Genomic DNA, 57671 nt, shown 5'->3' with positions numbered 1-57671 from the left:
CGGATCCTTACCCGCGAGTAGGGAAACATGAACGAATAACCGCCTTCTCGGTTACCCGCGAGTAGCTAAACCGGACCGAACGAGCGATCCGTGGGTTGGAGTCGAGACTGATCCGAGAGGTGCTTAGACTCCACTGGAGTGCTGTCGTCCATCCACCGATGGACCAGTGCGCCACACCACAAGACGTCGATATCCAACATCGATATCCAACACAGTGTCACCAACGCGCAGACACCAGCGCCCGACAGGAGATCCAGTGCCAAGTCACGCCAGCACAGCACTCACGAAAGTCCTCATCGCCAACCGCGGCGAAATCGCGGTTCGCGTCATCCGCGCCGCGAAAGACGCCGGACTGACCAGCGTCGCGGTGTACGCAGAACCCGATGCGGATGCTCTCTTCGTGAAGCTTGCCGACGAGGCGTTCGCCCTCGGTGGACAGACATCGGCCGAGTCGTACCTCGTGTTCGACAAGATCCTCGACGCCGCTGCCAAGTCCGGTGCCGACGCGATCCATCCCGGCTACGGATTCCTGTCCGAAAACGCCGAGTTCGCCCAGGCCGTCATCGACGCCGGGCTCACCTGGATCGGCCCCTCACCGCAGTCCATCCGCGACCTCGGAGACAAGGTCACCGCGCGCCACATCGCGCTGAAGGCCGACGCACCGATGGCACCCGGCACCAAGGACCCCGTCAAGAACGCCGACGAGATCGTCGCCTTCGCACAGGAATACGGCGTGCCCGTGGCCATCAAGGCCGCATTCGGTGGCGGTGGCCGTGGCATGAAGGTCGCGTACACGATCGAAGAGATCCCCGAACTGTTCGACTCGGCCACCCGTGAGGCCATCTCAGCCTTCGGTCGCGGCGAGTGCTTCGTCGAGCGCTACCTCGACAAGGCCCGCCATGTCGAGGCCCAGGTCATCGCCGACCAGCACGGCAACGTCATCGTCGCCGGAACCCGCGACTGCTCGCTGCAGCGCCGCTTCCAGAAGCTTGTCGAAGAGGCACCGGCCCCGTTCCTGACGGCAGAACAGCGGGAACGAATCCACTCCTCGGCGAAGGCCATCTGCAAGGAGGCCGGCTACTACGGTGCCGGCACCGTGGAGTTCCTCGTCGGCGCCGACGGACTGGTCTCGTTCCTCGAGGTCAACACCCGCCTGCAGGTCGAGCATCCGGTCACCGAGGAGACTGCGGGCATCGACCTCGTTCGTCAGCAGTTCCGCATCGCCGCCGGTGAGAAGCTCGAGTTCACCGAAGATCCCGCGCCGCGCGGCCATTCGTTCGAGTTCCGCATCAACGGTGAAGATGCCGGTCGCGGCTTCCTGCCCGCCCCCGGACCCATCAGCGTCTACAAGGAGCCGACCGGCCCCGGCGTGCGCGTTGATTCCGGTGTGGTCGAAGGCGACGTCATCGGCGGACAGTTCGACTCGATGCTGGCCAAGCTGATCGTCACCGGCGAGAACCGCGAGCAGGCCCTGGAGCGTTCACGCCGCGCACTGGCCGAGTTCCAGGTCGAGGGTCTTGCCACCGTGCTGCCGTTCCATCGCCACATCGTGTCGAACCCGGCCTTCATCGGCGACGGCCAGAGCTTCGACATCTACACCAAGTGGATCGAGACCGACTGGGACAACCAGATCGAGCCCTACACCGGCGCACAGCCGATCGAAGAGGATGAGACCGAGCCCCGCAAGACTGTTGTGGTCGAGGTCGGTGGACGCCGCCTGGAGGTCTCCCTGCCGGGCGATCTCGCCATCGGCAACGGTGGTGGCAACGGTGCGGTCAAGAAGAAGCCGAAGTCGCGTACCCGCGCCAAGGGTGGCGCTTCTGCCGCTTCCGGTGATTCCGTGACCGCTCCGATGCAGGGCACCGTTGTCAAGGTCGCCGTCGTCGAAGGTCAGGAAGTCGCGGCCGGTGAACTGGTCGTGGTGCTCGAGGCCATGAAGATGGAAAATCCCGTCACCGCCCACAAGGACGGCGTTGTCACCGGCCTGAGCATCGAAGCCGGCGCAGCCGTCACGCAGGGCACCGTCCTGTTCGAGCTCAAGTAGGACCGCAGCCATCGAAGCGGTCGAGATCAACGCGGGCGCGTGGTACCTCCGCGCGTACCGCGATGATGACCGGGTGTCGGACCGGCCGGCCTTGGCGCTGGCCGGTGTCACCGATCCCGATTACGTCAGATCTTGTGAACAGGGCTGGGCGAACGAAACGCGGTTCACCTGGGCGGTCTGCGAACCGACCACCGGTGAGATGCTCGCCGAGGTCGCGCTCGAACCCGAGAATGACACCTATCTCGCGACGCTGACAGGGTTCGCCCGAAACGGCTTCGAGGTACCGCTCGAGGCCGCGAAGCTTGTGGTCCGCCGCTTCGGTGAAGGCGCCCTCGGTTTCACCATCCGCAACTAGTACTTCTCGCAGAACCACATGTTCCAGACATTTCCACCAGTTGTAACCGGTGGAAATGACTGGAACATGTGGTTTTGTGCTTTCCGGCTCAGAAGTCCGGGTAGTCGTGATCGACGCCGCTGCCGAGGTCGCCGCATTCGACGTCGATGACGTCTGTCCGGCCGGCCAGGTATGGTCCAGCTCCGCGATCGCCCGCCAGGGAATCGAGCACGGCGTCCAGATGAGCGGCACCGATGTACACCGGATGTCCGGCCTTTCCGGAGTGTGTTGCCCGGGCCAGCGCGGCCGGCGTCGGACCTGCCGCAGCCAACAGTCGGGCAACCTGCCCCGCGGTGGCATCCGGGATGTCAACAACATGTAAAACCACCCCGATCAACCCATCGTGTTCACGGGCTTGTTTCAGGCCGGCTCGCACCGATTCACTGAGTCCGGCCTGCCATCGCGGCACCCGTACGGCGCGGGCCTGCGGCGGCATATCCGGCTCGGCGGCGCCCACGGTCACCAGTACCTGCGCGCACCCTCCGTCAGTCAGCACCCGAACACCCGATCGTAGCCACTCCCCTTCTGCGGCAAGCACTTTCGGCATACCGTATCGGGTTCCGGCGCCGGCGGCCAGCAGCACACCGACCACCACCGGTACTCCGGTTCGCTCGTCGTCACCGACTCCCACGCGACTCACCGCCCACCCCTCGCCCGACCCGCTGCCACGACGACAACTGTCGCCGCTCCATCACACACGATCACGCCACCGCACCACCACTGCCCCGAGAAACCGAACTCATCGCCGCGCTCAAGCAGTCGACGTGCGGCAGAATGGTACTTCGCAACGGCTTGAAGCGAATGGACAAGCCCAATCAAATCGGCGCGGTTCAATCCGAGACGTATTGGGCTGATGCACAAGAGAAAAGACAGGTCATAGATAAAGACGGAGGTCACAACTTGCGACGAGTTGACTGGCGGGGCCTGGAGAGCTTCAACGAATTGCGGCAGAGTCAGGCAATTCACGCCCTATACCAATGCTGCACGTCCACGATTTGGGCCCTCCGGGTGGCGGCAGGACGTCCTTATGTCGATGAAGAGGCCTTGTTCGACCGCGCCGACCTGATCCTGGCCGAACTCACCGAGGCCGATCTCGATGAGGCGCTCGACGGACACCCCCGAATCGGTGACAAAACCGACAACGCCTCGTCGGCCGGTGAGCAGTCCGGTGTCGCGGGCGCGGACGCGGAGATCCTCGACGAACTCAAGAGGTGCAACGCCGAGTACGAGGCCAGGTTCGGACATGTCTATCTCGTGTTTGCCAACGGCCGCCCGGCCGGAGAACTGCTGGCAATACTCAAAGAACGCATGAGCAACAGCCCGGAGACCGAGCGGCGCGTCCTGCGGATGGAGTTGTCGAAGATCAATCGGCGGCGGCTCACCGCCATGCTGGAACCGGCGGTGCGGTACGCCACCGAGGAAGATGCGTACACCGCGTGATCAGAATCACGACGGTCGAGGTAGGAGTGAGCTGGAGTATGTGGACGATCGAAGTGACAAGGTGAGCGGCTTGAGTACCCACGTACTCGATGCGGTCACCGGGCTACCGGCGGCCGGCGTGGAAGTCACACTCAGCACATCCGGTGGAGTCAAGATAGCGTCTGGAACAACCGATTCCGATGGCCGAATACAGTCGATCGCCGACGATGATCTCGCCGCAGACACGTACAGACTGACGTTCGACACCGGAACATGGTTCGCCGCCCGGCACATTGAGCATTTCTACCCGGAGGTGTCGATCGCATTCGCGGTGAACGACACCTCGCGGCACTACCATGTGCCGTTGCTGCTCAGCCCTTTTGCCTACTCCACCTATCGGGGTAGCTGATCCGAAAGAGAGTGACACAGACCCATGGGCATCATCCTTGGCGAAAACCAGTACGGAAAAGCCGAGAACCGGGTTGTTCGGATCTACCGGGATTCACCCCGTCACGAGATCAAGGACATCAACGTCGGGACCTCACTGCGCGGTGATTTCGCCGACGCCCACACCGACGGTGACCAGCGCAAGGTGTTGCCGACCGATACCCAGAAGCAGACCGCCTACGCGTACGCGAAAGAAAAAGGCATCGAGAGCATCGAGAAGTACGCTCTCGCACTGGCCAAACGGTTCGTCGACAACACCGAACCGGTGATCGGCGCGCGGATCGAGGTCGAGGAATACAGCTGGGAACGCGCCGTGGTCAACGGCGTCGAACACGATCACACCTGGGTCCGTAAGGGACAGGAAGTCCGCACCGCGGACATCACCGTCGACGGCGTGGGCGATGATCAAAAGACCTGGGTCATAGGCGGTTTGAAAGACCTGGTGGTCCTCAAGTCGACCGGCTCGGAGTTCCACGACTTCCTCGAAGACGAATACACGGTCCTGGAACCGACCAACGACCGGGTGATGTCCACCTCTCTGGTCGCAAAGTGGCGCTTTACGGCCGGACACGAAGCCGAAGGCGGAGCTGGACCATACGACTACGTCGACTGGGAGGCCGTCTACCCGGCGATCAGGCAGATCATCATCGAGAAGTTCGCCACCGTGCACTCATTGGCCCTGCAACAGACACTGTTTCAGATAGGCAAAGGGATCCTGGAGGCGTTCGATTACATCGCCGAGGTCAAGCTGTCGGCACCGAACATCCACCACTTCGTCTATGACCTTTCCAAGTTCGGTCTGGAGAACAACAACGAGGTGTTCAACGCCGACGACCGGCCCTACGGCCTGATCCAGGCTACGGTCACCCGTGACGACGCACCCGACGCCGGACCGTCCTGGACACCGCAGCGCACCTGGCTCGCCTAGCCGACCACATGGGCCACCGATCGCCAGGCTGTCCCATCCTCAGTATGTCGGTGGCGGTTCGTTCCTCCCCCGCTCTTCGCGACGTTCAAGTTGAGTTGCTCTGCTAGTTCGCGCTGCCGACGATTGGCGAGTCGTTCCTGTTGGCGGCGTGCATGTTTGGCAGCGGTACGCGACTGCTGGCGGTCGGTGTGCTGCGGGCGCGATGGCGACGGTCTTGGTGGTGGCCGGCCCGGTGAGCCGCGTTGGTTGTCGAAGACGATCAGCCTCAGCGTCGGGAACAGGTCGTCGCCGGTCCATCCCGGGCCGTGATAGTTGCGGCGTTCGGGTGTGGTGAAGATGAGCCGGGTCCGCCCGGTACGTGGGTCAGGGTATTGATCGTCAAGCCAGTCGGAGTACGTCTTCAACAGATGGTGAAAACGGCACAGTGTCTTCATCTCTGACGGATGGGTGCAGCCACCGGCATCGGGATCGTTGTGGTTGTACTCGCACGTGTGGTCCAGGTCGGCGCCCCAGGCCTTGTGCTCACAGCCGGGCCACATGCAGTAAACGTCGCGGATCCGGAGGTAACTGTCCAGGACAACCGAGGGCCGATACTTGTCACCGAACTGGGTGGCCGGCAACGGAACTACCTGCGGGAAAGGCGCTTCGGTGACATCGGCAGTGCCAGGACACTCCCCCAGATCTGGGTTCTCCGGTCCCCGCATGTACATAGTCCGCCGCGGTGGAGTGGCGTCTGGATTGTCACCCGGGTGGGGTTCGGGCGCGGGTTCGGCAGATTCCGGCTCGGCCGGTTCGAACGTGTTGCCCAACGGCCGGATGATTGTTTCCGGCCGGGCCGCGATATCGCGAACGTGATCGGCGGAGATCACCCCGTGCCCGTCCAGGAACGCAGGATTGTTGGCGGTGCCGTCCAGGGTGACTTGATCGGTAATGACGTGCAGCACGATCTTGACATCGACACCGGAGATGAGCTGATCCGCCGGGACCGTGATGATCTCAGCAGTGCAGGGATGTTTCGGGTCATTCGGGCATTGGCAATAGAACTCACGGCCCATCACCGTGGCGAACAACGCATCGGCCATCCGATCAGACTTCTTCCGCGGATCAGCCTTACACGTGGCCATCGCCAACTTCTCCAGCCGCGCCATGATCATTGCCAATTCCTCAGCCGTGGAATGGGCATCCAGCACCGCCATGCCGTGGTCGGTGTTGTTGGCCCACACCCCGCGATTGTTGTACGCATCCTCCCGGTTCTTACGCACCAGGTCCGGATCGCGGCGAAAGACGATGGCATCGACCATGTCCCGCATCCGATTCTTCGACCACGACCCACGCCGACGCAGCGCCTCGGCGATACCGCGATCAATCTCAGCCATATGGGTCGAACCCTCGATCAACTCGGTCCGCGCAATGATGTCAGGGATATGGTGTGCAGCAACCCGTCCCGCCTTCAACAACGCATTCACCGCAGGCAGGCGATCCCGCAACGCCACCCCGCGATTGATCTGCAACTCCGCGGTCCGCTGCGTCAACCCTTGCGCCGCAGACAATCTCGCCGCGCACTGCGCGAACGGATCAAGAGCCCGCATCTCCGCTTCGGTCCCGGTGGTGGGCTCGACGAGATGTCTGTGCAGCATCGCCGCAGCGGCGTATCGCTCCCACTCCATCCGCGACTGCTGGGCCATCGCCAACTCGGTGTTACGCAACAACTCGTTGACACCCAGCGACTCGACAGGTCCGATTTCATCGTCCCCACCTGCATCTTCGATCTCCCCATCGAACATACCTTCGAGTCTAGACGGGGGGTACGACACGCGATTCCAACGCCAGACGCGGCTACTCCGCCTCGGGCGACAACTCCCGCAACAGAACAGCTTTGGCCGCGCGGACGTGCGCTTTCATCACCGATTCGGCCCAGAGCGCGTCACGATTGCGTAGGGCGGCGACGAGGTCACGGTGGTGCGCAAAGCTGCGCGACAGTTCTTCCGGGTCGTAACGCTGGAAGGTGCGCATCACCAGCGAGACCTGAATGACATTGCCCAACATCGTTGTCAATCGCGAGCTCGCCGCCGCGATCCGCACGATCGAGTGGAACTCGTCGTTGCACTGGGCGACCAACTCGACCCGCTCATCGGCGAGTGCGGAGTCCATCAGATCGCACAGCTCCGCCAACCGGTCCAGTTCGGTGGCACCGATCCGCTCAGCGGCCCGCGATGCGGCCATCGCCTCGAGCACCATTCGCAGGTCGTAGATCTCTTCGACGTCGTCTGCCGTCCAGTCGTAGACCCGGGCGCCGCGATGCGGCAAAACCTCGACCAAGCCTTCCATCTCGAGTTGTCGCAGAGCCTCCCGGACCGGCGTACGACTCGCGCCGGTCACATCCGCGAGTTCGACCTCCCCCAATCGCGCACCGGGAAGATATCTCCCGTCGAAGATTCCCTCCCGGATATGCGCGTACACCTTGTCGACCGCTCGGGTCACGTGGACCTCCCTCAATTGTTGTTCACAATCTAGGCGGAGTGTCATAGTTTGTCTTGTCTCCCGCCCCCGGCGACCAGGTTACGCGTCGAGCGTGTGCATACAACCTGGGCTACGTGCACTATGGACGGATGGAAACGGTGCAACTGGTCGAGGTCAGTCCCCGCGATGGCCTGCAGAACGAGAAGACGGTGTTGTCGGTCGACTCGAAGGTTGAACTGATCAACCGAAGTGTCGCGGCCGGAGTGAAACGTGTCGAAGCCGTGAGCTTTGTCAATCCGGCCAGGGTCCCCCAGATGGCCGGAGCCGAAGAGGTGATGGCCCAGGTGCCCCGGGTCGACGGGGTTTCGTACATCGGACTCGTCCTCAACCGCCGCGGTCTGGACCGCGCGCTGTCCACCGATGTCGACGAGGTCAATGTGGTGGTCGTCGCAACCGACGAGTTCAGCACGAGAAACCAGGGTTGCACTGTCGCCGAGGGTGTTTCGGCCTGGAATGACATTGCTGCCGCGGCGAAGGCAGCAGGCGTGCGCACAACTGTGACCATCGCCGCCGCGTTCGGTTGTCCATTTTCCGGCAACGTCGACCCCGCGTGGGTCACCGAGCTGATCGGCCGGGTCGCTGAGGCCGGACCGGACGAGATCGCACTCGCCGACACAATCGGTGTCGGGGTACCCGCCCAGGTTCGCAAACTCGCCGCAGGCGCTGCACGCAACGCACCGGATGTGGCGCTGCGCTGGCACTTTCACAACACCCGCAACACCGGATACGCCAATGCACTGACCGCGCTCGACCTCGGCGCCCAGGCGCTCGATGCGAGCATCGGCGGCTTCGGTGGGTGCCCATTCGCCCCGGCCGCCACCGGCAACATCGCGTCTGAAGACCTCATCTACGCACTCGACCGATCCGGTGTCACGACCGGCGTCAAGCTCGAAGCCCTGGCCGAAACGGCCGTCTGGCTGGGCGGACAACTCTCGAAGGATGTGCCAGGGCAACTCAGCCGGGCAGGCAATTTTCCGGCTCGCTGACCAGTGGCGGCCCGCCGGTCAGCGCCCAGACCAGTTCCGGATCGAATCCTCCAAGGAGAGTTCGGTCGGTGACACCGGCACCGGTACGGGCGTGCGGGAAAAGCGTGGTGCGGGCGCCGGCTGGACCACACCGTCGACCACGATGATGGCGTCCCGGTCGGCCATCTGTGGGTGCTCAGCAACCTCCCCGAAGGCCAGAACCGGTGTCACACAGGCATCGGTGCCGGCAAAAACCGTGGTCCACGCATCCCGGGGACGCGAGGCGAACACGTCCTCGAAAGTCTTGGCCAGTACCGGCCACTGCTCCTTGTCCCAGCGGTCCGGTAGGTCGGCCTCGGTCAGTCCGAGGCCGCGCACCAGTTGCGAATAGAAGGGCGGTTCAATCGATCCGACCGCCATGTAGCCGCCATCCGAGCATTCATACGTGCGATAGAACGGGGCCGATCCGTCCAGCAGGTTGGTGCCACGGTCATCGGACCATCGGCCTGCGGCCCGCCACGACCAGAGGAGCTGCGACAACAGGTTGGCGCCGTCCGCCATCGCGGCATCGACGACCTGCCCGCCGCCTCCGGTGCCTGCCCGGTCGCTGTCCCGATTCCACAGGGCACTGAGAACTCCGACCACCAGCAGCATCGATCCGCCGCCGAAGTCGGCAACCATACTCAACGGCGGCACGGGTGGGCCGTCGGCCGGACCCATCGCACCGAGGACACCGGTCAGTGCCAGATAGTTGATGTCGTGGCCCGCGGTCTGCGCCAGCGGTCCGGTTTGTCCCCAGCCGGTCATCCGGCCGTACACCAGTTGCGGGTTGCGTTCGTGACAGTCGTCCGGGCCCAGACCCAGACGTTCCATGACGCCCGGCCGGAAGCCTTCGAGCAACACGTCCGCAGAGGCGATCAGGTCGAGTACGTGGTTCCGGTCGATCTCATCCTTGAGGTCTGCGGTGACCAGTGCGCGGCCCCGCCACATCGCTCGATCCGCGTCGGCGACACCATCTGCTGCTGCCGCCTTGGCCCGGCGGTCCACGCGGACCACGTCGGCACCCAGATCGGCCAGGATCATCGCTGCGTGAGGTACCGGACCGATTCCGGCCATCTCGACCACTCGGATACCGGTCAGCGGCCCTGTCATCGGTCATTCCTTTCAGGCATGCCGCTCTGCAACACACCGTCGATCGCATAAGAGGTGTACGTATCGGCAAGGGCGCCGACGTCCTGACCGGCATGCAGCCACCAGCTGATCCCGTTCATCATGTCCAGGATCGCCACCGCCGCCTGTTGGGGATTGGCGGTATGGAACTCTCCGGCAGCAACACCGGCGGCGATCACGTCGCGCACCCGTCGCTGGTAGTACTTACGGATATCGGTGATCTCCGCCAGATGTTCGGGTGTGAGCGCTGTCTGCTCACGCAGACTCACCAGATGCTCGGTCTGATGCTCGGCCAGACTCCGGATATGCGCATGCATCAGGTTCGACAGGCGCTCCTTCGGAGTTCCCGCAGCGTCCAGGAGTGGCATGTGCAGGTCTTGAAGGTCGCGTGTCATGCGGAGCGCGATGGCGTACATGATCTCTTCTTTGCTGGAGAAGTGGTTGTACAGGCTCGCGCCACGGATACCCACCGCTTCGCCGATCTCCCGCATGCCAACCGTGTGATAGCCCTGCTTGGCAAAGAAATCCGCTGCCGCCGAGACGATCTCGGCGCGACGCCCCGCACCCCGCCCATTCGCCGCCGGCGCCTCCTGCGCCGTCACCGGGAACTCACCTCGGCATAGAGGCGACGAAGTTCGCGTTTGAGCACCTTCCCCTGAGGGTCGACCGGCAATTCGGTCAGTGCATGAATCTTCTTGGGGGTCTTGTAGCTTGCGATCGACTGCTTACAGTGCGCCATGAGCGAGTCGGCGTCGAGCGTCGACTCCTCGCGCAGGACGACAAAGCCGGTGACAACCTCGGACCAATAGTCGTCGGGCAAGCCGACCACTGCGGCGCGCACCACGTCGGGATGGCTCTGCAGGGCGCGCTCGACTTCTTGGGAAGACACGTTCATGCCACCGGTTTTTATCATGTCCTTGCTGCGGTCGAGGAAGAACAGGTTGCCGTCATCATCGCGTCGCACGATGTCGCCGGTGTGCACCCATCCGTCCCGGATGACCTGCGCCGTCCGTTCGGGGTCTTTGAAATACCCCGACATCACCGACGGCGAACGGCAGATCAGCTCACCGGTTTCCGCCGGATTCCCTTCGGCGTCGATGACTTCGACCTCCAGATGCGCAACCGGCTTTCCGATCCATGTGGGATCGGCGTCCGGGATGTCATCGAGTGTGTGGAACCATCCCACGCTGCCCAGCTGCGACAGCTCGGACTGGCCCCAGTACGTGCCCCAGGTGACGCCCGGCGCCGCATCCGCCCACGCCGTGATCGCATGCGGCGACACCTGACCGCCGTAGGTCATGCAGCGCTGCACAGTTCGCACGGTCTCCGGACCGAAATCTGAATGTGCGGACAGACCGATGTAGAAGGTCGGCGTCTGGGCCAGGACCGTGATCTTCTCGTCCCGGATCATCGACAACGACGCGCCCGCTGCGGTGGTCGCGGGCAGCACGAGGGTTGCACCCATCATCGTCAGTGTGGTCATCGATCCGATGCCTGCGATGGTGTGAAAAGGCATGACATACAGCCAGATGTCGTCCGGCTGCGTACGCAGACCCCAGCTCCATGCCGGACCGGTGGAGATCAGGTAGTTGCGGTGCGTGATCATGACGCCCTTGGGCGCCGCTTCGGTGCCGCTGGTGTAGACGATCATCGCCAGGTCGTGTTCATCGACCTCACAGTCCGGTTCGTCCGATGACGCTGCTGCCAGCAATGCGTCAAACGACTTCCATCCCGCGACGTCGGCTCCGCCGAACACCACGTGGTGACCGACCGGCGCGCTGTCCCGCACGTCGTCCACCACATGCGTGAACTCGGCGCCGACGAGGACCACCGACGGCTCCAGATGCGAAAGCTGCTGCGCGACTTCGGCCGTACCGAACATCACGTTGATACCGGAGTACGAGGCGCCTATCTTGAGCGCGCCGTAATACGCAACCACGGTGTCGACGTGGTTGCGTGCCATCACGGCAATACGATCGCCTCTGCCCACACCCATGCCGCGCAGCGTGTCGGCACAGCGGTTCGCCCGTTCGTTGAGCTCGGCGTAGGTGCAGACATGGCGATCACCGGCGACGTTGTAGCTGATGAATGCCGGCTTGCCACCCTGGGTCCGGGCGTGGCGGCGGAGCTGGTCACCGAGCGTGGCCCGGCCCAGTGGGCTCGAGGCAATCGTGTTCAAAGACATTGTTTTTCAATACTCCATGATCTGGCGAAGCCAATGCGCCGCAGCAAGCCGCGATGGTCACAGCAGTGCGGGGACGGAAAAATGATCGACTAAGCGAACATTGGCGTTTCGAAGGAATCGATCGAGACGATGTCCTCGACACGGCTCCGGGTGAGCTTGGTCGGGAACTTGCCGCTGGGGTAACCGACGGCGATGTGGGCAGCGGTGATGAAACCCTCGGGAATCCCGAGCAGTTCGCGGACCGCGGGCTCCTCGTGACACAGCAGCGTGGTCACCGCACTACCGACACCCTGGTCACGCAACGCCAGACACAGGTTCTGCACCGTCGGATAGATGGATGCTCCGCCGACCACGCTGATGCGGTCCAACTCGGCGTCGGTGGGATGGAGCCCGTCGATCTCGGCGCACACCACGATGAGCGCAGGCACCGTCGCGAGGTTGTGTGCGAACTCGTTGGCACTGCGAATCGTCTTGGGTACCGCACCGACGTCTTTGGTGCCGTCACTGATCGCGCTGTAGTAGGCCTCCCAGTACGGCAGGTACAGGTCTGCCAGCGCCTTCTTCTTGGCAGCATCGCGCACCACGATCCAGCGGACCGGCTGGCGATTGCCGCCCTGCGGTCCAAAGCGGGCAACTTCGAATGCGTCGTAGAAGACCTTCTCCGGAACCGGCGTATCCGCGTAGTGCCGACAGGTTCCGGTGGTGCGCATCGCCTCGGAAAGTTCCATCAAAATCTCCTTGTTACGGGATCGGTCCCGCCCGCGGCCCTGAGGCGACGGCGGATGACTGACCAGCTTCTACTTACCGCTGTTAGCGTGATTGCAGTCACAGCATCGCCAGTAGACCGCCGTTCTGTCAAGTCCCTCTTGCTCGCCCACGGCCAAGTGGCGGAATTCGTCCAAGCCCTTGCATTTTCTAGACTATCCGTGGTTAGTCTTGTGTCGTGAACCTTCAGCCACCCGCACCCGCGAACGGGATCGACTCCGCCCGGCTGGGTCAAGCAGTCAACGCAGCGAACATCCCCACACTCCTCGCCGTCCTCTATCAATTGACCGGCGATCGACAGTGGCTTTCCGCGCGCTACCAGCCGACCCGAAGCCGCGGCATGGACGACAACGCCACCGGTGGATTGTCCGACGACCTCCAGACCGAGGTCCGAGCCGCAACCGTCGACGCGGTCCTCGCCTGGGCCGGCGGCGCAGAGCCCGCACACCCCGTCCTCGACACCTCAGAACTCATGGAGGTCATGGAGTTCACCATGGGTGAGCCGGTGCCGCACGAGTTCGGCCCGATGATGGCCGAGGTGATGGGTTTCGACAACACGCCCGAACCTCACCCGACCCGCGCGGTTCCAGGAGATTTCTCGGTTGTGGTGATCGGCTCCGGTATCGCCGGCATGCTCGCCTCGGTCCGCCTGAGCAAGGCCGGTATCAGCCACGTGGTCCTCGAGAAGAACGACAACGTCGGCGGATCCTGGTGGGAGAACACCTATCCCGGCGCCGGGGTGGACACGCCGAGTTACCTGTACTCGTACTCGTTCTTCCGTCACCCGTGGTCGACACATTTCGGTAAACGCGATGAGGTCCAGCAGTATCTCGAAGACTTCGCCAAGACCTACAACCTGCGGACGAACATCCGTTTCGGCACCGAGGTCAGCAGCGTGGTCTACGACGAAGCCACACAGCGGTGGAACATCACCGCCCGCGACACCGACAAGAACCTGATCACACTCTCGTCCACTGCCGTGATCAGCGCGGTGGGTCTTCTCAACCGCCCGAAGATCCCGCCGCTACCCGGACTCGGCACATTCACCGGAGAGCTCTTCCATTCAGCGCAGTGGCCATCGGGAATCGACCTGCAGGGCAAGCGGGTTGCCATTGTCGGCGCCGGTGCCAGCGCCATGCAGATCGGACCCGCCATCGCCGGTTCGGTTGCCTCACTGACCATCTTCCAGCGTTCGCCGCAATGGATCGCCCCCAACGACGTGTACTTTTCGCAGGTCGGCGACGACGTTCATTGGCTGATGGACAATGTGCCGTACTACCACGAGTGGTACCGGGTGAGGCTGTCCTGGATCTTCAACGACAAGGTTCATCCGACCCTGACCGTCGACCCGGAGTGGACCGAGCCGAAGCTCTCGATCAACAAGACCAACCATGGACACCGCGCGTTCTACACGCGCTACCTCAGCGACGAACTCGAAGGTCGCCCAGACCTCATCGAGAAATGCCTGCCGGACTACCCGCCCTTCGGGAAGCGGATGCTTCTCGACAACGGCTGGTACCGGATGCTGAAACGCCCAGGCGTGGAACTCATCACCGAAGGCGTCGCGGAGATCACCGAGACCGGACTCAAGGACAGCGCCGGCCGGGAACACGAGTTCGACGTCATCATCATGGCCACCGGATTCCACACCGACCGTCTGCTCTACCCCATGGATGTGGTCGGGCGTTCCGGTGCCAGTACCCGTGAGGTGTGGGGTGAGCACGACGCCCGCGCATACCTCGGCGTCACCGTGCCCGACTTCCCGAACCTGTTCATCATGACCGGACCGAACACGGCCCTTGGCCATGGCGGCAGCTTCATCACCATGCTCGAGTGCCAGATCCGCTACATCATGGACGCGTTGACGCAGATGGTCGATACCGATCTCGGTGCCATCGAGCCTCGTCAAGACGTCCACGACGAGTACAACCAGTCGGTCGACGACGCCCACGCGTCGATGGTGTGGACCCACCCCGGCATGAGCAACTGGTACCGCAACGCCGACGGCCGCGTGGTTGCGGTCCTGCCGTGGCGAATCATCGACTACTGGACGATGACCCGCCACGCCGATCTGACGGAGTACGTGACAGAGCCTGCAAGGCGATAGACACAAGTTCGCCGGCGCCCATCAGGGCGCCGGCGAATCTGTTTACCGCACAGTCTTATTCCAGCTCCACCAGCAAGTCGCCGCCTTCAACCTGCGACACCGACGTGATGGCGACCCGTTTCACGGTGCCTCCGGTGGGCGCGGTGATCGCGGCTTCCATCTTCATGGCCTCGATCGATCCGATCGCTGCTCCGGCGGTCAGCTTTTCGCCTGGCTGCACCACAATCGTGACCACACCACCGAACGGTGCGGCGATGTGTTTCGGATTCCCGGTTTGCGCCTTCTCGGCCACCGCTTCGGTGACGTCGAGGCTGCGGTCACGGACCTGCACTGGGCGTAGTTGCCCGTTGAGGATGCACATGACCGTGCGCATCCCCCTCTTGTCCGGTTCGCTGATCGCCTCGAGACCGATGAGCAGTTCGACGCCGGGTTCGAGTTCGACGCGGTGCTCGTCGCCGTAGCGCAGGCCGTAGAAGAACTGGTTCGCCGACAATGTCGAGGTGTCGCCGTAGGCGACCTTGTGCTCTTCGTAGTCCTTGGTCGGACCCGGGAACAGCAAGCGGTTCAGAGTCTTTCGACGCGTCGCCGCATCCGGGTCCTGCAGATCGGCCGTGTCTTGATCCGACAACGCGACTTCGGGTTTGGGCTCGGCCCGCCCGGCCAACGCTCGGCTACGTAGGGGTTCGGGCCAGCCACCGGCCGGATCTCCGAGCTCTCCGCGCAGAAATCCGATCACCGATTCCGGGATGTCGTAGGAGGTGGGATCATCCGAGAATTCCTTGGCACTGACGCCCTGACCGACCAGGGTCAACGCCAGATCTCCGACCACCTTCGACGACGGGGTGACCTTGATCAGCCGACCCAACATGCGATCGGCGTCGGCGTAAGCGCCTTCGATCTGCTCGAACTGATCTCCCAAGCCCAGTGCGACAGCCTGCTGACGCAGATTCGACAGCTGCCCACCGGGAATCTCGTGGGTGTAGACCCGGCCGGTCGGTGACGGCAGCCCGGACTCGAACGGCGCGTACACCTTCCGCAGGGCTTCCCAATACGGCTCGATGTCACAGACGGCACCCAGATCCAGACCGGTGTCGTATTCGGTGTTCGCAGTCGCCGCCACGATCGCCGACAGGGCCGGCTGGCTTGTGGTCCCGGCCATCGACGCCGACGCACCGTCGACCGCATCCGCACCGGCCTGCCAGGCGGCGTAGTAGGTCGCCAACTGCCCACCCGGGGTGTCATGGGTGTGCACGTGGACCGGCAGATCGAAGTTGCTGCGCAGCGCGGTGACCAGCGCGGTGGCGGCCTGCGGACGCAACAACCCGGCCATGTCCTTGATCGCCAGGATGTGCGCACCCGCGTCGACGATCTGCTCGGCAAGCTTCAGATAGTAGTCAAGCGTGTACAACTTCTCGTTCGGATCAGACAGATCCCCGGTGTACGACATCGCGACCTCGGCGATCGTGGTACCGGTCTCGCGGACCGCGTCGATCGCAGGCCGCATCTGATCGACATTGTTCAGCGCGTCGAAGATCCGGAAGATGTCAATACCGGTCGAGGCCGCCTCGGCCACAAATGCTTTGGTGACCGTCTCGGGATACGGCGTGTAGCCGACGGTGTTGCGGCCACGCAGCAGCATCTGCAGGTTGATGTTCGGCATCGCTTCACGCAACTGCGCCAACCGATCCCACGGATCTTCCTTCAAGAACCGCAGCGCCACATCATAAGTCGCACCACCCCAGCACTCCACCGACAACAACTGCGGTGTCGCCGCGGCCACATACGGGGCCACCATGATCAATCCGGACGTCCGTACCCGCGTCGCGAGCAACGACTGATGGGCATCGCGGAAGGTCGTATCGGTGACCCCCAACGCCTTTGACGCCCGCAGATCGGCGGCAAAACCCTCCGGTCCCAGCTTCTGCAACCGTTGCCGCGAGCCGTCAGCCGGCGAGCCGATGTCGATGTCGGGGAGCTTGTCGCGCGGATAGACCGTGGCAGGCCGCTCACCATGAGGCTTGTTGACCGTCACATCAGCCAGATAATTCAGGATCCGGGTGCCGCGGTCGGCCGAGACCCGCGAGGTCATCAGTTGCGGACGCTGCTCGATGAACGAGGTGGTGACATTCCCGGCCCGAAAATCCGGATCATCCAGAACTGCCTGCAGGAAAGGAATATTCGTGGCCACACCGCGGATCCGGAACTCTGCCACCGCACGCCGGGCGCGGGCCACCGCCGTCTCGAAATCGCGACCGCGACACGTCAACTTCACCAGCATCGAATCGAAGTGCGCGCTGACCTCGGCGCCAAGGGTTGCGCCACCATCGAGCCGGATGCCCGCACCACCAGGTGTGCGGTATGCGGTGATCCGGCCGGTGTCGGGACGGAAACCGTTGGTCGGATCTTCGGTGGTGATCCGGCACTGCAACGCCGCACCGCGAATCTGAACGGTGTCCTGCGACAACCCGAGATCAGACAGCGTATCACCCGAGGCGATCCGGATCTGCGACTGCACCAGATCCACATCGGTGATCTCTTCGGTGACCGTGTGTTCGACCTGGATGCGCGGATTCATCTCGATGAACACGTGATTGCCGTTGCGGTCGAGCAAGAACTCGACCGTGCCCGCACACGAGTAGCCGATCTGCTTGGCAAACGCCACCGCGTCCGCGCACATCTTTTCGCGCAGCTCCTGCGGCAGGTTCGGTGCAGGCGCCAACTCGATCACCTTCTGATGGCGCCTCTGCACCGAACAGTCCCGTTCGAACAGATGCATCACGTTGCCGGCGCCATCGGCCAGGATCTGAACCTCGATATGACGTGGTTCGATCACCGCCTGCTCCAAGAACACCGACGCGTCGCCAAATGCCGACTTCGCCTCGCGCCCAGCAGCATCGATGGCCTCACGCAACTCGTCGATCGTCGCGACCCGGCGCATACCCCGGCCACCGCCACCGGCGATCGCCTTGACGAACACCGGGAACGTCATCGATTCGGCTGCGACCATCAACTCTTCGACATCATCCGATGCCTCCGACGACGCCAGCACCGGCAGACCCGCTTCGCGGGCAGCAGCGATTGCTCGCGCCTTGTTCCCGGTCAGCTCCAACACCGCGGCACTGGGCCCGATGAACGTGATCCCGGCAGCCTCACACGCCGCAGCCAGGTCGGGGTTCTCCGACAAGAAGCCGTATCCGGGATAGATCGCGTCCGCCCCGGCACGACGGGCCGCGGCGATGATCTCGTCCACCGATAGATACGCGCGCACCGGATGACCGGGTTCACCGATCTGGTAGGCCTCATCGGCCTTCAATCGATGAATCGAGTTGCGATCCTCATATGGGTACACCGCGACCGTGCCTGCGCCCAACTCATACGCCGCACGGAACGCACGAATCGCGATCTCTCCACGATTGGCCACCAGCACCTTACGAAACATCAACCCGCCTCCACCTTCATTCGCTCCGATCACTGCACCCACCGCGGGAACCGGACAGAACCCTGCATGAAAGAAACCCTACGACCCGACTACGTCCTCACAAATATTCAGGCCGTGACTGTGCGCTGTTCGTAACCGCGTTATTCACCGAGCGGACGGCTGAGTGCGGTGGATCCGGCCTGCTCAATGACGTGTGCCCTCCATCCGACCATTCGGCTCATCACAAAAATGGTCGTAAATGTTCCGATCGCAAATCCCATCAAGTGATACGCAAGTGATGGCTGCGCCGTAGCTATGTCTTCGAGCTCGGATCGCCGGCGAGGGCGTCGACGTCATCGACGTCCCGCGGGCCGTTATCCATCCGGTTCGCCACGTAGGTCACGCCCCAGAGCACCACTCCGAGCAGCAACATCACGCCCGCGATCTTGTACTGGATCATCTGCGAGTCGGTGCGAGCCCACGGACCGGCCAGGAAAAGGCACAGGATCGCACCCAGTACCGGAATCCAGACCGGTGCCCGGAAGAAGGTCTTGTCGTCAGCACGTTTGAGGACGAGGCAGCACACATTTACCACCGCGAACACGCAGAGCAACAGCAGCCCCGTGGTGCCCGCCAGGGCCGCGACAACATCGTTGCCCGACAACTGATTCACCACGATGATGAGTCCGAACGCGAGCAGGGTGGTGAAGATGATCGCGCTCCACGGCGACCGGCGGTTCGGCAGGACCCTGCCAAGACCTCGCGGAAGTACCCGCTGCTTGGACATTCCATAGATCAACCTGCTGGCCATGAGCATGTTGATGAGCGCAGTGTTGGCCACGGCAAAGACAGTGAGATACGGGAAGATCTCGTCGATCGGCACCGACGGTGCTCCGATCTCGACCACGTGAAGGAGGATGCCCTCGTCACCCGAGTCGTAGTCGAGCGGCAGTACCGCGATCACCGCGACAACGACAAAAACGTAGATCAGGCACGCTATCCCCAGTCCGGACAGCATCACCTTGGGAAAGATCTTCTGGGGTTCCTTGGTCTCTTCCACCATGTTCACCGAGTCCTCGAAACCCACCATCGCAAAGAACGCGATCGTGGTCGCGACGGTTACGGCCAGGAACCATCCCTTGTCGTTGGCGTCCTCGAACACCACCAGATTTCCGATGTCGCCCTCACCGGTTCCACGTCCGGCCGCCACGAAACCGATGACGATGACGATGACGAGGGCGAGGATTTCCACCGCGGTCAGGACCACGTTGAACCGTACGGACTCACCGACCCCTCGCAGGTTGACCAGGGCCAGAACGAGCATGAACCCGAGTGCCACCGCCAATTGCGCACCCTCACCGGTGGGTACATCGAACCAACCCAATCCGTCGGCACTACTGAATGATTCATGCAGGCCCGCGAGTAGATTGCCTGCGACGACGTTGGACGAGGTGGACGCACTCGTGATACCCGAACACACCACCGCAAATGCCACGAGGAAGGTGACGAAGTGGATACCGAAGGCTTTCTGCGTATATAACGCCGCACCCGCACATCGCGGGAACTTGGTCACCAGCTCCAGGTACGAGAATGCAGTCAAGGTGGCGACCGCGAACGCCAGGATGAAGGGTAGCCACGCCATCCCGCCGACGTTATCGATCATCTGACCGGTGACCGCGTACACCCCCGCCCCGAGGATGTCACCGACGATGAACAGGAGCAGCAGGCCCGGCCCCATCACCCGCTTCAGTTCGGGTTCAGATTTGGAGGCGGGATCAACTGTGGTTTCTGTCATTTCAGACCCTCCGGTCCCCAGGCGCCGCCAACCGGCCGCAACCGTTGTATCCGACGGAAATGATGATATTCCTCACCCAGCCCCAGACAGGTCGTTGTCATTTCTTTGTAACCCGCTCGTCGTACGGTGACGCCATGAGCACTGTGATCGAGAATGCCTACATTGTCACCATGGATGCCGGGCGCCGGGAGTTGCGCTCCGGCTCCGTGGTTTTTGACGGCAATACGATCACCTCGGTCATCGACGGCCGCGTCGACCCACAGATCGCAGCTGTATCCGAGGTGATCGACGGCACCGGATGCGTCCTGACACCGGGCCTGATCAACACACACCATCATCTGTACCAGTGGATCACCCGCGGCCTCGCCGCCGATCACACACTTTTCCAATGGCTCACCACGCTGTATCCGGTGTGGGCGGGTATCGATGAAGAGAGTGTCCACGTCGCCGCCATGGGCGCCTTGGGCCGGCTCGCGCTGACAGGGTGCACAACCAGCACCGATCATCATTACGTCTTCCCCAAAGAGGGCGGCGACCTGTTGGCCGCCGAAATACTCGCCGCACAATCGGTGGGCCTACGCTTTCACCCCACCCGCGGATCGATGGATCTGAGCGAGAAGGACGGCGGACTACCGCCCGACAGTGTGGTCGAGACGATCGATCAGATCCTCACCGCGAGCTCTGATGCGATCGACCGCTGGCATGACCCGTCGCCCGATGCGATGGTCAAGATCGCCCTTGCCCCCTGCTCCCCTTTCTCGGTGACCGCGGACCTTTTGCGCGCCTCGGCTGAGCTGGCCCGCGAAAAGAACGTGCGACTGCACACCCACCTCGCCGAGACCGTCGACGAATCCGACTACACCGCGGAGCATTTCGGCTGTACCCCACTGGAGTACATGGAGAGTGTCGGCTGGCTCGGGGACGACGTCTGGTTTGCGCACGGCGTTCACTTCGACGACAAGGCGATCTCCACACTCGCCGCAACCGGCAGCGGCGTTGCCCACTGCCCCACCTCCAATGGCCGATTAGGAGCCGGAATCGCCCGCACCCGCGACCTGATCGCGGCAGGCGTACCCGTCGGTCTTGGCGTGGACGGTGCAGCCTCCAACGAATCGAGCCGCCTGCTCGAAGAAGCCCACCAGGCAGTGTTGATGGCCCGCGCCATCGGCGGTCCCACCGCTCTGACCACCAGGGAAGCTCTCGAGTTGGCAACCCTGGGCGGGGCCCGCGTTCTCGGATATCAGGGCACGCTGGGGTCCATCGAACCCGGCAAACTCGCCGACCTGGTGCTGTGGCGGCTGGACGGCCTTGGTCACAGCGGCATCGAAGATCCGGTGGCAGCACTGGTGCTCGGCGACGTCCCGCCCATCGAACGACTATGGGTCAACGGGAAAACGGTTGTCAGCGGCGGGGAGCTGACCACCATCGACGCCGAACACACCGCACGCAAAGTCGCGGCAGCACATACCGCATTGATCGCCAAGGCAGGCTGATGGATCTCCACACGATAGAAAGCATCGAAACACCACGCACCCGCGCCGATCTGGCAGGGCTGAGCGCCACCGACGGGCTGATGTCCGGCGGCACCTGGTTGATGAGTGAACCGCAGATGCACCTGCGCCGACTGATCGACCTGCGCGGTCTCGACTGGCCCGACCTCACCATCACCGACGACGGACTCGAGATTGCCGCCACCTGCACGATCGAGACACTCAACTCGGCGCACTACCCAGCCGAATGGGTTGCCACCGCCCTCTTTCCCGCCGCCGCCCGCGCACTGCTGGCATCGTTCAAGATCTGGAAGAACGCCAGCGTGGGCGGCAACCTCTGCCTCGGATTCCCCGCAGGCGCAATGATTTCGATGACCTCTGCGCTCGACGCCCGACTTCTGGTGTGGAAAGCAGACGGCAGTGACCGGATCTACACGGTGCCGCAATTCGTCGTCGCACAGAACGAGACCATTCTCCAACCCGGAGACGTGCTGCGCTCCATCATGATTCCGGCTTCCGCACTGACCCAGCCCACCGCGCTGCGCAAAATGGCCATGTCGCCGCTGGGCCGCTCCGGTGTGGTGGTCATCGGACGCAACCGACCGGCAGGCGCATTGATCTCGGTGACGGCCGCGACCCGCGTCCCCTATGTGATCGCGACGGAATCGATGGAACCCGATGAGGTTGCGGCCCATGTCGATTCGGCGATACCCCTGCAGGCGTACTATTCCGATCCACACGGCGCGGCCGACTGGCGCCGTCACGTCACCGGTGTTCTGATCCGGGACGTTGTTGCCGAGCTCGCCGGTTCGTGAAGGGCAAAGACATATGAAGATCAACGGGAAACCTGTCGATGGCCGCCCTGCACCCGGTCAGTGCCTGCGCACGTTCATTCGCGACCAGGGTGAGGACAGTGTCAAAAAGGGTTGCGACGCCGGCGACTGTGGTGCCTGTTCGGTTCTGATCGACGGTGAGCCGCATCATTCGTGCCTGATCCCCGCGTTCCGGGTGGCCGATGCCGAGATCACCACCGTAGCCGGGCTCGGCACCCCCGACAACCTGCATCCGCTGCAGCAGCGATTTGTCGACGCGGCCGGCTTCCAGTGTGGCTTCTGCACTGCCGGGATGGTGGTCACCGTCAGCGCGCTCGACCAGGCTCAGCGAGACGATCTTCCGCAGAGCCTGAAGGGAAACCTGTGCCGCTGCACCGGCTATCGTTCCATCTGCGATGCCATCAACGGAGTCGTGGGGGTTGAGAAAGTCTCCGCAGGCGATCCGGGGCCCTCGGTGGGACGGTCGATCCCGGCACCGGCCGCGGCGCGCATCGTCACCGGCACCGAGCCGTACACGATGGACCGGCTTCCCAGCGATCTCGGACACATCGCCGTCGTCGGTAGCCCGCATCCGCATGCCCGGATCGTGTCGATCGACACCACCGCGGCGCAGCAGTTGCCCGGAGTGCGCGCGGTATTGACGCACCGGGACGATCCCGGAGTGCCCTTTTCGACGGCCCGCCACGAGAATCGTCTCGACAACCCCGACGACACCTACGTTTTCGACACGACCCTTCGTTTCGTGGGGCAGCGGGTCGCCGCCGTTGTCGCCGATTCGATGACCATCGCCCGCCGGGCCGGAGAGCTGATCGCCGTCGAATACGAAGTGCTGCCCGCCAACTTCGATCCGGCTCTTGCCACCGAACCCGGCACGCCCTTGGTCCACGGCGACAAGAGCACCGATGCCCGCATCGCTGATCCGCAGCGCAACCTCGTTGTCGAATTCGGGGGCACCACAGGCGATGTGGAGGCCGGTATCGAAGCGGCCCGGGCCGCCGGCGGAACCGTGGTCTCCGGACGCTGGCAGACCGCGCGGATCCAGCACACACATCTCGAGACCCACGGCGCCGTCGGTTGGCGGGATGATGACGGCCGCTTCGTCATTCGTTCGAGCACGCAGGTCCCGTTCCTGACCCGCGACGGGCTGTGCCACATCTTCGGCCTGTCCGTCGACGACGTCCGGGTCTACACGTCTCGGGTCGGTGGCGGCTTCGGAGGTAAGCAGGAACTCCTGACCGAGGACCTCGTGGTGCTGGCGATGATCAAGACCGGCCGCCCGGCGGTCTACGAGTTCACCCGGACCGATCAGTTCACCATCGCGACGTGCCGTCACCCGATGCGCGTCGACGTGACCGCGGCTGCCGGCGCCGACGGTGTACTCACCGCACTCTCGGTCTCGGTGCTGTCAGATGCCGGCGCGTACGGCAATCACAGCGGCCCCGTGTTGTTTCATTCATGTAGTGAATCCGTCGCCCTGTATCGGTGCGCGAACAAGCACGTCGACGCACGTGCGGTGTACACCAACAACATTCCGTCGGGAGCATTCCGCGGCTACGGACTCGGCCAGGTCGCGTTCGGGATCGAGGGTGCGATCGACGAATTGGCCGCGCAGCTCGGCATCGATCCGTTCGAGATGCGCCGGATCAACACCACCGTCCCGGGTGATCCGTTTGTGACCTGGGAAGTCGAAGACGACGACCTCGAGTTCGGCAGCTACGGCCTCGACCAGTGCCTGGATCTGGCTCAGCAGGCACTGCAGTCGGCTCGCACCGATCCCACGCGCAACGGCGAAGCGCTTGCCGACCAGCCGCATTGGCGGGTAGGTGAAGGCATGGCCTCCACGATGATCGCGACGAATCCGCCGCGCGGCCACTATGCCGATGCCAGGATGACACTGACCCCTGACGGTGTTTTCGTGGCGGCTGTGGGTACCGCCGAGTTCGGCAACGGAACCACCACCGTTCTCACCCAGATAGCCGCGTCGGCACTGGGCTGCGCGCCGACCCAGATCGTCATCCGCCAGTCCGACACGGACGTCATTGGTTACGACACCGGCGCATTCGGCTCAGCAGGCACGGTCGTCGCAGGCAAGGCGCTGAGCCTGGCCGCGGACGAACTCCGCCGGAAGATTCTCCAGATCGCGGCAACCGAACTCGGGGCAGATCAATCCGAATGTGTTCTGGGCCCCCAGGGCGTACAAGCCGGAGCAGCCTTCGTCGACCTTGCCGGTATCGCCGCAGCCGCCGGTGGACCACTCGAATGCGAAGGCACCCACAATGGCAGCCCGCGGTCGGTGGCCTACAACGTGCATGCCTTCCGGGTCGCGGTCAACACCGCGACCGGCGAGGTCCGCATCCTGCAGTCGCTGCAGGCCGCCGACGCCGGTGTGGTGATGAACCCCGGGCAGTGTCGCGGACAGATCGAAGGCGGTGCGGCACAGGCCATCGGCACGGCGCTGTACGAGGAGATGATCATCGACGAGGGTCATGTGATCACGCAGGTGCTGCGGAACTATCACATCCCGGCGCTGGCCGATGTGCCCCGCACCGAGGTGTACTTCGCCGACACCTACGACACCATCGGCCCACTAGGTGCGAAGTCGATGAGCGAGGCGCCATACAACCCGGTTGCGCCTGCCTTGGAAAGCGCCATCCGCAACGCGATCGGCGTCCGGATCCACGAGTTGCCGATGAACCCGCCAAGGGTCTGGCGAGCCCTCACCCCCTGACCTCACCCGGTGCAGGTGGTTGGGTCAGGACGAAATTGTCCGAGCGGTACCGGTTTCCATCGTTCCGGAGACGATCTGCAGGCCATGGTGGGTTCCGGTCTTGAGCCAGCTGGACAGGGTCGGGCCCTCGGCAAGGACAGCGACCTTCGCGTAGCGGGCCCGTCCCGTCAGCTTGGTCGCCGCGATGTCCACGCCGCCGTCAACCGGTTGGGCAAATCCGAGAGCGCCCTTGATCGGGAACGACGGCCCGCGCCCATCGGACTGGGTTTGCACCAGCCAGTCACGTCCCGAGACACCGGCACCTTCGAGGACGTCGCCGGTGAAGTCGGCCAGCACCTTTGGCAACTGCCAGTGGAAGCGACCACCGTGAACCGAGGCGGCCGAGTCGACGGCGATGAACGGCACCGACAACCGAGGCATCATCCCGAGCCCACCGCCCGGCCGCCGAAGGACCGGACTGGCCAGGATCTCGCGATACGGTCCGACCGGCGAGTCCAGATAGTCGACGACCATCCCGACGGTGATGTTGATCGTCGATTCTCGGCCACCGAGGGCCACGGCTTCATCGGTTGCCCGGTGCCACCAGAGCGTGGCCCGCACCGACGCCGGCCACGGCGGCGGAGAGCTGATCGGCAGTTGCTCCGGAGCACCTTCGGATTCGACCACACTCCACATCAGCAGGCTCCCTTCACTGTCTCGGAACCGGTCACGAACAGGGGCAGCCGTAACGCGCCGCGTGCATCTGCCGGAACCACCGGCGAGGTGGGTGGCACGGGGGGCAGCCGCACGTATGTTTCGCCGACCCCGGGGCGACGGTCAACCTCGCCCTTGTTGGGCCACAGCGCAATCGCACGTTCGGCCTGCGCGGTGATGGTCAGCGACGGGTTGACACCCAGATTGGCGCTCACCGCCGATCCGTCGACCACATGCAGCCCGGGATGTCCGAAGACACGGTGATACGGGTCGACCACACCCTGCTTCGAATCCGCGCCGATGACACAACCGCCCAGGAAGTGAGCGGTCATCGGGATGTTGACCACTTCGGCCATCGATCCGCCCGGATCGCCGTCGATCTTGTCCGCGAGCAATCGGATCGCCGTATGTCCCTGTGGAATCCATTCGGGCGGCGGGTTTCCCGAGCCGGGCCGGCTGGTCAGCTTCCGGCCGAAGATGCCGCGCTTGGACGCCAGTTCGAGTGAGTTGTCATCGGTCTGCATCACCAGTGCGATCACCGTCTTCTCCGACCAGTGCCGCACCGACAGGCTCCGAACGAACGCGCCGGGGTGACGCAGTGCGACACCAGCCGTCTTGAGTATCCGAGGTGTTCGCCCGCCACCATCGGACAACACCGTCTGCAACAGTCCGATGGCATTGCTGCCCTTGCCGTATCGAACCGGCTCGATATGCGTGTGGTCGTCCGGATGGAAGGACGACGTGATGGCGACACCGTTGGTGTAGTCGATATCCCGGTTGCGAGCGGTCGCGGCCAACACCGCCTCGGAGTTGGTGCGCACCACCGAACCCAGTTGCTCTGACAGACGCGGCAGTTCCCCGGTCTCCTTCATCGCAAGCAGCAGTTTCTGCGTGCCGTAGGTTCCGGCGGCGAACACCACCTGGCCGGCAAAGATGCTCTTCTCACGACGCCGCAGCTTGGCACCTGTGCGCCGGGTGACGATCTCGTATCCGTCGGCGGACGGCCGAACCGCGCGCACCGTGGTCAGCGGCAGGACCGTCACCCCCGCCTTCTCGGCCAGATGCAGGTAGTTCTTCACCAGGGTGTTCTTGGCACCCACCCGGCAACCGGTCATGCAGGATCCGCATTCGGTGCAGGCCGTGCGCTCGGGGCCGGACCCACCAAAGAATGGATCTGCCACCCGCTCACCGGGGTTGCCGAACAGGACACCCACCGGCGTGGTGCTGAACGTCGAGCCGACGCCCATGTCGTCGGCCACCTCGCGCATGACCTTGTCTGCGGCCGTCACACTCGGGTTGTCGACAACACCCAGCATCCGACGGGCCTGGTCGTAGTAGGGGTCCAGTTCGTCGAACCAGTCGGTGATGTCGCCCCACTGCGGGTCTTCGAAGAAGCGTTTCGGCGGCTGGTACAGCGTGTTGGCGTAGTTCAGCGATCCGCCGCCCACCCCCGCCCCTGCCATCACCAGGACGTCGGGCAACAGGTGTATGCGCTGCACGCCATAGCAACCCATCCACGGCGCCCACAGGTACTTGCGCAATCGCCAACTGGTCTTCGGCAGCTCGTCGTCTTCGAAGCGGCGCCCGGCCTCGAGAACCGCCACCTTGTAGCCTTTTTCGGCCAGACGGAGTGCGGCCACCGAACCACCGAAACCGGATCCGACAACCACCACGTCATAGTCGTTCATGCAGGCTCACTTTCTCGTGGCTGCGGAACCACTGCACCGCTGCCGAGTTCGAAGTCGCTGAGATTTGTTGTGCGCAGGAGCTTGCGGAACTCCCAGGTGAACGTCGGCCACATGACCGAGTTGCGGCCCTTGCGATCGAAGTACCAACTGGAGCATCCGCCTGCGTTCCAGACGGTGTCCGTCAATTGCTCGTCGATGTCCGCGTTGTAGGCCTCTTGCGCCTCACGCTTGACGTCGATGCTGGACAACTTGCGGTCGGTCATCTGCGCGATCGCCGAATTGATGTAGTTCGCCTGCGATTCCAGCATGTACACGATCGAACTGTGTCCGAGGTTGGTGTTCGGTCCATACATCAGGAACAGATTCGGGAAACCGTTCACCGACGTCCCCCGATAGGCACTGGGACTGCCGTTCCACGATTCGGCAAGGCTGCGGCCGTCAGCGCCGTGCAACACCTGCGCCACCGGCGGCTCTGTCGCGGTGAAGCCGGTACCGAAAACCACCGCGTCGACCTTGTGTTCCACCCCGTGCCCATCGACAACCCCATCCGCGGTCATCGCCGCCACTGCGGTGTCCACGAGGTTCACATCGGGTCGGGCGAGCGTCCGAAGCCAATCGTTGCTCAGCAGCATCCGCTTGCAACCAATGGTGAACTTCGGCGTCAGCTTTTTCCGCAACACCGGATCTTTGACCTGTCTGCGCAGCTGGCTCTTGGCGAGCAGTTTGAACAGCGGCAACAGGAACGTGAACTTCGCCAGCGCGAGGACGTAGCCCTCGCGGTAAACGTAGAGGCCACCCCTGGCAAGCTTCTGCGACGGGGGCAACACCTTGTACAGCGTGCGCTCCAGTGTGCCGATCGAACGATCGAGCCGAGGGATGATCCATGCCGGTGTGCGCTGGAAGACAGTCAGATGTTCTGCGGGATCAGCCAATTCGGGGACGAACTGGATGGCCGATGCACCGGTTCCGACCACCGCGATGCGCTTGCCTGCCGGGTCGAAACTATGATCCCAGGTGGCGCTGTGGAATATCGTCCCGGTGAAATCTTCGATCCCGGGGACATCCGGAAAGCTCGGATTCGACAGGGTCCCCGTCGCAGCGACCAACACTTGGGCCGAGGTAACACCGCGGGAGGTCTCGACCTCCCACCGCGAGGTCACCGAATCCCATCGCGCGGTGAGCAACTCGCAGTCGAACACGGTCCGCTCGCGCATCCCGTGCTGGTCCGCCACCGTCTTGAGATAATCGAAGATCTCCGGCTGACGGGCGTAGTTGTGTGTCCATGCCGGACTCGGCGCGAAGGAGAACGAGTACAGGTTGCTCGGAACATCGCACGCCGCACCGGGATAGGTGTTGTCGCGCCAGGTTCCGCCCACATCCGATGCACGTTCGATGAGCACCACGTCGGATGAGGTCTTTTCGGTCAGGATCTTGTGCGCCGCGGCCATCCCGGCAAAGCCGGTTCCGACGATCAGCGTGTGCACCTGCGCAGGCAATGCTGCCTGCGGAACTGTGCGTGAGGGTTGAGTACTCATGTGCGGGTCACCATTGCCTCCCATATCGGGACGAGGCGCTGCCGCATCTCCCGGTCGGTTGTGTCGTTGCGAAAGAGAGCCGAAACCGCCAGTCCCCTGGCCAGTTCAACGCTGATTTCGATGGCTTCCGGTGACATCCGATCACCGAAAATCGCCGCACTGCCTGCCTGAATGGCCTCGTTCACCCGCGCTTCGAGGGGCAGCACCGCGGCGTGCAGCACCGGATCGGTACGCGCTGCGATCCACAGTTCGAGCGCGGCATAGAACAGCGGCCCGGAGAAGGCATCGAGAAACAGCTCGACCCCGGCCTTGTCGTCCGCCACATGGGCGTCGAGCATCTCGGCGAGCCGTTGCTCCACCAAATGCTCGACTGCCGCGACCACCAACGACTCTTTCGTCGGAAAATGATGCAGCTGCGCGCCTCTGGAAACCCCCGCGCGACGGGATATCTCCTGGGTGCTCGTCCCGGCGTAACCCTTGTCGATGAGGCAGCCGATCGCCGCATCGAGCAGCCTGGCCCGCATCTGCGCGGTGCGCTGAGCCTGGGTACGACTGGGTGTCACATCCGGGTCGGCGGACCCGTTTGTGTCATCGGTCGTTGATGTGTTTGTCGCCACACGAGCGACAGTAGCCGAGAAGTAAGAAACAGTCCAGTCTGTTTGTAAGTTTGGTTCCGGGCATTTCTCTGACAAAAGCACACGGTCCAGTCATAGGCACACGTTGCAACGTGTGCTTTTGACTGGACCGTGTGCTTTTGCGGGACTAGCGGGCCAACACACCCTTCGCGACGTGGGTGATCTGGATTTCGTTGCTGCCGGCGTAGATCATCAGCGACTTGGCGTCGCGCGCCAGCTGCTCAACTCGGTATTCGGCCATGTAGCCGTTGCCGCCGAACAGCTGCACGGCTTCCATCGCGACGTCCGTGGCGGTCCTCGATGAATAGAGCTTCATCACCGACGCTTCGGCCAGATCGAGCGGCTTACCCGCCTTCGAGCGTTCGAGCGCGTGGAACACCATGTTCTGCACATTGAACCGGGCCACCTCCATCTCGGCGAGCTTGAGTTGGATCAACTGCAGATCAGCAATGGGCTTGCCCCACAACGTGCGCTGTTTCGCGTAATCGATCGACAGCCGCTGACACTCATTGATGATTCCGAGCGACAGCGTCGCGATCCCCACACGTTCCATGGCGAAGCCGGCCTTGGCACCCTCGCCACCGCTGCCCGTTCCGGTGTCCTCGGTCTCCCCGAGCAAGCGGTCCTTTTCGAGTACGACGTTGTCGAAGAACAGCTCACCGGTCGGCGACGACATGATGCCCATCTTCTTGAACGGTTTGCCCTGCGTGAAGCCCTCCATACCCTTGTCGAGCACAAAAGTGAGGACCTTGCGGTGTCGCCGGTCGACATCGGGATCTCCCTCGTCGAGCTTCGCGAACACCACCACCGTGTCGGCGTACGGACCATTGGTGATGAACGTCTTCTGCCCGTTGAGGATGTACTTGTCACCGTCGCGCCGAACCGTTGTCTTCATGCCGCCCAACGCATCCGAACCCGAATCCGGTTCCGTGATCGCCCATGCCCCGACCTTGTTCAAGGTGACGAGATCGGGCAGCCACCGCCTCTTCTGGGCCAGCGTTCCCCGCGATCTGATGGTCGAGGGCGTCAGCCCCATGCTGACCCCCATCGACGCGACGATGCCCAGGCTCACCCCGGACAACTCGATGTTCAAGATCGACGCCATCGATGTCATACCTCCACCGCCGGACCCCGACTTCGGCTCGGCCTCACCACGCGCCACCGCCTCTTCGTGCGCAAGATCCTTTTCGAGTGCGTCGGACGCCATGGCATCGATGCCAAACGACTTGAGCATCAACCGGATGATGTCGTAAGGCGGCAGATTTCCGGTCTCGAGCTCATCGACGTGGGGACGGATCTCCTTGTCGACAAAGCTCCGGACCGCATCCCGCACCATCAGGTCTTCTTCGGACCACTCGAACATTCAAATCCCCTACCGTTGGCGTATCCACTCGATACCCAACACTAGAACAAGTTCCAGTTCTTGTGCCTGGTTCAGGTATCGGGTCCACCTAGTGGCCCCCGAACCGGACCCGCCACCGCGCGTCGCGTCGCGACAGGTTGACGATGTGGGCTGGTGCAACCTCGACACTCCAGAAGTCGCAACCAAGCGCAGCTGCCACCAACCCTTGCGCGGTCCCACTCGTCACCACCGCGGTCTGGTCCGATTCGGCACAGCTCGTGAGCCAATCATCAAGTCGCGCAACAAAGGCGGCGACGCTCTCGCCGCCGTGCGACGCGAAATCCGGGTCCGCCAGCCAGGTACCGAGCTCGATCGGATCGAGCTGCTCGGGGACAAGCGTGTGCCACGCCCCGAGGTCGATCGCCGCCAGCCGAGGTTCAACCGGGCCGATGGCGCCAATCAGTGCAGCGGTCTCGCCGGCCGCACGTTCCGGCGCAATCTGCACCGGGTCCGGATACGGCAAACGCAGCCGCGCACAATCGGCGCGACCGCGTTTGTCGAGTGGTTCATCGGCACCAAATCTCAGTGCCACGTTGGGACCGGTGCGGGCCGCGGTGATCAATCGCAGTTTCAGCCGACGCTCGCAGATGCCGGAACCTGAGCCGCACGTGCCTGACGCTTGCCGATCACGGTCAAGATCACCGCGAACGCCAGCCCGAGGACAGTCCAGAGGATGACCTGGTTCAGGACCGAGTAGAAGCGGAAGTCACCGAAGGCGTCTGCCGGGAAGCCCGACATGACGATGGTGTCGCCATCCAGAAGCTCGCCCGGTATCTCGTCGTACTTCGGCAACAGCAGAATCACGATCCCGGCAGCCAGCAGGTAGGCCGCACCCGACACAATCGCCGCGTACAGTCCGCCGATCTTCGGTGACAGGTAGAACGCGAGAACCCACGCGGCGATCATGAACGCCACCGACAGCACTGTGATCGTGAGGAACGAACTGGTTCGCCCGTTGATGGTGCCTTCCAGGTCGACCGCAGGAGGGTTCGCCGGGTATGCGCAGAACGGGATCAGGTAGGCCGCGACGAACCCGGATAGCGCCAGCAGACCTGCCACCGAACGGGGGTCGGTCTGCGGATGGCGACGTCCGAGGTACGCCCAGGCGACAGTGAACGCAACAGCCAAAAATGCACCCATGATCAGGCCGAACGCAACCGTCCCGACGCCAACACCCAGATTCTGTTGGATGGTGCGGCTGACCACCTCTTCGCCGTGTTCGTGAACACCGCCTGCGATGGCGATCTCTGCGTCCGAACGCTCACCCTCGTAGGCGATGGCCCGGTCCACCAGCGGTTCGATGTAGATGCGGGCAAACACGAAGGAGAACAACCCGGCAACGATCCCTGCGATCAGGCCGGCCCCTATGAATTTCTTTTCCATGTTCGTCGGCGCCCGTCAGTGGCACGGGAAGCCGAGGAAATGGCGTGCATCGTGCACGAACTCGTGCACATGGGTGTCGGCGCCGAACACGGACACCGCACCCTGGTCGTACCCGAGGAAGTAATAGGCCAGCGCCGCGACGAAGGTGGTCGCCGTCAGCCATAGCGCGGTGTTGACCACCGATACATCAGGTACGGCGACGGCAAGCCCGGCACCAGAACCTGATTGTGCACCTGAAAATGCTGCGGATACTGCAGGACTCGACAACTGAACTCCTCTCGCGGGTAGACGCGCCCGCGTTTTCGATGGATGTTCGCTGGGTGTCGGTGCTCTGACTCGTTCCGGCGGATCCTGGTGACTCCGCCTGAACTCACAGTGGCGCGACCGTTCCGGACTTACACCGGATTTCCCGTCCACACAGCGTTGGGCTGACTCTAAACCTGCGCGTTTTGCCCGGTCAAGGCGAACAGTGCAGACGACCTGTCAGATCCATCCCCGGCGTCACTGTCAGACCACTCGTGGATCATGGAGCAATGGCCGCCCGCAAGCCCTCCCCGCCGAAGTCTGCCGGCATCGACACCCAGCAGGTCCTCGGCCGGTTCACCGCGCCCACCCGGGCGTGGTTCGCCGCTGCGTTTCCCGAACCCACCGCGGCCCAACTGGGTGCCTGGAACTCGATCGCCGACGGCCAGAACACACTGGTGGTGGCACCGACCGGGTCCGGAAAGACGCTGTCGGCCTTCCTATGGGCGCTCGACCAGCTCGCCGCCCACCCAACCCCGGAGGGAGCCGAGCCCGCGGGTACCCGGGTTCTCTACGTGTCGCCTCTGAAAGCACTGGCGATCGACGTCGAACGCAACCTGCGTGCACCGCTGATCGGGCTGACCCGGGCGGCACAGGATCTGGGCGAACCCGTCCCCGAGATCACAGTCGGCGTCCGCTCCGGTGACACGCCGCCCGCCCAACGTCGGCAACTGCTGCGCAAGCCACCGGACATCCTCATCACCACACCCGAGTCGCTCTTCTTGATGTTGACATCGTCGGCCCGCGAGACGCTGACCTCGGTAGAGACCGTCATCATCGATGAGGTTCACGCGGTTGCCGGGACCAAACGGGGCACCCACCTCGCCGTCTCGCTGGAACGTCTCGATGCACTCCTGGACAAACCCGCGCAGCGCATCGGATTGTCGGCGACCGTGCGACCCCCGCAGCGCGTTGCCGAGTTCCTGTCCGGGAGCCGCCCCTGCACGGTGGTGCAGCCGCCTGCGCAGAAAACATTCGACCTGTCCGTCGATGTCCCCGTCGCCGACATGACCAACATTCCGGTGATCGCGGGCAGCGACGGGTTCGACGACGAGGCATCGGCGCCGGTTGCCGGGTCACTGTGGCCGTATGTCGAGAGCTCCATCGTCGATCTGATCGAGAAGAACCGGGCCACGATCGTCTTCACGAATTCGCGGCGGCTCGCCGAACAGTTGACGGCCCGGCTCAATGAGGTCCACGCCACCCGAATCGGCGAAGCCCCGGAATCGCGCCCGAATCCCCGGGTGCCCGGCGGCGCCCCGGCACAGGTGATGGCCAGCGGCGCCAGCAAGGGTGCCGCTCCCCTGCTCGCCCGCGCACATCATGGTTCGGTCAGCAAAGAGGTCCGCGGACAGATCGAAGAAGAGCTCAAGGCCGGACGCCTGCGCTGTGTTGTCGCCACCAGCAGTCTCGAGTTGGGCATCGACATGGGGGCGGTCGATCTGGTCATCCAGGTGGAAGCACCGCCGTCAGTGGCGAGCGGCCTGCAGCGGATCGGTCGGGCCGGCCACCAGGTCGGGGAGATCAGCCAGGGCGTCCTGTTTCCCAAACATCGGGCCGACCTACTGCGGTGCGCGGTCGCCGTCGAACGGATGACCGACGGACTCATCGAAGAACTCACGGTCCCTGCCAATCCGCTCGACATCCTCGCGCAGCAGACCGTCGCCGCCTGCGCCACGGGCACTATCGGTGTCGACGACTGGTATCAACTCGTGCGCCGCAGCGCGCCGTACGCAACGCTGGCGCGACCCGTTTTCGACGCCACCCTCGACCTGTTGTCGGGGCGCTATCCGTCCGACGAGTTCGCCGAACTGCGGCCACGGATCGTCTGGGATCGGGCGCAGGGCACGCTGACCGGCCGTCCCGGCGCGCAACGCCTGGCCGTCACCTCGGGTGGCGCGATCCCCGATCGCGGAATGTTCGCCGTCTACATGGTCGGCGAAAAGCAAACGCGGGTCGGCGAACTCGACGAGGAGATGGTCTACGAATCGCGGGTCGGCGATGTGTTTGCCCTGGGTGCCACCAGTTGGCGCATCGAGGACATCACCCACGACCGGGTCCTGGTCACGCCGGCATTCGGGCAGGCCGGGCGATTGCCGTTCTGGCACGGCGACAGTATCGGCCGACCAGCCGAGTTGGGCGAGGCCATCGGCCGGTTTGTCGGCGAGCTGATCGACAACAAGAAGCTGGAGTCGCACGCGAAGCGGCTGGGTCTCAACGATTTTGCCCGCGACAATCTCGCTCAGCTGGTGTCAGAGCAACAGGCCGCCACCGGCCATCTGCCCACCGACCGCACCCTACTGGTCGAAAGATTCCGCGACGAGCTCGGCGACTGGCGGGTGATCCTGCACTCCCCCTTCGGTTTACGGGTTCATGCGCCATGGGCAAGCGCGGTCGCGGCGCGTCTGGAGCAAGACTATGGCATCGACGGGGCGGTCTCGGCAGCTGACGACGGCATCATCGTCCGCCTACCCGACACCGACGACCAGCCTCCCGGCGCAGCACTGTTCGGTTTCGAGGCCGACGAGATCGAGCAGATCGTCACCGAGCAACTCGGCGGGTCTGCCATGTTCGCCTCCCGATTCCGCGAATGTGCCGCCAGGGCACTGCTTTTGCCGCGCCGCAACCCAGGCCGTCGGGCGCCGCTGTGGCAGCAGCGCCAACGCAGCGCGCAACTACTCGATGTGGCCCGGAAGTACCCACAGTTCCCGATCATCCTCGAGGCGTTTCGCGAATGTCTCCAGGACGTCTACGACCTCCCCGCGTTGACCGATCTGCTCACCCGGATCTCAACGCGGCGCCTGCGGATCATCGAGATCGAAACGCAGACACCGTCTCCGATGGCTTCGTCGTTGCTGTTCGGGTATGTGGGCGCCTTCATGTACGCGGACGACGCCCCGCTGGCCGAGCGTCGCGCCGCCACCCTGTCCCTCGACACCGCATTGTTGGCCCAGCTCCTGGGACGGGTCGACCTGCGAGAGTTGCTCGACGCGAAGGTGATCGCCGATACCGAGGCCAAGCTGCAGCGCCTGCATCCCGATCGCCAGGCCCGCGACCTCGAAGGTATCGCCGATCTGTTGCGCTGGCTCGGACCACTGAGCGCCGCCGATGTGGGTCTGCGCTACACCGGCGACGATCCACAGCCATTGCTCGACGAACTGGTGGCCTCGGGCCGGGCCATCACGATCCAGCGCGGCTCGGCGCAGTTGTACGCGGCCGCCGAAGATGCCGGACGCCTTCGAGACGCACTGGGAATCCCTCCACCGCAGGGGCTTCCGCTGGCCTTCCTCGAACCGGTGGACGACCCGCTCGGCGACATCGTCGGCCGCTACGCGCGTACCCACGGCCCGTTTGTCGCGTCCGACGCCGCCGCAGCGCTCGGAGTCGGCGTAGCGGTCGTCCGCGACACCCTGGTGCGTTTGGCCGGACAGCGACGCGTGGTCGAGGGCGATTTCCGCCCCGAACCTGCGGGAACCGTGACCGGCGCCGAACAGTGGTGCAACACCGAGGTACTCGCCGTGTTGCGCCGAGGTTCTCTGGCCGCGAGCCGCGCGGAGATCGCGCCGGTGAGTCACGAGACCTACGCCCGGTTCGTCACGGGCTGGCAGCACGTCACCGCACGGTCGCGGCTGCGTGGCATCGACGGTGTGTCCGCGGTGATCGATCAGCTTGCCGGAGTGCCCATTCCGGCATCGGCGTGGGAGTCGCTGATCCTGCCCGCACGGGTGGCCGACTATCGCCCCGACATGCTCGACGAATTGACCGCCGGTGGCGAGGTGCTCTGGGCGGGTCACGGAAGGCTGTCCGGATCCGACGGCTGGATCAGTCTGCATCCGGCGGACGTCGCCGAGGACAGTCTCCCCATCCCGGTCGAGATCGACATGAGCGAGTTGCATCACCGGCTACTCGAACAGCTCTCCTCCGGCGGCGCCTTCTTCTTTCGGCAACTCAGCGATGCGCTCGCTCTCGGCGGCGTGGCTCCGCTCGGCTCAGATCTGGAGACCGCGTTGTGGGATCTGGCCTGGGCCGGACGGATCAGCAACGACACCTTCAGTCCGGTGCGGGCGCTGCTCGGTCCCGGTCGCAAATCGGGCGCCACCCGCAGTGCCCCGGCGCATCGTGGACGCAGCCGATTCGCCCGCACCCCACGCACTGCGCCACTGTCGATGACCGGGCGATGGTTCGCCCTGCCCGAACCCACGTCCGATCCGACACGAGCGGTGGCCGCTCAGTGTTCGGCATTGCTCGATCGGTACGGCGTGGTGACGAAGGGTGCGGTGATGACCGAGGGCATCGCCGGCGGATTCTCGCGGGTATACAAGGCGCTCAGTGGATTCGAGGACAGCGGCAAGGTCCGGCGCGGGTATTACATCGACGGGCTCGGTGGTGCCCAGTTCGCCGCGACCACCACCGTCGATCGTCTCCGCGACGAGGTCGAGACGACCGGCACCTGTGCTCTGGCCCTCGCGGCCACCGACCCGGCCAACCCGTATGGCGCGGCGCTGGCATGGCCGAAACAAACCGAAGGACACCGGCCCGGCCGCAAGCCGGGCGCGCTGGTGGTTCTCGTCGACGGGCACCTGGTGTTGTTTGTCGAGCGCGGCGGAAAGACGGTTCTGACGTTCAGCGAAAACGTCGCACATCTGGAGGCGGCGTCCGCTGCTCTGGCGAAGGTGGTGATCCGGGGTCAGGTCGACCGGCTACACGTCGAACGAGTCAACGGCGACCCCGTTCAGACGAGTGACCTCGCACCACATCTACGCGAAAGCGGATTCGCGGCCACGCCTCGAGGGTTGCGGCTACGGCGAACCGGCTGAACCGGATCACCCGAAACCTCCCGGTTGTGGCGTACAGGGTCGGTCGGCACAATTTACTGTGTACCTAGCCCGGCTATCACCGGATGGCTCACCCGGGTCGCGGCCCACATAGACAGAGGAACTCTTCCATGGCGCAACAGGCACCTTCCACTGCGGCGGCAACGCTCAGTTCGGAGCTGCCCGCCTGGCAGCAGGCCCGGCGGCTGAACATCATCAAGGCCGCCAACGCCGCACTCAAGGCCCAGGAGTACGAGCAGATCCAGATCCGCGACGTGGCGCAGGAAGCCGGAGTCGCGCTGGGCACTCTCTACCGCTATTTCTCGTCCAAAGAACACCTCTACGCGGCGGTGCTGTTGGACTGGGCAGCGCCGGCTTACGCGCGGTCCGGTGACAACCTGTCGGAGCATCAGATCCGGGCCAAGATGAACGCGGTCATCTCGTCGTTCGAGCGGCGCCCGCACTTCTTCAAAGTCCACGTGATCCTGCAGTCGAGTTCGGATACCAACGCAAAAGCACTGCTCGGCGAGTTCTTCACCGTTTGCCAGCAGACTCTGGCCGGCGACTTCGCCCGGCTCGGCCCCGGCGCCGCCGCCGACGCCGCGATCATGTTGTGGTCGATCATCAACACCGCCCTCACCTCGGCGATCTACCACGACGGAACGATGGACGACGTCTACCGGCTGTGCAACCGATTCATGGACTTCCTGTTCGGCCCGGCCGAGCCAACGCTTGAAAACTAGATTCGGGTTCTAGTAGGTTGGTGGAAGACAATCTCTTCCACTTTCTCCACGCGCAGGAGCATCCATGGGTTTTCAGGGCGATGCGGCAATTGTCGGATATACGGAGTTGCCGCCGCAAAAGGTTTCCACCAGAACCCCGCGCTTCACGCTTGAACAGTGGGCGACACTGTCGGCGTCGGCCATCGAAGACGCCGGCCTGACCGGCATCGCGATCGACGGGATCGTCACCTCGACCCTGCTCGAGTCCGAGATGTTCGTACCGTCCACCATTGCCGAGTATCTCGGCGCGAAGGTCAACTTTGCCGAGATCGTCGACCTCGGTGGAGCATCGGCATCCGCGATGGTCTGGCGCGCCGCCGCAGCGGTGGAACTCGGTATCTGCCAAGCGGTCCTGTGTGTTCTTCCGGCCGACTACGGCGTGCCGTACAACGAGAAGAAGCCGTTGCCGGAAAGTCTCACCGACATCCTGCTGTACGGGTCGTCGTCGAATCGCTACGGCTCGCCGCAGGCCGAGTTCGACATCCCGTTCGGCAATCTCGGGCAGAACGGTCCGTATGGGCAGATCGCTCAGCTGTACCGCTCCGTATACGGATACGACGAGCGGGCGCTGGCGAAAATTGTTGTGGATCAACGGGTCAACGCCAACCACACCCCCGATGCGATCTTCTACGACAAGACCCTGACCATCGACGATGTGCTGGCCAGCCCGATGATCGCCGACCCGCTCCGCCGCCTCGAAATCGTGATGCCGTGCTCTGGTGGCGCCGCAGTGCTGGTCACCTCGGCGGCACTGGCGAAGAAGAGCAGGAATCGTCCGGTGTGGATCAAGGGTTTCGGCGAGCACGTCGCCTACAAGACGCCCAGCTATGCCGAAGACCTGCTGCAGACCCCGATCACGCAGGCGGCCGACTCCGCATTCACGATGAGCGGTCTCGAGCGCAGCGACATGGACATGGTCTCCATCTACGACTGCTACACCATCACGGTGTTGATGAGCCTGGAAGATGCGGGTTTCTGCGAGAAGGGCAAGGGCATGGAGTTCGTCAACTCGCATGACCTGACGTTCCGCGGCGACTTCCCCCTGAACACCGCGGGCGGCCAGCTCGGATTCGGGCAGGCCGGACTGGCAGGCGGTATGCACCACGTGTGCGACGCCACCCGCCAGATCATGGGTCGGGCCGGGGCCGCACAGGTCGACGACTGCAACCGCGCGTTCGTCTCCGGCAACGGTGGCGTGATGGGCGAACAGACCACACTTGTTCTCCAGGGCGACTAGAAAGCGATCACCTCATGACGTTCACCAAACCGATGCCGGTGAAAACGCCTGTGACCGCACCCTTCTGGGATGCGTTGGCAGAGCACAAGATCCGCATCCAATATTCACCGTCGCTGCAGCAGTACGTGTTCTATCCGCGTGTCCTGGCGCCCGGCACGCTCGCCGACGACCTCGAGTGGCGTGAGATCTCCGGCCTCGGGACGCTCTACACATTCACCATCGCGCGCAAGCCGGTGTCGCCGCATTTCGCCGACTCGGTGCCGCAGCTTGTTGCCGTGGTGCAGTGGGACGAAGGTCCCCGACTGTCCACCGAGTTGGTCAACGTCGCACCGGAAGACATCACGGTGGGCATGCGGGTCAAGCCGGTGTTCTTCGACTACCCCGACGACGACGTCACGCTGCTGCGGTACGAGCCCGCCTGACCCGGCGCCTGCGGTTCTGACGGTGTCAGTCCGGAACCGGTACCGGCTCAAGCAGTTCGGCCCGCGATTCCGGAGCAGCCGCGCGTAGGGCATCGGCAGATCCGTCGTCAGGTTGACGCTGCGAAGCAACCTCGGCCACAACGCGGGCTAGGTAGGTCTCGACCTCGAACGCGGTCTGCTCGGCATCCCAGTCCAGCAGTGGCGCAGCCAGATCCGCCACCTCGGCTGCGCAATTCACACCGCGGTCGGGGTACTCGATCGCGATCCGGGTCCGACGCGCGAGGATGTCTTCGAGGTGCAGAGCCGCTTCACTGACGACGGCGTAGACAACCTCGACCCGCAGGTACTGCGGGGCGCCCGTCAGCGGTTCGAGCAGGCTTGCGTCCTTCTTGGCGTAGTCCAAGACCTCCTCGATCATCGAGCCGTAGCGATTGAGCAGGCGCCGAATACGGTACGGGTGCAGCCCATGTCGTTGTCCGAGCTGATCGCATTGATTGATCAGCGCGTGATAGCCGTCGGCTCCGAGCAGCGGCACCTTCTCGGTGATGGACGGCGCCACCCGGACCGGGATGAAGTCGGTGATGGCGTCCACCGCGTCAGAAGCCATCACCCGGTAGGTGGTGTATTTGCCGCCTGCGATCGCAACCAGACCCGGCGCGACCTCGGCAACAGCATGTTCGCGCGAGAGTTTCGACGTCTCGTCGCTTTCGCCGGCCAGGAGTGGGCGGAGGCCGGCATAGACGCCTTCGATGTCACCGTGCGTCAGTGGGGTCACCAGCACCTCGTTGACCCGTTCGAGGATGTAGTCGATGTCGGCGGCGGTCGCGGCCGGATGGGCCAGATCGAGGTTCCAGTCGGTGTCGGTGGTGCCGATGATCCAGTGGGTTTCCCACGGGATCACGAACAGCACCGATTTGGTCGTCCGGAGAATGATGGCCGATTCACTGACGATGCGATCACGCGGGACGACGATGTGCACACCTTTGGAGGCCCTGACCCGAAAGCGGCCGCGCTGCTTGGACAACGCCTGGATCTCGTCGGTCCAGACCCCGGCCGCATTGATCACGCAGTGACTGCGGATGTCGGCGGTCTCGCCGGTCTCGGTGTCGCGGACTCGGACACCACTGACTCGGTCGGCTTCGCGAAGGAAGCCGGTGACCTGGGTCGACGTCCGGATCACCGCGCCATAGTGGGCGGCAGAGCGCGCCACGGTCAAGGTGTGCCTGGCGTCGTCGACCACGGTGTCGTAGTAGGTGATCCCGCCGGTGAGCGAGTTCCGTTTCAGGGACGGAGCAATACGCAGCGCCCCCGAACGCGTCACATGGTGTTGTCCGGGAACTGATTTGGACCCGCCCAGCGAGTCGTAGAGAAATAGGCCCGCAGCAACGTAGGGGCGCTCCCAACCCCGGTGGGTCAGTGGGTAGAGGAACGGGAGGGGTTTCACGAGGTGCGGCGCCAGGGTCGTCAGGGAGAGTTCGCGTTCGTGCAGCGCTTCGCGGACCAGACCGAACTCGAGTTGTTCGAGGTAGCGCAATCCGCCGTGGAACATCTTCGATGAGCGACTCGATGTGCCCGATGCGATGTCGCGGGCTTCGACCAGAGCCACCCGCAGACCGCGGGTTGCGGCGTCGAGCGCAGTTCCGGCCCCGACGATGCCTCCGCCGACGACAACAACGTCGAACTGTTCGGTCGAGAGGCGCTGCCAGGCGTTTTCCCGGTAGCGGGGACCGAGGTCTGCAGGCCGATCCGGATCGAAAGCTGCTGCGCTCATCGCGATCTCCCATTCAGCTGGGCGGATACTCTTGTGCCAAGGTTACCCGCTGGTAACTATTCGGCCACTCCAGTCCGCTTCGGTGACACGTCGATGGTCCACACAGCGGACTCTACGGGCAGTTCATGGAACACTCGGGGACGTGAGCAACACCACGGGGTACGTAGCCGCGGTCGACCAGGGCACAACGTCGACGCGTTGCATGATTTTCGACCATTCCGGACGTGTCGTCAGTTCGGAACAAGTCGAGCACAGGCAGATCTTCCCGCAGTCCGGGTGGGTCGAGCACGATGCCGTGGAGATCTGGCGGCATACGCGCCGCGTGGTGGCCGCTGCGATGGCATCGGAAGATCTCGAGACCGCCGACATCGTCGCGCTGGGGATCACCAATCAGCGTGAGACCACCGTGGTCTGGGATCGGTCGACGGGACGGCCCGTCTACAACGCCATCGTGTGGCAGGACACGCGCACCGCTGCACTGTGCGAGGAACTGGCCGGCGACCACGGCGCGGGCAGGTATCAGCAGCGAACCGGACTCCCGTTGTCCACCTACTTCTCCGGGCCGAAGATCCGGTGGATTCTGGACAACGTCGATGGCGTCCGAGAACGCGCCGAGGCCGGCGAATTGTGCTTCGGCACAATGGATACCTGGCTCATCTGGAACATGACCGGCGGCCCGAGCGGTGGGCAGCATCTGACCGATGTCACCAACGCCTCTCGGACCATGCTGATGGATCTCGAAACACTTGCCTGGGATGAGCAGATCTGCAACGAGATGCGTATCCCAATGAGTCTGCTGCCCGAAATTCGCAGTTCGTCGGAGGTGTATTGCCATGTCCGCGAGCGGGGTCCGCTCGCCGACGTACCCATCGCCGGCATCCTCGGCGATCAACAGGCAGCCACGTTCGGGCAGGCCTGCCTGTCGGTCGGCGAAGCCAAGAACACCTACGGCACAGGTAATTTCCTGCTGCTCAACACCGGCGAAGAAGTGGTGCACAGCAACCATGGACTGCTGACGACTGTCTGCTACCAGATCGGCGACAACAAACCCGTCTACGCTCTGGAGGGGTCGATCGCGGTGACCGGATCCCTGATCCAGTGGCTGCGAGACAATCTTGGGTTGATCAACACTGCAGGAGATATCGAAGAGGTCGCTCAGACCGTCGATGACAACGGCGGCGTCTATTTTGTGCCGGCCTTTTCAGGTTTGTTCGCTCCGCGCTGGCGACCCGATGCGCGTGGCGTGATCGTTGGCCTGACGCGCTTTGTCAACAAGGGCCATATCGCGCGAGCAGCGTTGGAGGCCACCGCTTTTCAGACGCGGGAGGTGATCGAGGCGATGCAAGCAGATTCGGGTGTCACGTTGTCGACCCTGAAGGTGGACGGTGGCATGGTCGTCAATGAGCTGCTCATGCAGTTTCAGGCCGACATCCTCGGCGTTCCGGTGGTCCGGCCGGTTATCAACGAAACCACAGCATTGGGTGCCGCGTACGCGGCCGGGCTCGCGGTGGGCTATTGGGACAGCGAACAAGAGATTCGCGACAACTGGGCAAAGGACAAGTCCTGGGAGCCCGCAATGCCCGTCGATGATCGGGATGAGCGCTTCGCCGAATGGAACACCGCCGTCGAACGAAGCTACGACCTGGCCTGAGCGAGCGCGCCCACAAAGAGCGAGCGGCAACGAAGTGCGCTATTGCTGCTTGTCGTCTGGGTCTTTGCCACCGAGCGCGTCCGGCGCTGAGTTCTCCCCGGCCGGGCCGAGGTCCAGGACACGAGCCCAATCGCCGAGGACGGGCGGTCCCACCAACGGCAGGCGCCCGACAATCTCTTCCCCATTTTCCCGGGTGTGCAGGTACGACGGCGCGCGATGTTCGCCATCCTTGTCCTTCCCGGCTCCGCGGCCTCCAGCGGGCGACCCTGTAGGACTTCCACCCCGGGAGCCGGCTGACGGTGTCGCCCCGGCCGATTGATTGGCGCCGGTTGTCGGTGTCACCAGCGATGCGGGCATCCGACGTCCGAGCGGGCTCGCTTCCGAACCAGCGCCTCCGACGCCGCCACCTGCCCCGCCGCCGGAGCGACCTCCGCCCGAACCACCGCTTCCCGAGCCACTACCGGACGCCCCACCGCGGGCACTGTTCAACGCTGCGGCCGACGTCAGGCCGCTCGCACCCGCGCCACCGGCTATCGGTGCGCCAAAAGCGCCATTGAGCGGGCCCGGTGTGGATCCGCCTCCGCTTGTGCCAGATGCGTCGCCGCCACTTCCGAGGGTGAAGGGCGTGTCTTCGGCTTGGCCTCCCACATAGGCGGACTGCTCAGCGCTGGGCCCGCTCGGGCCGCCTGGCCCGTCGGGGCCGTTTGCGCCATTTGTGCCGGCTCCCGCGAGCAACGCCGGACTGGTGTCTCCTGATCCGCTACCGGAGCCAGCTCCGCCCAGGGCTTCGACGACGTTTTGTTCAAATCCCGCACCAAGCTGCAGTAGTGGGGCGGCGTCGTATTCGGGCAGTGAGCCGTTCGCGCCGATGACCGGGTTGCTGTACGAATCCGTCATCGTCTTGGCGATCAGGGCGCGGTGCACCGCCCGCTCCATATTGTTGTTGCCGCCGCCATCGCCGAATGTGGTGTCAAGGTCCGCAACGTTGCCCTGAGTTTGCGAGAGGATCCCCGCGATAGCTGAAATCTGGTCCGCAATCTGGAGCCCGACTGCCGCCGAGCTATCCGTGTGCCGGATACCGGCAACCGTTGCGCGGTGCGATCCAGTGACGGTTTCACCGCTGAACTCGCCTTCCGGATACAACTTTGGAAGGGCCGCTTCATAGACCGCCGCAGCTGCCTGAATTCGACTCGCAATCAGCCTGATCGCCTCAGCATCGGCCTCCGCCGAGCTCGGCTGCATACTCGCGCACACCCGACGCATCTCATCGAGCGCATGGCTGACCCAGTCCGTCGGATCAATCGATCTAGGCGCCACATTCTCCCCCGATCTCGCTGACTGCGCGTCCCCAGCGCTGGTCCCAACGCAACAGCCTAGTGCAATGCAAATTCAGTGTCCGCACTACAATAACCTGAAACAAATCTGTTCAATCAGGAATCTTATCGATATTAGAAGTCATAAAGCCGACAGCAATTCGACACGGATCGTATTTGGATCGCACCTCAGACCCACCAACAATACCGACATCAACCACAACGATTGAATCCTGCGACTCGACGTAGGTCATACAGGCCGATTCATCATCATTCAGTACCGCCAGACCAACGACTCTTCCTTTAACGTTGATGTCCGACTTCCAGTCAATCTCAGGCATACTCGACTTATATTTGGCCAAGGACTCTCCATCGGTGACAACGACACCTATAGAAAACAGATCCGGCATTAACCACATACACCCTCGAATGCCCTGCCCATCGACCTGTGCCGCATCTTCGACCACCGCAGGATCAACCTCGAACCTCAATAGCTCTTCTTCCGAAAATGCCACACAAGGTTCGAACGGAGTCCCATCATTCGACGGATTCCATCTATTCGGGAATTGATTTTCAAACGGTAGGGCAGGGTGCGCAGGTTCCGTCACTCTAGAAGTATTTGGCGCGACAGTACCATTCTTAACCGGCTGCGCCGCACCATCATTTACCGCGCAGGCAGGAAAACAGACAATCGCCATAGCCACAAGAATGATTCGGATTTTCACTGGCGAAAATTTCCCGCTTGTATATCATCAGTCCCCATCAGAGTTGACTTGGAAGCCCTGCACTGACTGGCCACATTTTTAAGGTAATTAGCCTCAGACATTATCGATTGCGCAAACGACCCCGAATCTCCCCGCAGCAAATCCCGCAGGTTCTGCAGAGTGCCTTCGCCCTCAGAGCAATCACCAGCCCAATTTGAACTCAGCACAAGGCGCAGTGCAGCTTGCTCCTCCTGCAGAACGCCCGCGAACACCTCCGCAGCCATCGCTACTGCTTCCCACTGCTCATCAGTGAACTGCACTTCGTCGGCCATGTCCCCTCCTCGCATAGATCTCCCGCCTGAGGTACGACGTTAGCCGTTGGCGATCGGTTCCAACCAGCATTGAACTCAACATCTGGACCAGCACCATGCCGCGAGCCCCAGTGCTCGTTCAGCTATTCACCCTGGTCAGGGCTATCCGGTTCGGGATCGGGTTGGACCTCAGGTTCGCCGCCGGTCCGTTCCGCCAACTTGTCAGCCAACACCGCCCGGCGGTCGGCCAGAACCTTCTCCCAGGCCGCCGCGAAGGTCTCGTTGACGTGCTGGGCACGGTTGACCCGCGGTTTGCGTTCCGGATCCACTCTTGCCGGTGGTATCCACCCGACCCTGCCCTTGTCAGGGCCTTCGGTGATCATGATCGTCTGCCACTGACCCGGACCATCGCCCACCAACTTGTGGTGCGGCGGGCACGCCGATCCCATCAGATCGATGTCGGTCAGACCGCCATTAATCCAGGCGATCAGGTGATGGATCTCCACCCAGGTCGCCGGATTGGTGCAACCCGGGTGCGAGCAACCTCGATCCCGGGCGAACAACGCCAACCGCTGACCCTTCTGGGCGGTGCGTTTGGCCCGGGCGAAGTACAGCACCTCGGCGCTGTGGTCGGCGAACACCGCCAAGTATTTGTCGGAACGCGCTGCCAGGTGCAGGGCCTCTTTGACCGGAATATCTACTCCGGAGGCCGTTTTGGCGATCCCCGCGCAATCGTCGAGTTGTTGTTTGGTCATCGTGATGATCAGCTGCGCCGGCAACCCCCGATGGGACTTGCCGAGAAGGTTGCACTCCAAAATCGTTTTCAAAATCGCTTTGAGTGCATCGTGGCGTTGTTGGCCCTGCGAGCGAGTATCACGCTCGGCAGCAGCCTTCACCAGCTCTGCATCCTGCTTCGGATCATCACTGGCACCGGACGGTGAGTTCGGATCGGCCGGGTTGTTCATGCCCGGGGCGGCCCAGACATCCATCACCGTCGTGAAAAACGCCAACGTTTCCGGATCCAGGGTGCCCGAGATCTTGGCCATCAAGTCCACACCCTGATTACCCAAACTCACCGAACGTTTACGGGCCCGATCCGAATCATCGGTCAACCGGCCATCGGGATCGACCCGGGCCAGCACCTGACGGCCCGACGCCGCCAACTGAGTCGGATCCTGGCCGACGGCCTCTTCGGTCATCCAATAATCAACCACGTCATACACCGCCGAATCCGACGCTGACGGGATGTGTTTGCGCACATCCAACATCACATCCATATGTGCTGCGCCGATCAGTCCTTGGGACCAGGCATGTTCGGCGGCAGGGCATTTCGGTGCCAGCTCTTCACCCTGCATCGTATGGAATCGGCCGACTGCTTCCAGACCGCGGATCCTGGACATGGTTTGGCCTTTGGTCAACCGCAACTCGCTACGGGTGAAACCAAACAGCGACGAATATCCGGCATCGGTGAACGATGACCGGTTCGAGACCCACAGCAGGTGCCGCAACCCGGTGAACTCGAGCTTGCGGACGATCCGTTCATGCACCCGCACAAGCTCATTGACTTCCGCATCAGCCATATCAGAATCAGCGCAGTCCGCGATGTCGGCAACCAGTAGCTCCAACTCGAGGTATTTGCGCACCAACACCGGAACCGAAGAAGGATCAATCGAGGAATCGTCAGTCATCATGCCCCCCAAGACATCTGATCGAACGCTTTCAATCAGTTTACCTCAAAGGGCCTCGCAAGTAGAACGTATATTCGAACTAATTCGACGAATTTTCCACAGCGCCAGCCAATCTCCGAACTGCTTCGTCCAACCCTTCAGGTCCTAGAGTGCAGAAGCTCAGCCGCAGGCAATCACTGATATCTTCTTCCACGCCAAAGGCCGCCCCCGGCACAAATGCCACGCCGGCATCCACCGCGTCCGTCAGTAACCGCGACGTATCGACGCCAGGCATCCGAACCCAACAGAACATGCCGCCCTCGGGCTCAGAGAACTGAACCTTCTCCCCCAACTCACGACGCAGCGCGCCAGTCAAAGTGGTTGCACGCAGGCGATATTCGGACTGCACGTGGGAAATATGCGCATCCAGCCACGCTTCGTCATCGAGCAACTCCGCAACCATCAATTGACTGAAGGTCGACCCGCACAGATCCGCACCTTGACGAAGCAGCTCCACCATTGCAATCACCTCAGGCGGGCCGCTCATCCATCCGACGCGCAGCGCAGGTGCCAGAATCTTCGATGCCGAACCAAGCCGGACAACTCGATCACCGTGCGCCGCAATCGGTTCGATATCGAAACCGGAGAACCGCAACCGCCCATACGGATCGTCTTCGACGACGATGAATCCATAGTGATCGGCCAACTGTGCCAGTTCGATCCGAGTCTGCGCCGTGGCCGTCACCCCGGCAGGATTGTGGAAGTTGCTAACGGTATGCACTATCCGCGGTCGCTCGCCGGCTTCGAGCAACTCACGCAGTGCCCCGACATCACATCCAGAAGCGGTGATCGGCAACGCACGCACCCGTGCACGCACCGACTGAAAGACCTGCAGCGCGCCCACATACACCGGGTCATCGACCACCACGAGGTCATCGGGATTCACGAGGGCATGCGCCAACAGAAACAGTGCCTGTTGCGAACCGTGAGTCAGCAGGACCCGACCTGGATCATCAGCACCGACATACCGCGCCACCGCCTCGCGGCATGGGTACACCCCTGCGCTCACGGTGTATTGCAACGAGGCCGGGTCAGCGCTGATGCGTGCAGCCGACTCCGAGATTCGCGCCGCAGGAATCAATTCGGTGGCGGGCAGTCCGCCCGCGAGACTCAGCACATCGGGCTGTTCGGTCAGCTTCAGCAGATCACGGATCGCTGATCCGCGAACATTCGCCAACGCGTGTGATGGTGCGTAAGGACTTCCAACAACAGACATGGCAATCACTCTCCACAGCAGCAGGTATCAATAATGCGTGGTGATGAGAGTGGTCACCGAATAAGGCGCGCCAGTGTGAGTCGCAAAACCCAGGTTAGCGCGCCTTAATCGAAATATGAAATGCAATTCCCAAAATATGGGACAGTTAGTCCAGATCGTCGTGACGGACCAGCTGACGAGCAGCCTCGGTGATCGATCCGGACAGCGACGGGTAGACCGAGAACGTCTGTGCCAGATCGCCGACCATCAGCTTGTTCTGCACTGCGAGCGCGATCGGCAAGATCAGCTCAGATGCATTGGGTGCCACCACAACTCCACCGATCACAACACCGGTTGCCGGACGGCAGAAGATCTTCACGAAGCCACGCCGCAACCCACTCATCTTTGCGCGCGCGTTTGTCGCCAGCGGCAACATCACCGTCCGGGCCGGGTACTCGCCGGAGTCGATGGCATGCTGGCTGACACCGACGGTGGCGATCTCGGGCCGCGTGAAGATCGCCGACGCAACGGTCTTGAGACGGATCGGCGACACACCTTCACCCAGCGAGTGGTACATCGCGATTCGGCCCTGCATGGCAGCCACGGATGCCAGCGGCAGCAGCCCGGTGCAGTCACCGGCGGCGTAGATACCCGGCACTGCGGTCCGCGACACCCGGTCGACGTTCAGGTAGCCACCACGGCCGAGCTCCAGGCCGACATTCTCCAGTCCGAGATCGTCTGTGTTCGGAACCGATCCGACAGTCATCAGGCAATGAGAGCCCTCAACGGTGCGCCCATCGGCAAGGGTGACTTTCACGCCATCGGCGGTGCGTTCGACTTTGTCGGCCCGCGCGTGTTTCACCAGCGTGACGCCGCGCTCGGCCAACACGTCCTCGAGGACAAGCGCTGCGTCTTCATCCTCGTGGGGCAGGACCCGGTCGCGACTCGAAACCAGCGTGACCGGAACACCGAGCTCGGTGTAGGCGTGCACGAACTCCGCACCGGTGACACCTGAACCGATGACAATCAGGTGCTCGGGGAATTCATCGAGGTCGTACATCTGGCGCCAGGTGAGGATCCGCTCACCGTCAGGCTTGGCGTCAGGAAGAACTCGGGGCGACGCGCCGGTTGCGATCAACACCACATCGGCGTCCAGAATCTCTTCGGTTTCGTCACTGCCATCGGGCCCGAACGGCGTGGCGAGAATCTTGTGCCGGGCAAATCCGACCTCGGGCACAGCGAGCCGGCCACGGCCGTGAACGATCCGGACACCCTCGCTCAGGAGCCGCGAGCGGATGTCGGACGACTGGGCGAAGGCGAGATCCTTGACGCGCTCATGGATCTGCGGCAACGACACGAGCGCACCGTCATATTGCAGGTTGATTCCCAGGTCAACGGCACGACGGACGTCCGTTCTGATCCCGGTCGAGGCGATGAATGTCTTCGACGGCACGCAGTCCCACAGGACGCAGGCACCGCCCATGCCGTCACTGTCGACAATGGTGATGTCAGCACCGTAGGTGGCGGCGGCAAGTGCCGCTTCGTAGCCGGCGGGTCCTCCACCGAGGATCACGATTTTGGTCATTTCAGGTCAACTCCCAGGGATGTCGGATGGGCCTGCCGGCGGGGTGGCGCCACTTGAGAATCTAGTCGATCGCCTCTTGCACTTTCCCGATGGGGAGCTGACCATCTAGGCTCCTCTCCGTGCCTATCTACGCCGCCTATGGCTCGAACATGCATCCCGAGCAGATGCTCATGCGTGCCCCACACTCTCCGATGGCGGGCACCGGCTGGCTGTACGGGTGGCGGCTGACATTCGGTGGCGGCGACATCGGCTGGGAAGGTGCACTGGCAACGGTCACCGAGGATCGCGACGATTCCGATGCCCGCGTTTTTGTCGTCTTGTACGACGTCACAGAGGACGACGAATCCAGCCTTGACCGCTGGGAGGGCTCCGAACTCGGGATCCACCGCAAGATCCGTTGCCGCATCACCACACCCAACGGACCGGTCCTGGCATGGCTGTATGTCCTGGACGCCTTTGAAGGCGGCCTACCCTCGGCGCGCTACCTGGGCGTCATGTCCGAGGCAGCTGAAATCGCCGGTGCACCTTCCGAATACGTGCATCAGCTCCGGGTCCGCGAATCACGAAATGTGGGGCCAGGACCCGACAGCCCGGGACCAGACCACTAGTCCAGACCAGCAGCCCCCGCGACCGTCACCGGTCGCGCAGGCTCGCCTGCAGAACGATCCCGGCCAGCGTCCGCACGCCCACCGCGAGCGCGCGCTCGTCGAGGTCGAAGTTGGGCTGATGCAGGTCGACCTGCGGTCCGCGGCCGGACCACACCCCGAGCCGCGCCATCGCACCCGGAACGTTCTCCAAGTACCACGAAAAGTCCTCTCCACCACCGGATTGCGCGGTGTCGGCGAGCGCGTCGGGGCTCACCGACAAGATCGCGTCGCGGAAGATCTCGGTGGAGATCGAATCGTTGACAACCGGTGGGACGCCACGCTTGTAGATCAGGTCGTAGCGCACGCTCAACGGCGACAGCATCCCTTCGATGATCTCGCGGACGATCGGCTCGAGCAGCGCCCAGGTGGTGTGGTCGCCGGTGCGCACCGTGCCGCGCAGACGGCCCTCTTGCGGAATCGCATTGGGCGCATCGCCTGCATGTGCCGAACCCCACACCATCACGGTGCTGGTTCGCGGATCGATCCGCCGTGACAGCACTCCGGGCAGACCGGTGATCACGGTTCCCATGGCGTACACGAGGTCCGCGGTCAGGTGTGGTCGCGAGGTGTGACCACCCGGCGAGTGCAACACCAGTTCGACGTGATCAGCCGCCGAGGTGATCGGACCACGTCGCAGTCCGACCTTGCCGACCTCGAGTTTCGGGTCACAGTGCAAGGCGTAGATCTGCGACACACCACGCGTGACGCCGGCGGTGACGGCATCCAGAGCGCCACCGGGCATCACTTCCTCGGCCGCCTGGAACACCAGTCGGACACCGATCGGTAGCTCGTCCATCGAGGCCAGGGCCTTACCCACACCCAACAACATCGCGGTGTGTCCGTCGTGCCCGCAGGCATGTGAGACGCCCTCGACGGTCGACGCGAACGGCAGACCGGTCAGCTCGGAGATCGGCAGCGCATCCATGTCGGCGCGCAACGCCACCATCGGTCCGGCCGGACCGATGTCACAGACCACGCCGACACCCTGGGGCAGAACCCGTGGGGACAGGCCGGCCTTCGTCAGTTCGTCGACTATGACACCGGTGGTGCGCAGCTCACTTCGCGACAGTTCCGGGTGGGAGTGGAAATCCCGACGCCACGCCACCAACTGCGCGGTGTTGGCGTTGATCCAACCGTCCAGATCCTTCAGGAAACGTTCTGCGTCCACGTGTTGCCCACTCATATTTCGTTGCACACTCATCGTCATCTGCCCGCGTCACGCGGGACTGAACCAATTCGTTTTTCCTGCTCTTGCAGGAGGTCTTCACGCCACTGCGGATCGGCCGCTGCACGCGCGGCGGTGGCTGCCAGGGCCAGCGCCCCGTCAACGACCGCCTGATCGGCCGACGGCGACGCAGCGGCGGCCGCGAACTCGATTTCATGGGTTCCGGCGCCGTTGCTCTCGATGCCGATCATGGGGTGGATGGACGGCAACATATGGCTGATGTTGCCCATGTCAGTGCTGCCGAGCGGGCGCACACCCTCCAGGGCTGCCGGCATCACTTCGCGTCCGAGGTCGGCGATCGCACCCCGGTACGCCGCGAGTAGTCGCTGATCGTGCCGGAGCTCAACGTAAGTCGGCGACACGGTCGAGATCTCGTACGTGCAGCCCGCCGCCATCGCACCGGCCGCGAAACACGCTTCGGCGCGCTCACGCAGGTCTGCCAGCGATGCCTCGTCGATCGCCCGTAAGTAATAGAGCAACTCGCTGTGTCCGGGCACGATGTTCGGGGCGCTGCCGCCGTCGCTGACGATTCCGTGAATCTGCTGGCCGGCCTTCAGATGTTGGCGCAGCAGCCCGAGGGAAACCTGCGCGATGGTGCCCGCATCCGCGGCGTTGCGGCCGCGCTCGGGCGCAGCTGCCGCATGGGATTCGACACCTGTGTACCGGATCGCCAGATCATCCAATGCCAAAGACCGGCTGGCCACTTCGTCCATCCGTCCCGGGTGCACCATCAATGCCATCGCAACCGGATCGAAAACCCCGGCGCGGGCCATCACAATTTTTCCGCCACCGGTCTCTTCGGCCGGTGTGCCGAGGACAAGGACGGTGATGCCGAGTTCATCGGCCATCTCCGCAAGGCCACGCGCTGCACCGACCGCGGTCGCGGCGATCATGTTGTGCCCACACGCATGCCCCAAACCGGGCAACGCGTCGTACTCGGCGCACAGCCCGACCACCAGATCGCCCGAACCGTAGGTCGCGGTGAACGCGGTGGGAAGGTCGGCAACCCCGGTGGTGACGTCGAAGCCGTAGTCATCGAGCAGGCTGGTCACCTTGGCGACGCTGCGGTGTTCGGAGAACGCCAGTTCCGGTTCGGCGTGAAGCGAATGAGACAACTCGATCAGGTCACCGGCCACTGCCTGTACGGCATGCGCGCCTCGCTGCCCGATCTGTGTCATCGGTTCATTGTCTCACCATCGCGATTGCGTCCTGATCCGAGTTAGCCAACCAGGTTGGGTGGGGTCAGGTAGGCGAGGTCGGCGAGAAGGGGCTCGCGGAGACCCTTTTTGATCATCTGCAGAGCCGGTCCGGCCAGAGCACTTCGCCCAACGGCGATGTCGGAGGCCGTGGATGTCAGCACATCGACATCGACGGCCTGCTCGACGATTCCGGCGGTGACCGCATCGAGGCCGCCGTACCGACGTCCGGTGGTCATGGCCTCGGTGGCGGTGGCGTCGGTCAGTCGGGTCCGGATCAATGTCGCCATCCCCTTGGTGAACGGCATTCCGAGCATCACCTCGGGGAGCGACCAAAAGCCCCGCTCGGTCCGCATCACTCGGTGGTCAGCGCACAGCGCCAGCATGGCGCCTGCACCGAAAGCGTGGCCGTTGACCGCGGCAACGGTGGGCTGCGGGAACGTCAGGATCCGCGTGTACAGGGCGTGGACGCGGTCGAGGTACGCCGGAAGTTTGTCGCCATTGGCGCCGATGTAATCCACATCGAGCCCGTTGGAGAAGAACTTTCCGGTCGCGGTGATGACCAACGCGCCCGGCTTGTTGTCGGCGACTTCGTCGAGGCAGGCATTGATGGAGTCGAGCCAGTCGATTCCGAAGCGATTGTCGGAATCACTGTCGTCACCCTCGGTGCCCAGAAAGAGCGTGTGGACGGCGTCATGTGTGGTCACGTACGGCATGTCGCGAGCCTAGCGGTCCCGGCCTTTCTCGCTACGACGGACACAGCACTGTTCGCCGCGGAACCAACGCAGGGTGCGATAGTCGCCCGTTTTCGTCTTAGGGTTGTCCCATGGCAACCGACGGACCCGACGTGATTTCAACCAGCTCCGATCCGACGATCGATCCCATCGGCGCAGCGCAGGCGGCTGCCGACGCGATCGCTGCGGCAACCGGGAAGCCGAGCCACGACGTGGCCGTGGTCCTCGGCTCGGGCTGGGCCCCGGCCGCTGCCGCATTGGGTACCGCCGACGCCAGCATCCCGATGGCGGAGTTGCCAGGTTTCACGCCACCGAGCGCGGCCGGACACTCCGGCACCGTCCACTCGCTGCGCATCGGCGGTCGTTCGGTGTTGGTGCTGCTCGGCAGAACCCATGCGTACGAGGGACATCCACTGGGCAGCGTTGTCCACGCGGTCCGGACTGCCGCCAAATGTGGGGTCGGGACCATCGTGCTGACCAACGCGGCCGGCGGTCTGCGCCACGACATGACGGTCGGCCAGCCGGTCCTGATCAGTGATCACCTCAATCTCACGGCCCGCTCCCCTCTCATCGGCGCGCAGTTCGTCGACCTCGTCGACGCCTATGCACCGCACCTGAGGAAGATCGCACAGTCCGTCGATCCCACACTCGCCGAAGGCGTCTACGCGGGACTCCCCGGGCCGCACTACGAAACGCCCGCCGAGATCAACATGTTGCGGGTCCTGGGAGCCGACCTCGTGGGTATGTCGACCGTGCACGAGACCATCGCCGCCCGTGCGGAGAAGATGTCGGTCCTGGGCATCTCGCTGGTCACCAATCTTGCGGCCGGTATCACCGGCGAGCCACTGAATCACGAAGAAGTCCTGGAGGTCGGCCAGGCCTCAGCCACCCGGATGGGTCACCTGCTGGCCCAGGTGATCGAACAGATCTGAGAGCACCCATGACACAGGACTTTTCATGACACCGCTCGAAGCAGTCCAGGCCTGGATCGACGCCGATCCCGATCCGCGCACCCGAGCCGAACTCGCCACGCTCAACACCGACGAGCTCGACGAAAGATTCTCCGACACCCTGCATTTCGGGACTGCAGGGCTGCGCGGCCCGGTCCGCGGCGGTCCGCTGGGGATGAACGTCGCGGTGGTCACCAAGGCAACCGCCGGGGTCGGGCAGTGGCTGATCAACCACGGTCATGCAGGCGGCACAGTGGTTGTCGGTCGCGATGCCCGCCACGGTTCCGAGGATTTCTACACCGCGGCCACGGAAGTCCTTGCGGCGCAGGGGTTCGACGTGGTCGCACTGCCCGCCCCCGGACCGACCCCGTTGGTCGCGTACGCCACCCGAAACCTGGATGCCGTCGCCGGGATCCAGATCACCGCCTCCCACAACCCGCCTGCCGACAACGGCTACAAGGTCTACCTGGAGCAAGGGGCGCAACTGGTTCCGCCTGCGGACGTGGAGATCGAGCAGTTGATCGCGGCCACCGGGCCTGCCAACGACATCCCGCGGACGCCGGTGGCACCGGATGATCGTGCGCGCGAGAACATCGCGCACTACCTTGCTCGAATCGTGACCCGGTTCGGTCACCACGAGCGTCGAACGATCCGGATCGCACTGACCGCCATGCACGGTGTGGGCGGCGATCTCGCGGTGCAGGCGCTGCGCGAGTGCGGGTTCCACAATGTCACGGTGGTCGGGTTGCAGCATGCCCCGGATCCGGCCTTCCCCACCGCCACGTTTCCCAATCCCGAGGAGCCGGGCGCTGCGGATCTGCTACTCGAACTGGCCGCCGACATCGACGCCGACATCGCCATCGCCCTGGACCCCGACGCCGACCGTTGTGCGGTCGGCACGCGGATCGACGGCATGTGGCGAATGCTCACCGGTGATGAAACCGGCGCGTTGCTCGGCTCCCAGATCATCGCCGAGCACACCGGCGAAGACGTGTTGGTGGCCAACACGATCGTCTCCGGCAGCCTGTTGAACAAAATCGCAAAGGCGTCCGGTGTCCGGTATGCGGCAACATTGACCGGTTTCAAATGGCTGGTCCGAGCCGGAGAGGGCCTGGTCTATGCGTATGAGGAAGCCATCGGACACTGCGTCGACCCCGATGCTGTCCGCGACAAGGACGGCATCAGCGCCGCGGTCGCGCTCAGTGTCCTCACCCAGTCGCTCGCCGACACCGACCGCGACCTGGCCGACCGTCTCGACGAAATCGCGATCGAGCACGGTGTCCACCTGACACGCCAGTACTCGCTGCGTGTCGAGGACCTCGAACGCATCGCCGAGATCATGGCCGACCTTCGCACGAACCCGCCGCAGCAGTTGGACGGGGTCGCCGTCGACGCCGAGGATCTGCTCGGTCGTCCACCGGGCCTGGCAACCGATGCCGTGCAGCTCACGGGCACCTCTGAAACCGGCCAGATCCGGGTCATCGCCCGACCGTCGGGCACCGAACCGAAACTCAAGTTCTACCTTGAGGTCGCCGAAATTCCGGGCCCACCGCTGACCACCGCACGAGCGTCGGCGGAGGCTCGAATGGCCGCGATCACCGCTCAAGTCGCCACCTACTGTGCCGGGCGTCGCCGGTAGGGTGAGCGCGTGAGCGGAAACTATTACCCAACACCCCCGCCGCGATCTCCATGGTCGTCACCGGTTGTGATCGGTGCGATCGTGGCCGGCGTACTCGTACTGGCGCTGGCCATCCTCCTCGGCTTTCTCCTGATCCCGTCAGATGACTCCACCCCCGAAGCCGAGAGCAGCAGCACCACAACCAGCCCGCAGGTGTCGACGCAGACCGTGACGGCCGAGCCGTCGACCGTGACCGCGACCCCCTCTCCGACGCCGACCCCGACAACCTCGACATCGGTCGGTCCGGTGCCGAATGTCCCCGGCGCAGATCGGCAAGGCTTTGTCAGCGGTCCACGCTGCAACGGACCGGAAGACACGGTGGTCATGGTCGGCCAGACAGATCAGTCGAAAATTGTTGTCTGCCAGGCCGATAATCAGTCCGGCCGCTACTACTACAAGGGCCTGGCGAACGGCCTGGGCGTCGAGATCCCAGATCCGACGCGTTCCGGGAACCAGTTTGTGGCGTTGAACCGCGACACCACCTATGAGATGACGCCGACGTCCCTCACCATCGCAACGAACGGCGCGGTCGTCTCGCAGGAACCGATGCTCTACTACTGGACGAATTGACCTTGATGCCAACCGAATCGATCACCGACCCCCGGCCCGAAGTTCTGCACGCCGCTGCGATCGACGTGGTGCGCGGCGGGCGATATCTGTTGCGCGACATCAACTTCACCGTCAGTCCCGGCGAGCACTGGGCCCTCCTGGGCCCCAACGGCGCAGGCAAGTCGACGCTTCTACACATCCTCGGTGCATTCGGACACCCGACCCGCGGCACGGTGGACGTCCTCGGCCACCGTCTGGGCCGGGTGGACATGCGCGAATTACGCACGCACATAGGACATGTCGACCCGCGGCACCGTCTTGATCTTCCACTGA

Annotated in this window: 48 protein-coding genes and 1 pseudogene (2 of these 49 only partly in view); 21 read left to right on the top strand and 28 right to left on the bottom strand. The window is 63.6% G+C overall.

Annotation, left to right across the window (positions count from 1 at the left end; translation table 11 throughout):
- The 3 genes from AC1TQG_RS16275 to AC1TQG_RS16265 form a co-directional block, all read left to right on the top strand.
- A protein-coding gene (locus AC1TQG_RS16275; protein WP_482138546.1) for a condensation domain-containing protein crosses the window boundary here: on the top strand, positions 1-31 show its final stretch. It extends 1574 nt beyond the left edge of the window; the window shows 31 of its 1605 coding nt (coding positions 1575-1605); the start codon falls outside the window, past its left edge; the stop codon is at positions 29-31.
- A 225-nt stretch (positions 32-256) separates the two neighbouring features.
- Entirely contained in the window at positions 257-2044 is a 1788-nt protein-coding gene (locus AC1TQG_RS16270; protein ID WP_482138544.1) for an acetyl/propionyl/methylcrotonyl-CoA carboxylase subunit alpha, read from the top strand.
- Positions 2045-2054: 10 nt separating this feature from the next.
- Complete coding sequence (locus AC1TQG_RS16265) at positions 2055-2399, top strand: hypothetical protein (protein WP_482138788.1); 345 nt, start codon at positions 2055-2057, stop codon at positions 2397-2399.
- An 88-nt stretch (positions 2400-2487) separates the two neighbouring features.
- Here AC1TQG_RS16265 and AC1TQG_RS16260 read toward each other — a convergent pair whose 3' ends face one another.
- Complete coding sequence (locus tag AC1TQG_RS16260; RefSeq protein WP_482138787.1) at positions 2488-3069, bottom strand: nucleotidyltransferase family protein; 582 nt, start codon at positions 3067-3069, stop codon at positions 2488-2490.
- A gap of 269 nt (positions 3070-3338) precedes the next feature.
- Here AC1TQG_RS16260 and uraD point away from each other — a divergent pair, with 269 nt between their 5' ends.
- The 3 genes from uraD (at position 3339) to pucL (ending at position 5232) form a co-directional block, all read left to right on the top strand.
- Entirely contained in the window at positions 3339-3878 is a 540-nt protein-coding gene (uraD, locus tag AC1TQG_RS16255; RefSeq protein ID WP_482138542.1) for a 2-oxo-4-hydroxy-4-carboxy-5-ureidoimidazoline decarboxylase, read from the top strand.
- Between the two features lie 61 nt (positions 3879-3939).
- The gene (gene uraH, locus AC1TQG_RS16250; protein ID WP_482138540.1) at positions 3940-4266 is read left to right on the top strand and encodes a hydroxyisourate hydrolase; all 327 of its coding nucleotides are present in this window, start codon (positions 3940-3942) and stop codon (positions 4264-4266) included.
- 24 nt (positions 4267-4290) lie between these two features.
- The gene (gene pucL / locus AC1TQG_RS16245) at positions 4291-5232 is read left to right on the top strand and encodes a factor-independent urate hydroxylase (RefSeq protein ID WP_482138538.1); all 942 of its coding nucleotides are present in this window, start codon (positions 4291-4293) and stop codon (positions 5230-5232) included.
- On the opposite strand, the gene AC1TQG_RS16240 is transcribed toward pucL, so the two are convergent.
- Together AC1TQG_RS16240 and AC1TQG_RS16235 are read right to left on the bottom strand one after the other, a co-directional pair.
- Positions 5229-7016 carry an HNH endonuclease signature motif containing protein gene (locus tag AC1TQG_RS16240; RefSeq protein WP_482138537.1) on the bottom strand — a complete coding sequence of 596 codons (1788 nt, stop codon included), beginning with the start codon at positions 7014-7016 and terminating at the stop codon, positions 5229-5231. The genes pucL and AC1TQG_RS16240 overlap by 4 nt on opposite strands.
- Before the next feature lie 52 nt (positions 7017-7068).
- Positions 7069-7713 carry a GntR family transcriptional regulator gene (locus AC1TQG_RS16235; RefSeq protein ID WP_482138535.1) on the bottom strand — a complete coding sequence of 215 codons (645 nt, stop codon included), beginning with the start codon at positions 7711-7713 and terminating at the stop codon, positions 7069-7071.
- A 128-nt stretch (positions 7714-7841) separates the two neighbouring features.
- Between AC1TQG_RS16235 and AC1TQG_RS16230 the strand changes: the two genes are divergently transcribed.
- Positions 7842-8738 carry a hydroxymethylglutaryl-CoA lyase gene (locus AC1TQG_RS16230; protein ID WP_482138533.1) on the top strand — a complete coding sequence of 299 codons (897 nt, stop codon included), beginning with the start codon at positions 7842-7844 and terminating at the stop codon, positions 8736-8738.
- An 18-nt stretch (positions 8739-8756) separates the two neighbouring features.
- Here the strand turns inward: AC1TQG_RS16230 and AC1TQG_RS16225 are convergent, their stop codons facing one another.
- The 4 genes from AC1TQG_RS16225 to AC1TQG_RS16210 form a co-directional block, all read right to left on the bottom strand.
- On the bottom strand, positions 8757-9869 hold the full coding sequence (locus AC1TQG_RS16225) for a CaiB/BaiF CoA transferase family protein (protein WP_482138531.1): 1113 nt from the start codon (positions 9867-9869) through the stop codon (positions 8757-8759).
- Complete coding sequence (locus AC1TQG_RS16220; protein WP_482138529.1) at positions 9866-10489, bottom strand: TetR/AcrR family transcriptional regulator; 624 nt, start codon at positions 10487-10489, stop codon at positions 9866-9868. Before AC1TQG_RS16220 ends, AC1TQG_RS16225 begins: the two co-directional genes overlap by 4 nt.
- Positions 10486-12072, bottom strand: coding sequence for a class I adenylate-forming enzyme family protein (locus AC1TQG_RS16215; protein WP_482138528.1), 1587 nt, complete (start codon positions 12070-12072; stop codon positions 10486-10488). The genes AC1TQG_RS16220 and AC1TQG_RS16215 overlap by 4 nt, the downstream gene beginning before the upstream one ends.
- 89 nt (positions 12073-12161) lie before the next feature.
- Positions 12162-12800 (bottom strand): nitroreductase family protein, encoded by a 639-nt coding sequence (locus AC1TQG_RS16210; protein WP_482138526.1) that lies wholly within the window; start codon positions 12798-12800, stop codon positions 12162-12164.
- A 215-nt stretch (positions 12801-13015) separates the two neighbouring features.
- On the opposite strand from AC1TQG_RS16210, the gene AC1TQG_RS16205 reads away from it, so the two are divergent.
- Positions 13016-14944: a flavin-containing monooxygenase gene (locus AC1TQG_RS16205; protein ID WP_482138524.1), complete on the top strand. Its 1929-nt coding sequence runs from the start codon at positions 13016-13018 to the stop codon at positions 14942-14944.
- A gap of 55 nt (positions 14945-14999) precedes the next feature.
- Here the strand turns inward: AC1TQG_RS16205 and AC1TQG_RS16200 are convergent, their stop codons facing one another.
- From AC1TQG_RS16200 to AC1TQG_RS16190, 3 genes and pseudogenes are all read right to left on the bottom strand, one after another.
- On the bottom strand, positions 15000-18383 hold the full coding sequence (locus AC1TQG_RS16200; RefSeq protein WP_482138523.1) for a pyruvate carboxylase: 3384 nt from the start codon (positions 18381-18383) through the stop codon (positions 15000-15002).
- A gap of 140 nt (positions 18384-18523) precedes the next feature.
- Positions 18524-18655: pseudogene (locus tag AC1TQG_RS16195) on the bottom strand (citrate/2-methylcitrate synthase); the annotation flags it as partial.
- Between the two features lie 20 nt (positions 18656-18675).
- On the bottom strand, positions 18676-20157 hold the full coding sequence (locus AC1TQG_RS16190; protein ID WP_482138521.1) for an APC family permease: 1482 nt from the start codon (positions 20155-20157) through the stop codon (positions 18676-18678).
- A gap of 134 nt (positions 20158-20291) precedes the next feature.
- On the opposite strand from AC1TQG_RS16190, the gene AC1TQG_RS16185 reads away from it, so the two are divergent.
- Genes AC1TQG_RS16185 through AC1TQG_RS16175 form a run of 3 tightly spaced genes read left to right on the top strand, consistent with a single transcriptional unit; the run spans position 20292 to position 25208 of the window.
- Positions 20292-21650, top strand: coding sequence for an 8-oxoguanine deaminase (locus AC1TQG_RS16185; protein ID WP_482138519.1), 1359 nt, complete (start codon positions 20292-20294; stop codon positions 21648-21650).
- Complete coding sequence (locus tag AC1TQG_RS16180) at positions 21650-22462, top strand: FAD binding domain-containing protein (protein WP_482138517.1); 813 nt, start codon at positions 21650-21652, stop codon at positions 22460-22462. The genes AC1TQG_RS16185 and AC1TQG_RS16180 overlap by 1 nt, the downstream gene beginning before the upstream one ends.
- Positions 22463-22475: 13 nt before the next feature.
- Complete coding sequence (locus AC1TQG_RS16175) at positions 22476-25208, top strand: molybdopterin-dependent oxidoreductase (RefSeq protein WP_482138516.1); 2733 nt, start codon at positions 22476-22478, stop codon at positions 25206-25208.
- Positions 25209-25232: 24 nt separating this feature from the next.
- Here AC1TQG_RS16175 and AC1TQG_RS16170 read toward each other — a convergent pair whose 3' ends face one another.
- From AC1TQG_RS16170 to AC1TQG_RS16135, 8 genes are all read right to left on the bottom strand, one after another.
- Positions 25233-25883 carry a hypothetical protein gene (locus AC1TQG_RS16170; RefSeq protein WP_482138514.1) on the bottom strand — a complete coding sequence of 217 codons (651 nt, stop codon included), beginning with the start codon at positions 25881-25883 and terminating at the stop codon, positions 25233-25235.
- Positions 25883-27589: a GMC oxidoreductase gene (locus tag AC1TQG_RS16165; RefSeq protein ID WP_482138512.1), complete on the bottom strand. Its 1707-nt coding sequence runs from the start codon at positions 27587-27589 to the stop codon at positions 25883-25885. The genes AC1TQG_RS16170 and AC1TQG_RS16165 overlap by 1 nt, the downstream gene beginning before the upstream one ends.
- Positions 27586-29124, bottom strand: coding sequence for a flavin-containing monooxygenase (locus AC1TQG_RS16160; protein WP_482138510.1), 1539 nt, complete (start codon positions 29122-29124; stop codon positions 27586-27588). Before AC1TQG_RS16160 ends, AC1TQG_RS16165 begins: the two co-directional genes overlap by 4 nt.
- Positions 29121-29648 (bottom strand): TetR/AcrR family transcriptional regulator, encoded by a 528-nt coding sequence (locus AC1TQG_RS16155; RefSeq protein ID WP_482138785.1) that lies wholly within the window; start codon positions 29646-29648, stop codon positions 29121-29123. The genes AC1TQG_RS16160 and AC1TQG_RS16155 overlap by 4 nt, the downstream gene beginning before the upstream one ends.
- 238 nt (positions 29649-29886) lie before the next feature.
- Complete coding sequence (locus AC1TQG_RS16150) at positions 29887-31122, bottom strand: acyl-CoA dehydrogenase family protein (protein ID WP_482138508.1); 1236 nt, start codon at positions 31120-31122, stop codon at positions 29887-29889.
- Positions 31123-31210: 88 nt separating this feature from the next.
- Positions 31211-31693 carry a histidine phosphatase family protein gene (locus AC1TQG_RS16145; RefSeq protein ID WP_482138506.1) on the bottom strand — a complete coding sequence of 161 codons (483 nt, stop codon included), beginning with the start codon at positions 31691-31693 and terminating at the stop codon, positions 31211-31213.
- 38 nt (positions 31694-31731) lie between these two features.
- Positions 31732-32544: a CbtA family protein gene (locus AC1TQG_RS16140; protein ID WP_482138504.1), complete on the bottom strand. Its 813-nt coding sequence runs from the start codon at positions 32542-32544 to the stop codon at positions 31732-31734.
- A gap of 15 nt (positions 32545-32559) precedes the next feature.
- Positions 32560-32811, bottom strand: coding sequence for a CbtB domain-containing protein (locus AC1TQG_RS16135; RefSeq protein WP_482138503.1), 252 nt, complete (start codon positions 32809-32811; stop codon positions 32560-32562).
- A 266-nt stretch (positions 32812-33077) separates the two neighbouring features.
- Here AC1TQG_RS16135 and AC1TQG_RS16130 point away from each other — a divergent pair, with 266 nt between their 5' ends.
- From AC1TQG_RS16130 to AC1TQG_RS16115, 4 genes are all read left to right on the top strand, one after another.
- Positions 33078-37664, top strand: a complete 4587-nt coding sequence (locus AC1TQG_RS16130) for an ATP-dependent helicase (RefSeq protein WP_482138501.1) — start codon at positions 33078-33080, stop codon at positions 37662-37664.
- A 128-nt stretch (positions 37665-37792) separates the two neighbouring features.
- Positions 37793-38404: a TetR/AcrR family transcriptional regulator gene (locus AC1TQG_RS16125; RefSeq protein ID WP_482138499.1), complete on the top strand. Its 612-nt coding sequence runs from the start codon at positions 37793-37795 to the stop codon at positions 38402-38404.
- Positions 38405-38468: 64 nt separating this feature from the next.
- On the top strand, positions 38469-39680 hold the full coding sequence (locus AC1TQG_RS16120; protein ID WP_482138497.1) for a thiolase family protein: 1212 nt from the start codon (positions 38469-38471) through the stop codon (positions 39678-39680).
- 14 nt (positions 39681-39694) lie between these two features.
- Entirely contained in the window at positions 39695-40102 is a 408-nt protein-coding gene (locus AC1TQG_RS16115; protein WP_482138495.1) for a Zn-ribbon domain-containing OB-fold protein, read from the top strand.
- 25 nt (positions 40103-40127) lie between these two features.
- Here the strand turns inward: AC1TQG_RS16115 and glpD are convergent, their stop codons facing one another.
- Complete coding sequence (gene glpD / locus AC1TQG_RS16110; protein WP_482138493.1) at positions 40128-41873, bottom strand: glycerol-3-phosphate dehydrogenase; 1746 nt, start codon at positions 41871-41873, stop codon at positions 40128-40130.
- A 142-nt stretch (positions 41874-42015) separates the two neighbouring features.
- On the opposite strand from glpD, the gene glpK reads away from it, so the two are divergent.
- The gene (gene glpK, locus AC1TQG_RS16105) at positions 42016-43524 is read left to right on the top strand and encodes a glycerol kinase GlpK (protein ID WP_482138492.1); all 1509 of its coding nucleotides are present in this window, start codon (positions 42016-42018) and stop codon (positions 43522-43524) included.
- 39 nt (positions 43525-43563) lie between these two features.
- Here glpK and AC1TQG_RS16100 read toward each other — a convergent pair whose 3' ends face one another.
- The 6 genes from AC1TQG_RS16100 to AC1TQG_RS16075 form a co-directional block, all read right to left on the bottom strand.
- Positions 43564-44841, bottom strand: a complete 1278-nt coding sequence (locus AC1TQG_RS16100) for a hypothetical protein (RefSeq protein WP_482138490.1) — start codon at positions 44839-44841, stop codon at positions 43564-43566.
- Positions 44842-44950: 109 nt separating this feature from the next.
- A complete protein-coding gene (locus tag AC1TQG_RS16095; RefSeq protein ID WP_482138488.1) occupies positions 44951-45562 on the bottom strand; it encodes a DUF3558 family protein in 612 nt (203 codons plus the stop codon).
- Positions 45559-45873, bottom strand: a complete 315-nt coding sequence (locus tag AC1TQG_RS16090) for a hypothetical protein (RefSeq protein WP_482138486.1) — start codon at positions 45871-45873, stop codon at positions 45559-45561. The genes AC1TQG_RS16095 and AC1TQG_RS16090 overlap by 4 nt, the downstream gene beginning before the upstream one ends.
- 122 nt (positions 45874-45995) lie before the next feature.
- Positions 45996-47543, bottom strand: a complete 1548-nt coding sequence (locus AC1TQG_RS16085) for an HNH endonuclease signature motif containing protein (RefSeq protein WP_482138484.1) — start codon at positions 47541-47543, stop codon at positions 45996-45998.
- A 76-nt stretch (positions 47544-47619) separates the two neighbouring features.
- Positions 47620-48795: an aminotransferase-like domain-containing protein gene (locus tag AC1TQG_RS16080; RefSeq protein ID WP_482138482.1), complete on the bottom strand. Its 1176-nt coding sequence runs from the start codon at positions 48793-48795 to the stop codon at positions 47620-47622.
- A gap of 145 nt (positions 48796-48940) precedes the next feature.
- A complete protein-coding gene (locus tag AC1TQG_RS16075; RefSeq protein ID WP_482138481.1) occupies positions 48941-50359 on the bottom strand; it encodes an NAD(P)H-quinone dehydrogenase in 1419 nt (472 codons plus the stop codon).
- Between the two features lie 119 nt (positions 50360-50478).
- Between AC1TQG_RS16075 and AC1TQG_RS16070 the strand changes: the two genes are divergently transcribed.
- Positions 50479-50967: a gamma-glutamylcyclotransferase gene (locus tag AC1TQG_RS16070; protein ID WP_482138480.1), complete on the top strand. Its 489-nt coding sequence runs from the start codon at positions 50479-50481 to the stop codon at positions 50965-50967.
- Between the two features lie 25 nt (positions 50968-50992).
- Here the strand turns inward: AC1TQG_RS16070 and AC1TQG_RS16065 are convergent, their stop codons facing one another.
- The 3 genes from AC1TQG_RS16065 to AC1TQG_RS16055 are packed head-to-tail and all read right to left on the bottom strand — an operon-like array spanning position 50993 to position 54143.
- Positions 50993-52189 (bottom strand): M20 family metallopeptidase, encoded by a 1197-nt coding sequence (locus AC1TQG_RS16065; protein WP_482138478.1) that lies wholly within the window; start codon positions 52187-52189, stop codon positions 50993-50995.
- Positions 52190-52209: 20 nt separating this feature from the next.
- On the bottom strand, positions 52210-53409 hold the full coding sequence (locus AC1TQG_RS16060) for an amidohydrolase (RefSeq protein WP_482138477.1): 1200 nt from the start codon (positions 53407-53409) through the stop codon (positions 52210-52212).
- Between the two features lie 41 nt (positions 53410-53450).
- Complete coding sequence (locus AC1TQG_RS16055; RefSeq protein ID WP_482138475.1) at positions 53451-54143, bottom strand: enoyl-CoA hydratase/isomerase family protein; 693 nt, start codon at positions 54141-54143, stop codon at positions 53451-53453.
- Positions 54144-54253: 110 nt separating this feature from the next.
- On the opposite strand from AC1TQG_RS16055, the gene AC1TQG_RS16050 reads away from it, so the two are divergent.
- The 4 genes in view from AC1TQG_RS16050 to AC1TQG_RS16035 are tightly spaced (at most 25 nt apart) and all read left to right on the top strand, a layout consistent with a single transcriptional unit that may run on beyond the window.
- Positions 54254-55093 (top strand): purine-nucleoside phosphorylase, encoded by an 840-nt coding sequence (locus AC1TQG_RS16050; RefSeq protein WP_482138473.1) that lies wholly within the window; start codon positions 54254-54256, stop codon positions 55091-55093.
- Between the two features lie 25 nt (positions 55094-55118).
- The gene (locus AC1TQG_RS16045) at positions 55119-56750 is read left to right on the top strand and encodes a phospho-sugar mutase (RefSeq protein ID WP_482138471.1); all 1632 of its coding nucleotides are present in this window, start codon (positions 55119-55121) and stop codon (positions 56748-56750) included.
- 9 nt (positions 56751-56759) lie between these two features.
- Positions 56760-57359, top strand: coding sequence for a hypothetical protein (locus tag AC1TQG_RS16040; protein WP_482138469.1), 600 nt, complete (start codon positions 56760-56762; stop codon positions 57357-57359).
- Positions 57360-57364: 5 nt separating this feature from the next.
- Positions 57365-57671: the 5' end (the start) of an ABC transporter ATP-binding protein gene (locus AC1TQG_RS16035; protein ID WP_482138468.1), read on the top strand. It continues 500 nt past the right edge of the window; 307 of the gene's 807 nt are visible here — the first part of the coding sequence; it begins with the start codon at positions 57365-57367; its stop codon lies beyond the right edge, outside the window.

Source organism: Williamsia sp. Y844 (genome assembly GCF_056786475.1).
The sequence above is the reverse complement of the archived record's forward strand: the minus strand, read 5'-3'. Positions and strand labels throughout refer to the sequence as shown.

Coding starts and splice junctions, on each gene's coding strand:
- AC1TQG_RS16190 (WP_482138521.1), bottom strand. CDS start 20,157: ATGACAGAAACCACAGTTGATCCCGCCTCCAAATCTGAACCCGAACTG.
- AC1TQG_RS16140 (WP_482138504.1), bottom strand. CDS start 32,544: ATGGAAAAGAAATTCATAGGGGCCGGCCTGATCGCAGGGATCGTTGCC.
- AC1TQG_RS16080 (WP_482138482.1), bottom strand. CDS start 48,795: ATGTCTGTTGTTGGAAGTCCTTACGCACCATCACACGCGTTGGCGAAT.
- AC1TQG_RS16160 (WP_482138510.1), bottom strand. CDS start 29,124: ATGAGTACTCAACCCTCACGCACAGTTCCGCAGGCAGCATTGCCTGCG.
- AC1TQG_RS16165 (WP_482138512.1), bottom strand. CDS start 27,589: ATGAACGACTATGACGTGGTGGTTGTCGGATCCGGTTTCGGTGGTTCG.
- AC1TQG_RS16175 (WP_482138516.1), top strand. CDS start 22,476: ATGAAGATCAACGGGAAACCTGTCGATGGCCGCCCTGCACCCGGTCAG.
- AC1TQG_RS16055 (WP_482138475.1), bottom strand. CDS start 54,143: ATGCCGTACGTGACCACACATGACGCCGTCCACACGCTCTTTCTGGGC.
- AC1TQG_RS16050 (WP_482138473.1), top strand. CDS start 54,254: ATGGCAACCGACGGACCCGACGTGATTTCAACCAGCTCCGATCCGACG.
- AC1TQG_RS16200 (WP_482138523.1), bottom strand. CDS start 18,383: ATGTTTCGTAAGGTGCTGGTGGCCAATCGTGGAGAGATCGCGATTCGT.
- AC1TQG_RS16210 (WP_482138526.1), bottom strand. CDS start 12,800: ATGGAACTTTCCGAGGCGATGCGCACCACCGGAACCTGTCGGCACTAC.
- AC1TQG_RS16075 (WP_482138481.1), bottom strand. CDS start 50,359: ATGACCAAAATCGTGATCCTCGGTGGAGGACCCGCCGGCTACGAAGCG.
- AC1TQG_RS16115 (WP_482138495.1), top strand. CDS start 39,695: ATGACGTTCACCAAACCGATGCCGGTGAAAACGCCTGTGACCGCACCC.
- AC1TQG_RS16150 (WP_482138508.1), bottom strand. CDS start 31,122: ATGTTCGAGTGGTCCGAAGAAGACCTGATGGTGCGGGATGCGGTCCGG.
- AC1TQG_RS16090 (WP_482138486.1), bottom strand. CDS start 45,873: ATGGCCGACGAAGTGCAGTTCACTGATGAGCAGTGGGAAGCAGTAGCG.
- AC1TQG_RS16225 (WP_482138531.1), bottom strand. CDS start 9,869: ATGACAGGGCCGCTGACCGGTATCCGAGTGGTCGAGATGGCCGGAATC.
- AC1TQG_RS16240 (WP_482138537.1), bottom strand. CDS start 7,016: ATGTTCGATGGGGAGATCGAAGATGCAGGTGGGGACGATGAAATCGGA.
- AC1TQG_RS16170 (WP_482138514.1), bottom strand. CDS start 25,883: ATGTGGAGTGTGGTCGAATCCGAAGGTGCTCCGGAGCAACTGCCGATC.
- AC1TQG_RS16155 (WP_482138785.1), bottom strand. CDS start 29,648: ATGCGGGCCAGGCTGCTCGATGCGGCGATCGGCTGCCTCATCGACAAG.
- AC1TQG_RS16180 (WP_482138517.1), top strand. CDS start 21,650: ATGGATCTCCACACGATAGAAAGCATCGAAACACCACGCACCCGCGCC.
- AC1TQG_RS16125 (WP_482138499.1), top strand. CDS start 37,793: ATGGCGCAACAGGCACCTTCCACTGCGGCGGCAACGCTCAGTTCGGAG.
- pucL (WP_482138538.1), top strand. CDS start 4,291: ATGGGCATCATCCTTGGCGAAAACCAGTACGGAAAAGCCGAGAACCGG.
- AC1TQG_RS16120 (WP_482138497.1), top strand. CDS start 38,469: ATGGGTTTTCAGGGCGATGCGGCAATTGTCGGATATACGGAGTTGCCG.
- AC1TQG_RS16185 (WP_482138519.1), top strand. CDS start 20,292: ATGAGCACTGTGATCGAGAATGCCTACATTGTCACCATGGATGCCGGG.
- AC1TQG_RS16045 (WP_482138471.1), top strand. CDS start 55,119: ATGACACCGCTCGAAGCAGTCCAGGCCTGGATCGACGCCGATCCCGAT.
- AC1TQG_RS16130 (WP_482138501.1), top strand. CDS start 33,078: ATGGCCGCCCGCAAGCCCTCCCCGCCGAAGTCTGCCGGCATCGACACC.
- AC1TQG_RS16065 (WP_482138478.1), bottom strand. CDS start 52,189: ATGAGTGGGCAACACGTGGACGCAGAACGTTTCCTGAAGGATCTGGAC.
- AC1TQG_RS16215 (WP_482138528.1), bottom strand. CDS start 12,072: ATGTCTTTGAACACGATTGCCTCGAGCCCACTGGGCCGGGCCACGCTC.
- AC1TQG_RS16230 (WP_482138533.1), top strand. CDS start 7,842: ATGGAAACGGTGCAACTGGTCGAGGTCAGTCCCCGCGATGGCCTGCAG.
- AC1TQG_RS16060 (WP_482138477.1), bottom strand. CDS start 53,409: ATGACACAGATCGGGCAGCGAGGCGCGCATGCCGTACAGGCAGTGGCC.
- glpD (WP_482138493.1), bottom strand. CDS start 41,873: ATGAGCGCAGCAGCTTTCGATCCGGATCGGCCTGCAGACCTCGGTCCC.
- AC1TQG_RS16085 (WP_482138484.1), bottom strand. CDS start 47,543: ATGATGACTGACGATTCCTCGATTGATCCTTCTTCGGTTCCGGTGTTG.